The 55,844-nt window shown below is 70.9% G+C and carries 56 protein-coding genes; 28 read left to right on the top strand and 28 right to left on the bottom strand.

Annotation, left to right across the window (positions count from 1 at the left end):
* Together RIN75_RS20715 and RIN75_RS20720 are read left to right on the top strand one after the other, a co-directional pair.
* A partial coding sequence (locus RIN75_RS20715; protein WP_309113631.1) for an FAD-binding protein occupies positions 1-1,102 on the top strand: 1,102 nt, incomplete at its 5' end.
* Position 1,103: 1 nt separating this feature from the next.
* Positions 1,104-1,853: a succinate dehydrogenase/fumarate reductase iron-sulfur subunit gene (locus tag RIN75_RS20720; RefSeq protein ID WP_309113632.1), complete on the top strand. Its 750-nt coding sequence runs from the start codon at positions 1,104-1,106 to the stop codon at positions 1,851-1,853.
* A gap of 103 nt (positions 1,854-1,956) precedes the next feature.
* On the opposite strand, the gene RIN75_RS20725 is transcribed toward RIN75_RS20720, so the two are convergent.
* From RIN75_RS20725 to RIN75_RS20745, 6 genes are all read right to left on the bottom strand, one after another.
* Entirely contained in the window at positions 1,957-2,100 is a 144-nt protein-coding gene (locus RIN75_RS20725) for a hypothetical protein (protein WP_309113633.1), read from the bottom strand.
* 89 nt (positions 2,101-2,189) lie between these two features.
* Positions 2,190-3,173 (bottom strand): ADP-ribosylglycohydrolase family protein, encoded by a 984-nt coding sequence (locus RIN75_RS20730; protein ID WP_309113634.1) that lies wholly within the window; start codon positions 3,171-3,173, stop codon positions 2,190-2,192.
* A gap of 30 nt (positions 3,174-3,203) precedes the next feature.
* Entirely contained in the window at positions 3,204-3,428 is a 225-nt protein-coding gene (locus RIN75_RS44175; protein WP_375295993.1) for a PQQ-binding-like beta-propeller repeat protein, read from the bottom strand.
* Between the two features lie 62 nt (positions 3,429-3,490).
* On the bottom strand, positions 3,491-6,325 hold the full coding sequence (locus RIN75_RS20735; protein WP_309113635.1) for a vitamin B12-dependent ribonucleotide reductase: 2,835 nt from the start codon (positions 6,323-6,325) through the stop codon (positions 3,491-3,493).
* A 94-nt stretch (positions 6,326-6,419) separates the two neighbouring features.
* Positions 6,420-6,875: a transcriptional regulator NrdR gene (gene nrdR, locus RIN75_RS20740; protein WP_309113636.1), complete on the bottom strand. Its 456-nt coding sequence runs from the start codon at positions 6,873-6,875 to the stop codon at positions 6,420-6,422.
* Between the two features lie 324 nt (positions 6,876-7,199).
* Entirely contained in the window at positions 7,200-7,694 is a 495-nt protein-coding gene (locus RIN75_RS20745) for a LysM peptidoglycan-binding domain-containing protein (protein ID WP_309113637.1), read from the bottom strand.
* A 220-nt stretch (positions 7,695-7,914) separates the two neighbouring features.
* Here RIN75_RS20745 and lexA point away from each other — a divergent pair, with 220 nt between their 5' ends.
* The gene (gene lexA / locus RIN75_RS20750) at positions 7,915-8,613 is read left to right on the top strand and encodes a transcriptional repressor LexA (protein WP_375295994.1); all 699 of its coding nucleotides are present in this window, start codon (positions 7,915-7,917) and stop codon (positions 8,611-8,613) included.
* Between the two features lie 492 nt (positions 8,614-9,105).
* Here the strand turns inward: lexA and RIN75_RS20755 are convergent, their stop codons facing one another.
* Genes RIN75_RS20755 through RIN75_RS20765 form a run of 3 tightly spaced genes read right to left on the bottom strand, consistent with a single transcriptional unit; the run spans position 9,106 to position 12,112 of the window.
* The gene (locus tag RIN75_RS20755) at positions 9,106-10,101 is read right to left on the bottom strand and encodes a hypothetical protein (RefSeq protein WP_309113638.1); all 996 of its coding nucleotides are present in this window, start codon (positions 10,099-10,101) and stop codon (positions 9,106-9,108) included.
* A 40-nt stretch (positions 10,102-10,141) separates the two neighbouring features.
* Positions 10,142-11,584: a GTPase HflX gene (gene hflX / locus RIN75_RS20760; RefSeq protein WP_309113639.1), complete on the bottom strand. Its 1,443-nt coding sequence runs from the start codon at positions 11,582-11,584 to the stop codon at positions 10,142-10,144.
* Between the two features lie 42 nt (positions 11,585-11,626).
* Positions 11,627-12,112: a winged helix-turn-helix domain-containing protein gene (locus tag RIN75_RS20765; RefSeq protein ID WP_309113640.1), complete on the bottom strand. Its 486-nt coding sequence runs from the start codon at positions 12,110-12,112 to the stop codon at positions 11,627-11,629.
* A gap of 54 nt (positions 12,113-12,166) precedes the next feature.
* On the opposite strand from RIN75_RS20765, the gene RIN75_RS20770 reads away from it, so the two are divergent.
* Together RIN75_RS20770 and RIN75_RS20775 are read left to right on the top strand one after the other, a co-directional pair.
* On the top strand, positions 12,167-13,384 hold the full coding sequence (locus RIN75_RS20770) for an MFS transporter (RefSeq protein WP_375295995.1): 1,218 nt from the start codon (positions 12,167-12,169) through the stop codon (positions 13,382-13,384).
* A 16-nt stretch (positions 13,385-13,400) separates the two neighbouring features.
* Positions 13,401-14,579, top strand: coding sequence for an MFS transporter (locus RIN75_RS20775; RefSeq protein WP_309113777.1), 1,179 nt, complete (start codon positions 13,401-13,403; stop codon positions 14,577-14,579).
* 4 nt (positions 14,580-14,583) lie between these two features.
* Here the strand turns inward: RIN75_RS20775 and dapF are convergent, their stop codons facing one another.
* The 3 genes from dapF to RIN75_RS20790 are packed head-to-tail and all read right to left on the bottom strand — an operon-like array spanning position 14,584 to position 17,026.
* The gene (dapF, locus tag RIN75_RS20780; protein WP_375295996.1) at positions 14,584-15,387 is read right to left on the bottom strand and encodes a diaminopimelate epimerase; all 804 of its coding nucleotides are present in this window, start codon (positions 15,385-15,387) and stop codon (positions 14,584-14,586) included.
* A gap of 10 nt (positions 15,388-15,397) precedes the next feature.
* The gene (miaA, locus tag RIN75_RS20785) at positions 15,398-16,321 is read right to left on the bottom strand and encodes a tRNA (adenosine(37)-N6)-dimethylallyltransferase MiaA (RefSeq protein ID WP_309113642.1); all 924 of its coding nucleotides are present in this window, start codon (positions 16,319-16,321) and stop codon (positions 15,398-15,400) included.
* A 24-nt stretch (positions 16,322-16,345) separates the two neighbouring features.
* Positions 16,346-17,026: a class III extradiol dioxygenase subunit B-like domain-containing protein gene (locus RIN75_RS20790; RefSeq protein WP_309113643.1), complete on the bottom strand. Its 681-nt coding sequence runs from the start codon at positions 17,024-17,026 to the stop codon at positions 16,346-16,348.
* A 183-nt stretch (positions 17,027-17,209) separates the two neighbouring features.
* On the opposite strand from RIN75_RS20790, the gene RIN75_RS20795 reads away from it, so the two are divergent.
* Entirely contained in the window at positions 17,210-18,529 is a 1,320-nt protein-coding gene (locus RIN75_RS20795; RefSeq protein WP_309113644.1) for a DUF349 domain-containing protein, read from the top strand.
* Positions 18,530-18,603: 74 nt separating this feature from the next.
* Here the strand turns inward: RIN75_RS20795 and RIN75_RS20800 are convergent, their stop codons facing one another.
* Together RIN75_RS20800 and miaB are read right to left on the bottom strand one after the other, a co-directional pair.
* The gene (locus tag RIN75_RS20800; protein WP_309113645.1) at positions 18,604-19,077 is read right to left on the bottom strand and encodes a hypothetical protein; all 474 of its coding nucleotides are present in this window, start codon (positions 19,075-19,077) and stop codon (positions 18,604-18,606) included.
* Positions 19,074-20,543: a tRNA (N6-isopentenyl adenosine(37)-C2)-methylthiotransferase MiaB gene (gene miaB / locus RIN75_RS20805; protein WP_309113646.1), complete on the bottom strand. Its 1,470-nt coding sequence runs from the start codon at positions 20,541-20,543 to the stop codon at positions 19,074-19,076. The genes RIN75_RS20800 and miaB overlap by 4 nt, the downstream gene beginning before the upstream one ends.
* Before the next feature lie 58 nt (positions 20,544-20,601).
* On the opposite strand from miaB, the gene RIN75_RS20810 reads away from it, so the two are divergent.
* Positions 20,602-21,561: a TAXI family TRAP transporter solute-binding subunit gene (locus tag RIN75_RS20810; protein ID WP_309113647.1), complete on the top strand. Its 960-nt coding sequence runs from the start codon at positions 20,602-20,604 to the stop codon at positions 21,559-21,561.
* On the opposite strand, the gene RIN75_RS20815 is transcribed toward RIN75_RS20810, so the two are convergent.
* On the bottom strand, positions 21,558-22,934 hold the full coding sequence (locus RIN75_RS20815) for a HAMP domain-containing sensor histidine kinase (protein WP_309113648.1): 1,377 nt from the start codon (positions 22,932-22,934) through the stop codon (positions 21,558-21,560). The genes RIN75_RS20810 and RIN75_RS20815 overlap by 4 nt on opposite strands.
* 1 nt (position 22,935) lies before the next feature.
* Positions 22,936-23,610 (bottom strand): response regulator transcription factor, encoded by a 675-nt coding sequence (locus RIN75_RS20820; RefSeq protein WP_309113649.1) that lies wholly within the window; start codon positions 23,608-23,610, stop codon positions 22,936-22,938.
* Between the two features lie 163 nt (positions 23,611-23,773).
* On the opposite strand from RIN75_RS20820, the gene RIN75_RS20825 reads away from it, so the two are divergent.
* From RIN75_RS20825 to RIN75_RS20840, 4 genes are all read left to right on the top strand, one after another.
* Positions 23,774-24,502, top strand: coding sequence for an amino acid ABC transporter ATP-binding protein (locus RIN75_RS20825; RefSeq protein WP_309113778.1), 729 nt, complete (start codon positions 23,774-23,776; stop codon positions 24,500-24,502).
* Between the two features lie 68 nt (positions 24,503-24,570).
* Positions 24,571-25,458 carry a glutamate ABC transporter substrate-binding protein gene (locus RIN75_RS20830; protein ID WP_309113650.1) on the top strand — a complete coding sequence of 296 codons (888 nt, stop codon included), beginning with the start codon at positions 24,571-24,573 and terminating at the stop codon, positions 25,456-25,458.
* Between the two features lie 73 nt (positions 25,459-25,531).
* Positions 25,532-26,206 (top strand): amino acid ABC transporter permease, encoded by a 675-nt coding sequence (locus RIN75_RS20835; protein WP_309113651.1) that lies wholly within the window; start codon positions 25,532-25,534, stop codon positions 26,204-26,206.
* Positions 26,203-27,054 carry an amino acid ABC transporter permease gene (locus RIN75_RS20840; RefSeq protein ID WP_309113652.1) on the top strand — a complete coding sequence of 284 codons (852 nt, stop codon included), beginning with the start codon at positions 26,203-26,205 and terminating at the stop codon, positions 27,052-27,054. The genes RIN75_RS20835 and RIN75_RS20840 overlap by 4 nt, the downstream gene beginning before the upstream one ends.
* Before the next feature lie 86 nt (positions 27,055-27,140).
* Here RIN75_RS20840 and RIN75_RS20845 read toward each other — a convergent pair whose 3' ends face one another.
* Positions 27,141-28,226 (bottom strand): Vms1/Ankzf1 family peptidyl-tRNA hydrolase, encoded by a 1,086-nt coding sequence (locus RIN75_RS20845; RefSeq protein ID WP_309113653.1) that lies wholly within the window; start codon positions 28,224-28,226, stop codon positions 27,141-27,143.
* Between the two features lie 48 nt (positions 28,227-28,274).
* On the opposite strand from RIN75_RS20845, the gene RIN75_RS20850 reads away from it, so the two are divergent.
* From RIN75_RS20850 to RIN75_RS20885, 8 genes are all read left to right on the top strand, one after another.
* A complete protein-coding gene (locus RIN75_RS20850; RefSeq protein ID WP_309113654.1) occupies positions 28,275-28,985 on the top strand; it encodes an EcsC family protein in 711 nt (236 codons plus the stop codon).
* Positions 28,986-29,055: 70 nt separating this feature from the next.
* On the top strand, positions 29,056-30,270 hold the full coding sequence (locus tag RIN75_RS20855; protein ID WP_309113655.1) for an MFS transporter: 1,215 nt from the start codon (positions 29,056-29,058) through the stop codon (positions 30,268-30,270).
* A 302-nt stretch (positions 30,271-30,572) separates the two neighbouring features.
* A complete protein-coding gene (locus RIN75_RS20860) occupies positions 30,573-30,707 on the top strand; it encodes a hypothetical protein (RefSeq protein ID WP_309113656.1) in 135 nt (44 codons plus the stop codon).
* A gap of 33 nt (positions 30,708-30,740) precedes the next feature.
* Positions 30,741-30,923 (top strand): hypothetical protein, encoded by a 183-nt coding sequence (locus RIN75_RS20865; RefSeq protein ID WP_309113657.1) that lies wholly within the window; start codon positions 30,741-30,743, stop codon positions 30,921-30,923.
* A gap of 172 nt (positions 30,924-31,095) precedes the next feature.
* Positions 31,096-33,930, top strand: a complete 2,835-nt coding sequence (locus RIN75_RS20870; RefSeq protein ID WP_309113658.1) for an AAA family ATPase — start codon at positions 31,096-31,098, stop codon at positions 33,928-33,930.
* A gap of 65 nt (positions 33,931-33,995) precedes the next feature.
* On the top strand, positions 33,996-34,529 hold the full coding sequence (locus RIN75_RS20875) for an NADPH-dependent FMN reductase (protein WP_309113659.1): 534 nt from the start codon (positions 33,996-33,998) through the stop codon (positions 34,527-34,529).
* The gene (locus RIN75_RS20880; RefSeq protein WP_309113660.1) at positions 34,526-35,818 is read left to right on the top strand and encodes an MFS transporter; all 1,293 of its coding nucleotides are present in this window, start codon (positions 34,526-34,528) and stop codon (positions 35,816-35,818) included. Before RIN75_RS20875 ends, RIN75_RS20880 begins: the two co-directional genes overlap by 4 nt.
* 47 nt (positions 35,819-35,865) lie before the next feature.
* Positions 35,866-36,294 (top strand): CBS domain-containing protein, encoded by a 429-nt coding sequence (locus RIN75_RS20885; RefSeq protein ID WP_309113661.1) that lies wholly within the window; start codon positions 35,866-35,868, stop codon positions 36,292-36,294.
* A 72-nt stretch (positions 36,295-36,366) separates the two neighbouring features.
* Here the strand turns inward: RIN75_RS20885 and RIN75_RS20890 are convergent, their stop codons facing one another.
* The 5 genes from RIN75_RS20890 to RIN75_RS20910 form a co-directional block, all read right to left on the bottom strand.
* Positions 36,367-37,308 (bottom strand): tetratricopeptide repeat protein, encoded by a 942-nt coding sequence (locus RIN75_RS20890; RefSeq protein WP_309113662.1) that lies wholly within the window; start codon positions 37,306-37,308, stop codon positions 36,367-36,369.
* A gap of 77 nt (positions 37,309-37,385) precedes the next feature.
* Positions 37,386-38,165 carry an NB-ARC domain-containing protein gene (locus RIN75_RS20895; protein ID WP_309113663.1) on the bottom strand — a complete coding sequence of 260 codons (780 nt, stop codon included), beginning with the start codon at positions 38,163-38,165 and terminating at the stop codon, positions 37,386-37,388.
* A 108-nt stretch (positions 38,166-38,273) separates the two neighbouring features.
* On the bottom strand, positions 38,274-38,876 hold the full coding sequence (locus tag RIN75_RS20900; protein ID WP_309113664.1) for a DUF6879 family protein: 603 nt from the start codon (positions 38,874-38,876) through the stop codon (positions 38,274-38,276).
* The gene (locus tag RIN75_RS20905; protein ID WP_309113665.1) at positions 38,873-39,136 is read right to left on the bottom strand and encodes a hypothetical protein; all 264 of its coding nucleotides are present in this window, start codon (positions 39,134-39,136) and stop codon (positions 38,873-38,875) included. Before RIN75_RS20905 ends, RIN75_RS20900 begins: the two co-directional genes overlap by 4 nt.
* 113 nt (positions 39,137-39,249) lie before the next feature.
* Positions 39,250-39,777: an ABATE domain-containing protein gene (locus RIN75_RS20910; protein ID WP_309113666.1), complete on the bottom strand. Its 528-nt coding sequence runs from the start codon at positions 39,775-39,777 to the stop codon at positions 39,250-39,252.
* Positions 39,778-39,859: 82 nt separating this feature from the next.
* Here RIN75_RS20910 and RIN75_RS20915 point away from each other — a divergent pair, with 82 nt between their 5' ends.
* Positions 39,860-40,510, top strand: a complete 651-nt coding sequence (locus RIN75_RS20915) for a maleylpyruvate isomerase family mycothiol-dependent enzyme (protein WP_309113667.1) — start codon at positions 39,860-39,862, stop codon at positions 40,508-40,510.
* 3 nt (positions 40,511-40,513) lie between these two features.
* Here the strand turns inward: RIN75_RS20915 and RIN75_RS20920 are convergent, their stop codons facing one another.
* Positions 40,514-41,710: an MFS transporter gene (locus RIN75_RS20920; protein WP_309113668.1), complete on the bottom strand. Its 1,197-nt coding sequence runs from the start codon at positions 41,708-41,710 to the stop codon at positions 40,514-40,516.
* A 63-nt stretch (positions 41,711-41,773) separates the two neighbouring features.
* On the opposite strand from RIN75_RS20920, the gene RIN75_RS20925 reads away from it, so the two are divergent.
* From RIN75_RS20925 to RIN75_RS20935, 3 genes are read left to right on the top strand one after another with little or no spacing between them, the layout of a single operon-like run.
* On the top strand, positions 41,774-42,529 hold the full coding sequence (locus RIN75_RS20925) for a Tat pathway signal sequence domain protein (protein ID WP_309113669.1): 756 nt from the start codon (positions 41,774-41,776) through the stop codon (positions 42,527-42,529).
* The gene (locus tag RIN75_RS20930; protein ID WP_309113670.1) at positions 42,529-43,467 is read left to right on the top strand and encodes a DUF3500 domain-containing protein; all 939 of its coding nucleotides are present in this window, start codon (positions 42,529-42,531) and stop codon (positions 43,465-43,467) included. Before RIN75_RS20925 ends, RIN75_RS20930 begins: the two co-directional genes overlap by 1 nt.
* The gene (locus RIN75_RS20935) at positions 43,464-44,096 is read left to right on the top strand and encodes an endonuclease V (protein ID WP_309113671.1); all 633 of its coding nucleotides are present in this window, start codon (positions 43,464-43,466) and stop codon (positions 44,094-44,096) included. Before RIN75_RS20930 ends, RIN75_RS20935 begins: the two co-directional genes overlap by 4 nt.
* Here the strand turns inward: RIN75_RS20935 and RIN75_RS20940 are convergent.
* A complete protein-coding gene (locus RIN75_RS20940; RefSeq protein WP_309113672.1) occupies positions 44,084-45,574 on the bottom strand; it encodes a 6-phospho-beta-glucosidase in 1,491 nt (496 codons plus the stop codon). The genes RIN75_RS20935 and RIN75_RS20940 overlap by 13 nt on opposite strands.
* Positions 45,571-46,437, bottom strand: a complete 867-nt coding sequence (locus tag RIN75_RS20945) for a LysR family transcriptional regulator (RefSeq protein ID WP_309113673.1) — start codon at positions 46,435-46,437, stop codon at positions 45,571-45,573. The genes RIN75_RS20940 and RIN75_RS20945 overlap by 4 nt, the downstream gene beginning before the upstream one ends.
* Before the next feature lie 70 nt (positions 46,438-46,507).
* Between RIN75_RS20945 and RIN75_RS20950 the strand changes: the two genes are divergently transcribed.
* Complete coding sequence (locus RIN75_RS20950; protein WP_309113674.1) at positions 46,508-47,398, top strand: alpha/beta hydrolase; 891 nt, start codon at positions 46,508-46,510, stop codon at positions 47,396-47,398.
* Positions 47,399-47,400: 2 nt separating this feature from the next.
* Complete coding sequence (locus RIN75_RS20955) at positions 47,401-48,549, top strand: MFS transporter (RefSeq protein WP_309113675.1); 1,149 nt, start codon at positions 47,401-47,403, stop codon at positions 48,547-48,549.
* Here RIN75_RS20955 and add read toward each other — a convergent pair.
* Positions 48,524-49,531: an adenosine deaminase gene (gene add, locus RIN75_RS20960; protein ID WP_375295997.1), complete on the bottom strand. Its 1,008-nt coding sequence runs from the start codon at positions 49,529-49,531 to the stop codon at positions 48,524-48,526. The two genes, RIN75_RS20955 and add, sit on opposite strands and share 26 nt — an antisense overlap.
* 160 nt (positions 49,532-49,691) lie before the next feature.
* Here add and RIN75_RS20965 point away from each other — a divergent pair, with 160 nt between their 5' ends.
* The 3 genes from RIN75_RS20965 to RIN75_RS20975 all read left to right on the top strand — a co-directional run bounded on the left by RIN75_RS20965 (position 49,692) and on the right by RIN75_RS20975 (position 53,574).
* On the top strand, positions 49,692-51,533 hold the full coding sequence (locus RIN75_RS20965) for a Xaa-Pro dipeptidyl-peptidase (RefSeq protein WP_309113677.1): 1,842 nt from the start codon (positions 49,692-49,694) through the stop codon (positions 51,531-51,533).
* Positions 51,534-51,626: 93 nt separating this feature from the next.
* Complete coding sequence (locus RIN75_RS20970; RefSeq protein WP_309113678.1) at positions 51,627-52,379, top strand: peptidoglycan DD-metalloendopeptidase family protein; 753 nt, start codon at positions 51,627-51,629, stop codon at positions 52,377-52,379.
* 166 nt (positions 52,380-52,545) lie between these two features.
* Positions 52,546-53,574 carry a DUF4192 domain-containing protein gene (locus RIN75_RS20975; protein ID WP_309113679.1) on the top strand — a complete coding sequence of 343 codons (1,029 nt, stop codon included), beginning with the start codon at positions 52,546-52,548 and terminating at the stop codon, positions 53,572-53,574.
* Between the two features lie 446 nt (positions 53,575-54,020).
* On the opposite strand, the gene RIN75_RS20980 is transcribed toward RIN75_RS20975, so the two are convergent.
* A complete protein-coding gene (locus RIN75_RS20980; protein ID WP_309113779.1) occupies positions 54,021-55,166 on the bottom strand; it encodes a DUF6596 domain-containing protein in 1,146 nt (381 codons plus the stop codon).
* Between the two features lie 5 nt (positions 55,167-55,171).
* Positions 55,172-55,579 (bottom strand): YciI family protein, encoded by a 408-nt coding sequence (locus RIN75_RS20985; protein ID WP_309113680.1) that lies wholly within the window; start codon positions 55,577-55,579, stop codon positions 55,172-55,174.
* Between the last annotated feature and the right edge of the window lie 265 nt (positions 55,580-55,844).

Below are 55,844 nucleotides of genomic sequence, written 5' to 3' on the forward strand. Positions count from 1 at the left end.
GTCGGTGAAGGGCATCCTGGTCACCGAGTCGGTCCGCGGCGACGGCGGCGTGCTGCGCAACTCCGACGGCAAGCGGTTCATGTTCGACTACATCCCCGAGGTGTTCAAGGACAAGTACGCCGACAACCCCGAGGAAGCCGACCGCTGGTACACCGACCCGGACAACAACCGCCGCCCGCCGGAGCTGCTGCCCCGCGACGAGGTGGCGCGGGCGATCAACTCCGAGGTCAAGGCGGGGCGCGGCACCGAGCACGGCGGGGTGTTCCTCGACGTGTCGACCCGGTTGCCGGCCGAGGAGATCACCCGGCGGCTGCCGTCGATGCACCACCAGTTCAAGGAGCTGGCGGACGTCGACATCACCGCGCAGCCCATGGAGGTCGGGCCGACCTGCCACTACGTGATGGGCGGCGTGCAGGTCGACCCGGACACCGGGGCGTCGTCGGTGCCGGGGTTGTTCGCGGCGGGCGAGGTGTCCGGCGGCATGCACGGCTCGAACCGGTTGGGCGGCAACTCGCTGTCCGACCTGCTGGTGTTCGGCCGGCGGGCGGGGGAGGGCGCGGCGAACTACGTGTCCGGGCTGCCGTCGCGTCCGGTGTGCTCGGAGGAAGCGGTCGCCGAGGCGCAACGCGTTGCGGTGGAACCGTTCTCGCGTGAGGGCGGGGAGAACCCGTACACGCTGCACATGGAGTTGCAGCAGGTGATGAACGACCTGGTCGGCATCATCCGGCGGGCCGACGAGATGGAACAGGCGTTGAAGCGGCTGGACGACCTCAAGCGGCGGGCGGAAACGCTGTCCGTCGAGGGGCACCGGCAGTTCAACCCCGGTTGGCACCTGGCCCTGGACCTGCGGAACATGCTGCTGGTCAGCGAGTGCGTGGCGCGGGCCGCGTTGCTGCGCACCGAGAGCCGGGGCGGCCACACGCGCGACGACTACCCCGGGATGGACTCGTCGTGGCGGCGGAAGTTGTTGGTGTGCAAGGCGTCCGGCGGCGAGGTGTCGGTGGCGGAGGAGCCGCAGATCCCGATCCGGTCCGACCTGTTGGCCCTGTTCGAGCACAGCGAGTTGCAGAAGTACCTGACCGCCGAGGAACTGGAGGGCTGACATGGGGTACCAGGGGCACTTCAGGGTGTGGCGCGGTGATGCGGACGGGGGCGGCCTGGAGGACTTCACCGTCGAGGTGAACGAGGGCGAGGTCGTGCTCGACATCATCCACCGGTTGCAGGCGACTCAGGCCGCGGACCTGGCCGTGCGGTGGAACTGCAAGGCGGGCAAGTGCGGCTCGTGCTCGGCGGAGGTCAACGGCCGGCCGCGGCTGCTGTGCATGACGCGGATGTCGGTGTTCGCGGAGGACGAGGTGGTGACCGTGACGCCGATGCGGACGTTTCCCGTCATCCGCGACCTGGTGACGGACGTGTCGTACAACTACCAGAAGGCGCGCGAGATCCCGGCGTTCCAGCCGCCCAAGGGGGTGGCGCCGGGTGACTACCGGATGTCCCAGGTGGACGTCGAGCGGTCGCAGGAGTTCCGGAAGTGCATCGAGTGCTTCCTGTGCCAGAACACCTGCCACGTCATCCGCGACCACGAGGAGAACAAGGAGGCGTTCTCCGGGCCGCGGTTCCTGATGCGCGTGGCGGAGCTGGAGATGCACCCGCTGGACGAGGCGGACCGGGTGGACGCGGCGCAGTCGTCGCACGGCCTGGGGCTGTGCAACATCACCAAGTGCTGCACGGAGGTCTGCCCGGAGCACATCAAGATCACCGACAACGCCCTGATCCCGATGAAGGAACGCGTCGCCGACCGCCGCTACGACCCGATCGTGTGGCTGGGCAACAAGCTGTTCCGGAGGTCGTAAACGCATTGCGCTCGGTTGGGTGACTCGCCGACCCTGGTGCCGTGGAATTCGACAGCGCGCGGCACTGGGTCGGCGGTGGCCGAGCACGTGCGGTGCACGCTGGTCAACCCGCGTGTGCGGGACGGTGTGGCCGTCGAGCGCGGTAGTAGCCCAGCGCCACGACTTCCGCGATCAGCAGGACCATCAGTTCCAGCCGCGGCCCCAACGCCCGCCGCAGCCGCACGAACACGGCATCGCTCCAGTCCACTCCTCTCGTCCTGTTGTGGGACGGGTGGTGCGGGGGTGGCGTTGCCGGATCGGTGTGGAGATCGCGTGGAGGTTCCGTGGAGGCTTGGCTCAGTCCCAGAGGCGGCCGAAGTGGGCGAGTTCCGCGCTGTACTCGATGCGGTGCGACCAGTCTTCCGGCCACGCCTCGAAGCCGTGGTGCGCGCCCGCGAACGCGCCCGCCAGGCAGGCGATCGAGTCCGAGTCACCGGACGTCGTGGCCGCTCGGCGCAGCACCCGGACCGGGTCGTCGGGGAACAGCAGGAAGCAGTGCAAGGCGGTGCCCAGGGCCTCTTCCGCCACCCAGCCCTCGCCGGTCGCCCGGCACGGGTCCTCGTCCGGATCGGGGTGGGCGAGGGCCATGTCGAGGTTGTCGAGGACGCGCAGGCACTCGTCCCAGCCGCGGGCGATGAAGTCCTCCGGGGTGGTGGCGGCGGGGCCGGTCCACAAATCTTCGAGCCAGTCGCCGTGGTAGGTGGTGCGCTGCTCGTGGGCGCGGGTGCGCAGGGCGGCGGGCAGGTCGCGCGGAGGCAGGCCGGAGCGCAGCCAGTGCACGGCGAACGCGGTCAGCTCGGACGCGGCGAGCGCCGTCGGGTGGCCGTGGGTGAGCGCGGACTGGAACTGGGCGACGGCGGCACGGGTCCGGTCCTCCCAACCGTGCACCAGCCCGACCGGCGCGACCCGCATGTTCGCCCCGCACCCCTTGGACCGGCGGCGGCTCGCCTCGGTCCAGGACAGCCCGGTGGCCAGCCGTTCACACGCTTCCAGGCACGTCAGCCCGGGCGCGCGGTTGTTCTCGGGGTCACGCCACCAGTCCACGAAGTGCCGCCGCAACGCCGCCTCGACCGGCTCGGGCCACGGCACGACGTCCGTCAACGCCCGCGCCACCGCCAACGTCATCTGCGTGTCGTCGGTGACCTTCGCAGGCTCCCCTTCAAGATCCGCCGGCCCCCCGACCCCGAACCGCCGCTCGATCTCGGCCACGGACAGGAACTCCGTCGCCGCCCCCAACGCGTCCCCGTACGCCAACCCGAACAGACTGCCACTAGCCCTCACTGCCGCCCCCTCCTCGACCCCGGCAACAAACTAGCCGAGAAGGAGAGCAGGGTGCCCTTGGTCATCAAGTACCCGGAAGGTTCCAGTGCGGTGATCCGCCGGGCGAGCTGCACGCGTCCACGGACGTCCCCCACTCCGGTCGAGCCGATACAGCGTCCCCGCGAGCGCAGCCACCGCGAACCCGTCATCGACCGCTTGAACCCCGCCCATCAGCGGCCGGCCGATGTCGAACCGCCACCCGAGGCGACCGTCCACCGCGGTCGCAAGGAAGCGGGGAGCCTGCGAAGACGCAGACTCCCCGCTTCCGACCAGCTACATCAGCTGCAACCCGACGTCGAGCCGCAGCCCTCGCAGAGGTAGCAGGAGCCGGCCGGGCGCATCTTCGTGCCGCACGTCATGCACAGCGGTGCGTCGGCCGTCGTGCCGAGGTGGAGTTCGAGGAGTTCCGTCGAGCTGCCGACCTTCACGTCGGCGGACGACTTCTTCTTCTCCTCCACCGCCGGGGCCGGGGAGGCGTCGACGGACGTCCGCAGGCCCTCCAGGTCCACGTCGGAGCTGTTGCCGTAGTCCTGGGACACCTGCGCGGTGCGCTCATCGGCGGTGAAGATGCCCAGCTGGGCGCGCTTCTCGAACGGCAGGTAGTCCAGGGCCAAGCGGCGGAACAGGTAGTCCAGGACGCTGGTCGCGATGCGCACGTCCGGGTCGTCGGTCATGCCCGCCGGCTCGAAGCGCAGGTTCTGGAACTTCGAGACGTAGAACTCCAGCGGGATGCCGTACTGCAGACCCACCGAGATGGACATCGAGAACGCGTCCATCACGCCGGCCAGCGTCGAACCCTGCTTGCCCAGCTTGACGAAGATCTCGCCCAGGCCGTCGTCCGGGTACGAACCGGCGTGCAGGTAGCCCTCGGCGCCGCCCACGGTGAACGACACCGTCTGGGACGGGCGCTTCTTCGGCAGCCGCTTGCGGACCGGCCGGTACTCGACGACCGTCTCCGGCGCCTTGGTGTCCGAAGTGGACTTCGCGGACTTGCCCGCCGACAGCGGCTGGCCGACCTTGCAGTTGTCGCGGTAGATCGCGAGCGCCTTCAGGCCCAGCTTCCAGCCCTGGTAGTAGATCTCCTCGACGTCCTCGACGGTCGCCGACTCCGGCATGTTCACCGTCTTGGAGATCGCGCCCGAGATGAACGGCTGCACCGCGGCCATCATCCGCACGTGGCCCATCGGCGCGATGGAGCGCTCGCCCATCGCGCAGTCGAACACCTCGTAGTGCTCCTGGCGCAGACCCGGGGCGTCGACCACGTGGCCGTGCTCGCCGATGTACTCGACGATCGCCTCGATCTGCTCCTGCTGGTACCCCAACGCCTTCAGCGCGCGCGGCACCGTCTGGTTGACGATCTGCATGGAGCCGCCGCCGACCAGCTTCTTGAACTTCACCAGCGCCAGGTCCGGCTCGATGCCGGTCGTGTCGCAGTCCATCATCAGGCCGATGGTGCCGGTGGGCGCGAGCACCGAGGCCTGGGCGTTGCGCCAGCCGTTCTTGGCGCCGACCTGGATGCCCTCCTGCCACACGCGCGTCGCCAGCTTCTGCACCTGGGCGTCGTTGGCGTGGTAGGTGCGGATCAGGTCGTTGGCCGCCGCGTGCTTGCGGATGACCCGCTGGTGCGCCTCGGCGTTGCGGGCGTAACCCTCGTACGGGCCGACGATCCCGGCCAGCTCCGCGGACCGCTTGTACGCCACGGCCTGCATCAGCGACGTGATGGATGCGGCCAGCGCACGGCCGCCCTCGGAGTCGTACGCGTGACCGGTCGCCATGAGCAGCGCGCCCAGGTTCGCGTAGCCGATGCCCAGCTGGCGGAACTTGCGGGTGGTCTCCGCGATCGGCTCGGTCGGGAAGTCCGCGAAGCTGATGGAGATCTCCATCGCGGTGATCACGAACTCGACCGACTTCGCGAACAGCTCCGCGTCGAACAGGCCGTCGTCCTTGAGGAACTTCATCAGGTTCAACGACGCCAGGTTGCAGCTGGAGTTGTCCAGGTGCATGTACTCCGAGCACGGGTTGGACGCGGTGATCCGGCCAGACTCCGGCGTGGTGTGCCAGTCGTTGATCGTGCCGTCGTACTGGATGCCGGGGTCGGCGCACTCCCACGCCGCCTGCGCCAGCTTGCGGAACAGGCTCTTGGCGTCGACGGTCTCGATGACCTCGCCGGTCAGCCGGGCGCGCAGGCCGAACTGGCCGCCGTTCTCGTAGGCGTGCATGAACTCGTCCGACACGCGGATCGAGTTGTTCGCGTTCTGGTACTGCACGGACACGATGTCCTTGCCGCCCAGGTCCATGTCGAACCCGGCGTCGCGCAGCGCGCGGACCTTGTCCTCTTCGCGAGCCTTGGTCTCGATGAACTCCTCGATGTCCGGGTGGTCCACGTCGAGCACGACCATCTTCGCCGCGCGGCGCGTCGCGCCACCGGACTTGATGGTGCCCGCGGACGCGTCCGCGCCGCGCATGAACGACACCGGGCCGGACGCGGTGCCGCCGGAGGACAGCAGCTCCTTGGACGACCGGATGCGGGACAGGTTCAGGCCCGCGCCCGACCCGCCCTTGAAGATCAGGCCCTCCTCGCGGTACCAGTTGAGGATCGACTCCATCGTGTCGTCCACGGCGAGGATGAAGCACGCGCTGACCTGCTGCGGCGAGCTGGTGCCCACGTTGAACCACACCGGCGAGTTGAAGCTGAACACCTGGTGCAGCAGCATCCAGGTCAGCTCGTGCTCGAACACCTCGGCGTCCTTGCCGGAGCCGAAGTAGCCGTGCTTGACGCCCGCCTCGACGTAGGTCTTCACCACGCGGTCGATGAGCTGGCGCAGGCTGTGCTCGCGCTGCGGCGTGCCCACCGCGCCGCGGAAGTACTTGCTGGTCACGATGTTGGTCGCGTTGACCGACCAGAAGTCGGGGAACTCCACACCGCGCTGCTCGAAGTTGATCGAGCCGTCGCGCCAGTTCGTCATGACGACGTCGCGGCGCTCCCAGGTCACCTCGTCGTACGGGTGCACACCCTCGGTGGTGTAGACGCGCTCCACCTTCAGGCGCTGCCTGTCCCCCGCGCCGTTCTGGGTGGCGGTCTTCTTGCTGGAGCCGCCAACGGTCTCCGTCATTCCCCGTTCCTCTTTCTTCCGTCACTCGAAATGCCTGGGGGCGGCCAACGTCCGGGCTCCCGTCCGAAACGGCCGCGGGAAGTCTGTGTGAGTGCTATTCGGAGTGCTGCGCGCTGCGCAGGTCCGCGATCTCCTTCTCGAAGTCCTCGACCGAGGAGAAGGAGCGGTACACGCTGGCGAAGCGGAGGTACGCGACTTCGTCCAGCTCTCTGAGCGGCCCGAGGATCGCGAGCCCCACCTCGTGGCTCGGGATCTCGGCGCACCCGGTGGAGCGGATCGACTCCTCGACGCGCTGGGCCAGCAGCGACAGGGCGTCCTCGTCGACGGGCCGGCCCTGGCACGCGCGGCGGACGCCGGTGACCACCTTGTCCCGGCTGAACGGCTCGGTCACGCCGGAGCGCTTGACCACCGCGAGCACCGCTTCCTCGACGGTGGTGAAGCGGCGCCCGCAGCTGGAGCAGGAGCGTCGGCGGCGGATCACCTGGCCCTCGTCCACCTCGCGCGAGTCGACCACGCGGGAGTCCGAGTTGCGGCAGAACGGACAGCGCACGACTGGCTCACCCCTCCCCGGCGCAGCACCCGTCGCGTCAGCCCGCCTGAAGGGGAAACCCACAACCTGTGGACTAACTACAACGGTGTAACCACTAGATGTAGGGGTCAACCTATGCCCGTCGCCTAGATGGCGCAAGCTGAACGCGGCGTGTCGCGGGACGCGCTGTCGAGTGAACCGCGACGCACGACGCACCGCGACTCGGCGATCACGGGGAGGCGTCGAGGGCCGCACACCCGGCGGCCGGGCACTCGGCAGCCGGACGCGACGAGGGCCGGCACCCGCACAGGGTGCCGGCCCCGGACCGGACGTGAGGAGGAGGGGTCAGCCGTCGGTGCGCCCGTCCGGGACGACGAGCGCCTGGCCGGGCTTGACCGAGGAGTCGGCGAGCCGGTTCAGTTCCTTGATGCGGACCACGACGGCCTCGGGGTCGCTGTCCGGGGCGGTGCGCTCGGCGATGTCCCAGAGCGTCTCACCCACCTGGACGTGCACGACGCTGGTGCGTTCGGGGACCGTGGCGGCGCCGGAGGCGAACAGGTACAGCAGGCTGAGGGTGACCGCCGCGACGACGGCGACGGCGGCGTAGCGGGCGAACTGGACGGCCGGGTGGCGCTCCTCGCGGGCGGTGCACGCGGCGGCCTCGGGGGCGGTGTGCACGGCGAGCGGCCGGGGGCGCGGGGTCGTCGGACGGCGCTGATCGGTCGGGAAACTGCGCAGGACCCGCGGTCCGGGCCGGAGCGGCTCGCCGCGCAGCACGTCCTCCGCAACGGCGCCGTCCACGAGTTCGAACCCGCTCCGCGTACCGACCACCACTGCCATGACGTCCTCCCGTCGCAGGTCAAACGATCATGATCGAACTCTTGTTCGATCGAACGTCCGTGCGAATGTCTACCACTTCGACCGGCGGAACGGGAAGGACACGCCGACACTTACTTCGAACAGGTGTTTGATCTGGGCAACGAGTGCGACTACCTTCGACAACTGAAGATCGACGTAACAGCCGGCCTGGGCGATCGGGACCGGTGAGGAGGGAAGCACCGTGGTTCGCAAGAGCAATGACGACCTGCGCATCGCCGATGTGCCCTCCGTGCCCGAACCCGGGGACATCGCGGGCAACGCGGGGCTGACCCTGCGCCAGCGCAAGGTGCTCGACGTGATCCGGGACTGGCTGGACCGGTTCGGCTACCCGCCCAGCGTGCGGGAGATCGGCGAGGCGGTCGGGCTCACGTCCACCTCGTCGGTGGCCCACCAGCTGCGCGCCCTGGAACGCAAGGGCTTCCTCCGCCGCGACCCGAACCGCCCGCGCGCGGTCGGCGTCCTGCCGACGGAGATCGTGACCGGCCTCGACCCGGCCTCCAAGCCGACGCCCGCCTACGTGCCGATGCTCGGCCGGATCGCCGCCGGTGGCCCGATCCTGGCCGAGGAGGCGATCGAGGACGTGTTCCCGCTGCCCCGCGACCTGGTCGGCGAGGGCGAGGTGTTCCTGCTGAAGGTCGTCGGCGACTCGATGGTGGATGCAGCCATCACGGACGGTGACTGGGTGGTCGTGCGGCAGCAGCCGACGGCCGACAACGGTGACGTCGTCGCGGCGATGATCGACGGCGAGGCGACGGTGAAGACGTTCAAGCGCAAGGACGACCACGTGTGGCTGCTGCCGCACAACCCGGCGTACGAGCCGATCCTGGGGGACGAGGCGACCATCCTGGGCAAGGTGACGGCGGTGCTGCGCCGGCTTTGAGCGGCCGGTTCGAGTCTCACCCGATCGAGTGACATGCGAGTTTCGGAACCACTTCGGGACTCGCGCGTCCCGTGATTGGAAGGAACGCGCGGCGGGGCCACGACCAGCAACTTCGCCCCCGCTTCGCCCGCCCCGCCCCGCTCGACTCGCCCCGGCTTGACGGCTCGGGTGCCAGCCGAGCCAGGCCGCTGACGAAGGCACGTGCCGACGACGCAGGTGCCGACAAAGGCACGGCAAGCGCTGGCGGAGGCACGGCAAGCGCTGGCGGAGGTTGGTGCGAGTCGCCGGCGGGGCTTTGATGCGCGTGGTCGCGGGCGGAACTTGAGCTTGGTGCCGGCTCTCAAGTGCTCCGGCGCACAGCGGACCGGTCTACCGCGGCGGTGCACGGCGGATCGGGTCGGCCGCCGGCGGTGCATGGCGGACCGGGTCGGCTATGCCCGCGGTCGGCCGCGCTGGGTCGGGCGTGGTGGTGGGTGGGCGGCCGCTCGGGGGTTAGGGCCGGCGGCGGCGGGAGTGGCGTAGGGATAGCCAGATCAGGGTTAGTGCGGCGGCTCCGGCGGCGATCACCGGCCACAGAGGGGGACCGCTGTCTTCGGGAGTCGGGGTGGGGGAGGCGGCGTTGTCGGCCTGGGGTGGGGGTGGGGGAGTGGTGGTCGGCTCGGGTGGGGCGGCCAGGGTTGTTGCGGAGGGGATGGCTCGGAGGGTTGAGGTTGTTGCGGCCTGGGCGAATTCGGACGCCGATAGGAGGGTGCCGTCTGGGTCGAAAGCGATGGCCTCGCCTTGGGGTTCGTTGGGTAGGGGGACGCGGACTGGGTCGGCTTCCAGTGATTTGGCCAGGTCGCCGTTGAGCACGGGGAACAGGTAGGCGTCCGTGTAAGTGCGGAGTGCGGCCACTCGGCCGTCGTGGGACATGGCGGCGCCGGTCACGACGCGGGTTACGACCGGGCTTTCCAGAGGACCGCCGGGAGTGTCGGTGCCGCGCATCGAGACTCGGGCGACCTGTTCCATGGGGGTTGGCGCATCGGGATTAAGGGGAGCGGTTGGGCGGTAGACCAAGGCCGAGCCGATTGGTTCCTTGGTGATGATGTGGGGTATGCCCGCGCCGTCCAGGAGGAGTGCCTCGGCGTCGTGTTTGCCGTCGGGGTAGGTCAGGCGGTAGAGGCGGGAGGTGCCGTTGGGGGCGATTACGTGCAGGGCTACGGTCTCGCGGGATTTGGCGTTGTCGCCGGTGTCGGCCAGCCATAGAGAGCCGTCTGCGGCTAGGGCCAGGTCCTCTACGTCGTAAGGGTTGGCGGGGGCGGTCACGGTTCGGGTCACGGCGCAGGAGCGGTTCAGGACGCGGACCTCGACTCGGCCGTTGTCGCTGTCGTTGACGGCGAACAACTCGTCACCGGAGGAAGCCAGGCCGGACAGCTCGCTCAACTGGCGAGCGGTGATGGTGCAGACATCGGTGACGGCCGGTTCCGACGAAGCGGAACCGGCCGTCACGATCAAGGCCGAAAGAGCGACCAGGAGTGCGCGCAAGGGATCAGGCGCGGCTTCCGTTCACGGCGAACTGCTCCAGCACGCCTGCCAAGTCGGGACGCACCCGAGCGCTCAGCTCGGTCCCCTCCTCGGTGTGCCGCTCCTTGAGCACTTCACCCTCCCGGTGCACGCGCGCCACGATCTCCCCGCGCGCGTACGGCACCAGCGCGTCCACCACGACCTCCGGGCGCGGGATCAGCGAAGCGATGCGCTCGCGCAGCTCCACGATGCCCTCGCCGGTGTGCGCCGAGACGAACACCGCCGTCGGGAACAGGTGCCGCAGTCGCGCCAGCCCCAGATCGCCCACCGCGTCGATCTTGTTGACCACCAGCAGCTCGTGCGGCATCGAGTCGTGCCGCTCGCTGATCTCCGAGATCACCTCGCGCACCGCCGTGACCTGCTTCTCCGGCATCCCGTCGGACCCGTCGACCACGTGGACCAGCAGGTCCGCGTCGGCGACCTCCTCCAGCGTCGACCGGAACGCCTCCACCAGCTGGTGCGGCAGGTGCCGGACGAAGCCGACGGTGTCGGTCAGCGTGTACGGCAGCCCCTCGGGGGTCTGCGTGCGCCTCGTGGTCGGGTCGAGGGTCGCGAACAGGGCGTCCTGCACCAGCACGCCCGCCCCGGTCAGGGCGTTGAGCAGGCTGGACTTGCCCGCGTTCGTGTACCCCGCGATGGCCACGTTCGGCACCGCGTTGGCCACCCGCGCGCCGCGCTTGGTCTCCCGGATGACGCTCATCGCCGCGATCTCGCGCCGCAGCTTGGCGATCCGTGCCCGGATGCGCCGGCGGTCGGTCTCCAGCTTGGTCTCACCGGGACCGCGCAGACCCACGCCGCCGTTGCCGCCGCCGGCGCGACCACCGGCCTGCCGGGACAGCGACTCGCCCCAACCGCGCAGGCGCGGCAGCAGGTACTGCAGCTGCGCCATCTCGACCTGGGCCTTGCCCTCCTTGGTCGAGGCGTGCTGGGCGAAGATGTCGAGGATCAGCGCGGTGCGGTCGATGACCTTGACCTTGAGCTTCTCCTCCAGCTGCCGCAGCTGGCCGGGGGAGAGCTCACCGTCGCAGATCACCGTGTCCGCCCCGGTGGCGATCACGACGTCGCGGAGTTCGGCGACCTTGCCGGAGCCGATGTAGGTGGCCGGGTCGGGCCGGTCGCGCCGCTGGACGAGGCCTTCGAGGACCTCCGAACCCGCGGTCTCGGCGAGCAGCGCCAGTTCGGCGAGCGAGGCCTCGGAGTCGGCGGCCGTGCCCTCGGTCCACACGCCGACCAGCACGACGCGCTCCAGTCGGAGCTGCCGGTACTCGACCTCGGTGATGTCCTCGAGTTCGGTGGACAACCCGGCGACGCGGCGGAGGGCCGCGCGGTCGGCGAGAGCCAACTCGCCGGTGGACAGCTCGGCGTCGTGGTCGAGCCAGTCGTTGCTGTTGTGCGTGTTTTCCGTCATTTGCCCTTCATCGTCGCATGTCCCGCCGCCGGCGCCGAGTGGTTAATCGCCTGGGTACACCGCCAGGTAGATCGCCACACGCTCCCCTTCCGGGTCGTCCGGTTCAGCGGCCAGCTCATCCAACAACGTGCGGAGACGCCGTTTTAGTTCCCCGGCGTTGACCCTCGTCACCAGGCGTGTCTGGTCGACCTGGTCGTGGCCCAGCTCGCCGACCTCGGACAGGAACGCCTGGAGCATGGCCTCGCCCTTGGCGTGCGGGTCGACGCCGGACAGCCGCCAGGACAGGCCGGTGGACAGGTACGGGATCTCCCGGGCGCCCCGGTTGCCGGTGCGCGCGGGCTGGGGTTCGAGGAAGCCCGTGGCGACGAGTTTGCGCACGTGGTGGAGGGTCGTGGCGGGGTCGCGGCCAAGGCGTTCGGCGATCTCCTTGTTGGTCATCGCCCGGTCGTAGGTGAGCCGGATGATGCGCAGCCGCACGGCGGAGGAGAGGGCGGCGGCTTCGGCCTCGGTGGCGGGGCGTCGTTGCACGGGTCCAGGATAAGTGATTGACACTTTCCAATCACTCCCGCGAGACTGCTGCCCGTGTCCCTGTGGTCTCACCGCGACTTCCGCCTGCTCTGGGCAGGCGACACCATCAGCTACTTCGGCGCGTCCGTCGGGCGCGTCGTGCTGCCCCTGCTCGCCGCGGGCACCCTCGCGGCGACGCCCTTCCAGATGGGGCTGTTGACGGCGGCGAACACCGCCGCGTTCCTGCTCATCGGCCTGCCGGCGGGCGTGTGGGTGGACCGGATGCGGCGGCGCCCGATCATGCTGACCGCCGACTTCGTCCGCTTCGGCCTGCTGATGTCCGTGCCGCTGGCGTGGTGGCTGGGCGCGCTGACCCTGGTTCACTTGATCCTGGTGGCCCTGCTGGTGGGCACGGCCACGGTCATGTTCGACATCGCCTACCAGTCGTACCTGCCGGTGCTGGTCGGGCGGGATCAACTGGTCGAGGGCAATGCCAAGCTGACCGCGAGCCAGTCCGTGGCGGAGGTGTCCGGGCCGGCGGTGGCCGGTGGTGTCGCCCAGGCGGTCGGGGCGGCCAAGGGTGTGCTGGCGACCGGGGTGGGTTACTTGTGCTCGGCGCTGTTCCTGATGCGGATCCATACGCACGAACCGGAACCGGTGAAATCCGAGAAGCCCAATCTGGTGGCGGAGATCGGGGAAGGGTTGCGGTTCGTGTTCGGCAACCGGTCGTTGCGCGCGATCGTCGGCACGACCGGCACGGCGAACTTCTTCGGCGGCATGGGGATGGCCGTCATCGTGCTGTTCCTGGCCCGGACGCTGAACCTGTCCGACGGGGTGATCGGGCTGATCCTGACCTCGGCCGGGATGGGCGGCGTGCTGGGCGCGCTGACCGCGAACCGGTGGAACCGGCGGTTCGGGCAGTTGCGGGTGATCTGGCTGGTCATGCTGGTGACCCAGCCGTTCGGCCTGCTGATCCCGCTGGGCGCGGCGGACTGGCGGCTGGTGTTCGTGTTCGTCGGCGACTTCGCGGTGGCGTACGGGGCGATCGTCTACAACATCGCCCAGGTCAGCTACCGGCAGTCGATCTGCCCGGACCACCTGCTGGGGCGGATGAACGCGTCGATCCGGTTCGTGGTGTGGGGTTCCATGCCGTTGGGCGGGGTGGTCGGGGGTGTGCTCGGTGGGCAAGTCGGGATCGTGGGGACGCTGTGGCTGGCGATGGCCGGTCAGGCGCTGGCGGTGCTGTTCGTGATCTTCTCGCCGTTGCGGGCGCGGGAGGCGGTCGCGGCCTGATCACCTTGGGGGGTTGGTGCGGGACTTCCGGTTGTTCTGGGGGAGCGACACGGTCAACCAGTTCGGCAGCGCGGTGTCGGTGTTCGCGTTGCCGCTGGTGGCGGTCGAGATGGGGGTGTCCGAGTTCGCGGTCGCGCTGCTGACCGCGTCGGGCATGGCGGCGTTCCTGGTGGTGGGGCTGCCGGTCGGGGTGTTCGTGGACCGGGTGCGGCGGCGGCCGGTGCAGGTCTGGGGCAACTTCGGCCGCGCGGTCGTGCTGGCGTCGGTGCCGGTGGTGGGGTGGCTCGGCGGGATGTCGTTCGGGTACCTGCTCGGGGCCGCGCTGCTGGTGGGGGTGCTGTCGGTGTTCGTCGAGGTCGCGGCCCTGTCGTACGTGACGGTGCTGGTGCCCCGGGCGGAGTTGTCGGCCGCCAACAGCCGGTTGATGGCCACGCAGCAGGTCGCGCGGTTGTCCGGGAAGCCGCTGGCCGGGGTGTTCGCCGAGGTGTTCGGGGCGGTGGGCGGTCTGTTCGCGGTCACGGCGAGTTTCGCCCTGTCCGGTGGCCTGCTGAGCCGCATCCGGACGCCGGAGTCCGTGCCGGAGGTGGCCCGCAGAAGGGTGTGGGCGGACATGGGCGAAGGGTTGCGGTTCGTGTTCGGGCATGGGTTGTTGCGGCCCTTGGTGTTGTGCACGACCACGTTCAACCTGGCCAACGGGGTGTGGAGCGCGCTCAACGTGGTGTTCCTGGTCCGGGTGCTGGACCTGCCCGCCGGGGTGGCGGCGCTGCTGCTGGGGGTCTGCAGTGCGGGCGGGGTCGTGGCCGGGCTGTTCGTGGGGCGGTTGGCTCGACTGGGCGGCCGGCGGCTGGTGTGGTTGTCGTTGGTGTGCACGCAGCCCGCGTGGCTGGTGGTGCCGTGGGCGGAGCACGGGTGGGTGGTTGCCGTCGGGGTGTTCGTGCCCACGATGGGGGTGTTGGTCTACAACGTGGCCCAGGTCAGCTTGCGGCAATCGGTGTGCCCGGACCGGCTCATGGGGCGGATGAACGCCTCGATCCGGTTCCTGGCGTGGGGCGCGATGCCGTTGGGTGCGCTGCTGGGCGGGGCGCTCGCCGAGTGGGTCGGTGTGCGTGGTGGGTTGTGGGTGGCGTCGGTTGGGATGGTGCTCGCCGTGGGGTGGGTGCTCGTGTCGCCGCTGCGGGAGGCGGTCGCGGCCTAGGCGGTCAGAGTGCGTCCCACCACGCCTGGTCCAGTTCGCCGCGGGCCAGCAGGACCGCGGGGCCGGTCAGGGTCGAGGTGTCCTCCTCGACGACGACCGAGACCTGTCCACCCGGGACGTCCACAGTGGCCTTGCCGACGCGCTGACCCGTGGCGTGCAGCCACGACGCCACCGCCGCGACCGTGCCCGTGCCACACGAACGGGTCTCGCCAACCCCCCGTTCGTGGACGCGCATGCGCAGAGCGCCATCACTCAGCACGTTCACGTACTCGACGTTCACCCCGTTGGGGAACACCTCGGGATCGAAGGTGGGCGTGTTGCGCAGGAGGTCCAAGCCCGCGACCGGGGTGGTGGTCACGCACGCCAAGTGCGGGTTGCCGACGTCCACCGCCACGCCGTCGAACGACGTTCCGCCGAGCGTGGTCGAGGACGTGCCGAACACCCGCGCCGGACCCATGTCCACGGTGACCGTGCCGTCCTCGTGGGCGATGACGTGCCGCTGGCCGGCGCGCGTGCCGATGGTGGACTCGCCGGTCGGGATCAGGCCCTCGGACACCAGGTACCGCACGAACACGCGAACGCCGTTGCCGCACATCTCCGCGATGGAGCCGTCGGCGTTGCGGTAGTCCATGAACCAGGGGCCGAAGTCGGGCCGCACCACCCGCAGCACGCCGTCCGCGCCCAGGCCGCGCTGCCGGTCGCACAGCGCCCGCACCCGCTCCTCGGTCAGGTCCAGCAGACCGTCCGGGTCGGGCAGCACCACGAAGTCGTTCTCGGTGCCGTGCCCCTTGAGAAATTCGACGCCCACGCCCACCAGGCTACTTCGCGCCCGACCCCGGCCCCGCCGAGACCAGCCGCAGCACGTCCTCGAACAACCCCGGCGCCGCCGCGTCGAACCACGTCACCCGCCGGTCGCGCCGGAACCACGAACGCTGCCGCCGCACGAACCGCCGCGTCGCCCGCGCGGTCTCCTCGGCCGCCGCCGCCAGGTCGCACTCGCCGTCGAACGCCGCCAGCACCTGCTGGTAGCCCAGCGCCCGGGACGCCGTCCGCCCCTCGCGCAGGCCGCGCGCCTCCAACGCCCGCACCTCGTCCACCAGGCCGGCCGCGAACATCCGCGCCACCCGCAGGTCGACCCGCTGGTCCAGTTCGGACGCGTTCCGGTCCAGGCCGACCAGCACGGTGCCGTACCGGGCGGGACCGGGCCGGGGCAGGGTCGCCGAGAACGGCTGCCCGGTCAGCTCGATGACCTCCAGCGCCCGCACCACCCGCCGCCCGTTGGACGGCAGGATCGCCAACGCAGCCGCCGGGTCCAGCCGCGCGAGCCGCTCGTGCAGGACGCCCGGCCCGACGGCCGCCAGCTCGTCCTCCAGCCGCGCCCGGACCGCCTCGTCGGTGGCGGGGAACACCAGGTCGTCCAGCACGGCCTGCACGTACAGCCCGGAGCCGCCCGCCAGCACCGGCACCCGCCCCCGGGCCAGCACGTCCTCGATCGCGGCACGGGCTTCGCGCTGGTAGACGGCCACGTGCGCGGTCTGCGTGACGTCCAGGACGTCCAGCTGGTGGTGCGGCACGCCCCGCCGCTCGGCCACGGTCATCTTGGCGGTGCCGATGTCCATGCCCCGGTAGAGCTGCATCGAGTCGGCGTTCACCACCTCGCCGCCCAGCTCGACCGCGAGCCGCACGGCCAGGTCGGACTTGCCGGTCGCGGTGGGACCGACGACGGCGATGGGCGCGTTCACACCGCCAAGCCTCCCAGACGCCTCCTACGCCTCCCAGACGGCCACGTGGTAGCCGACGCCGAAGGGCGCCGAGAACTCCGAGCGCGTGCACCGCCACGCCCCCGGCACCCCCGCCAGCACCTGCCACGCCGCCCGCCCGGCCGCGCCCAGTTCGTCGGCCTGCACCGGGTCCAGGGCCTTCAGCGCCTCGGTGTCGGCGTGCACCAGCGCCTCGCGCACGGCCTCGTCGAACGGCTCCGCCCGGTCGTCGGGCCGCCCCACGGCCTGCTCGCCGTGCCGGTGAGACCCGTCACCCAGCACCAACAGCGCCCGGCCCCCCAGCGACGCCCCCAGCGCCACGCACTCGGCGGTCGGCAGGTCCGGCGGCACGAGGTGGACGCGCACGCTCCGTGCACCCACCTGTTCGCGCAGCCACCCCGCCACCAGGGCGGGCAGGGGCAGCGCCGGTTCCACAGAGGACGCCCCCTCGGCCAGCGCCACGGGCACGTCGACGCCGAAGCCGAGAAACGATCCGACAACGTTTTCCAGCACCCGCGGCCCGGTCGGATCGGCCGCGACGGCGGTCCAGTCGACGTCGTGGGCGCGCAGGTCCCGCGCCGCCGCGAGGCAGGCTGCCCGCACCGCTTGGGTTTCGGCGACGGCTCCACCCACGAGTTCGGGCACGAGCAGGGGCGGGTGCGGCACGACGGCGACACGCGAGATCATGGCAACGCACGCTACTCATCGGCCACCACCAGTACCGATGCGAGCCTTGACCTGTTTGAATGCGCGCGGGGTACTGGGGACTATTGAGAGTCGCGGTACCCGGGTGCTCAGGCCCCGCCGTAGGCGGGGCGCCCGTGGTCGGCACGGGCACCACGAAGTGGGCAGGCGAGGAGGAAGCCGGCGATGACGGAACACGAGACGACACCGGAAGCCACTGGTGACAGTGGCACGGGGGCGGTGGTCGAGGAGACCCGGACGGTAGTACCTCCGCCGGTCCCCGTGGCGTCGGACCACCCTGACCGCTGGGGGCGCGTGGACGAGGACGGCACCGTCTACGTCAAGACGGCGGACGGTGAGCGGGTCGTCGGTTCGTGGCAGGCGGGGGAGCCCGCCGAGGGCCTGGCGCACTTCGCGCGCCGGTTCGACGACATCCGCACCGAGGTCGAGCTGCTGGTGACCCGGCTGACGTCCGGGGCGGGCGACCCGAAGCATGCGCTGACCAGCGCGAAGCACGTCCAGGAGAGCTTGAAGGACGCCGCGGTCGTCGGTGACCTGGCGGCCCTGGCCGCCCGGGTCGAGTACGTCCTGGTGCTCGCCGAGCAGGGCCTGGAGGCCGCCAAGGCCGCCAAGGACGAGGCGCGCGCGGCGGCGGGCGCCCGGAAGCTGGCGCTGGTCGAGGAGGCCGAAACGCTGGCCAACGAGTCGACGCAGTGGAAGGCCGCCGGCGACCGCCTGCGGGCGATCCTGGACGAGTGGAAGACCATCCGCGGGGTCGACCGCAAGACCGACGAGCAGCTGTGGCGGCGGTTCTCCAAGGCGCGCGACGCGTTCAACCGGCGCCGGGGTTCGCACTTCGCCGACCTCGACCGGCAGCGCGGTGTGGCGAAGAACCGCAAGCAGGAGCTGGTCGAGGAGGCGGAGAAGCTCGTCGAGTCCGACGACTGGGGCCCGACCGCCGGCCGCTACAAGGAACTGATGGTCGAGTGGAAGGCCGCGGGTCGCGCCCCGAAGGAGGCCGACGACGCCCTGTGGCAGCGCTTCCGCGCGGCGCAGGACGCGTTCTTCGCCCGCCGGTCGGAGGCCTTCAGCGAGCGTGACGCGGAGTTCGCCGCCAACGCGAAGCTGAAGGAGGAACTGCTGGCCGAGGCCGAGCACATCGACCCCAGCCACGACCTGGAGGCGGCCCGCCAGCAGCTGTACCGCATCCAGGAGCGCTGGGACGCGATCGGCAAGGTCCCGCGCGAGCGGGTCCGCGAGCTGGAGGGCAAGCTGCGCGCCATCGAGGAGAAGGTGCGCGGCGCGGTCGACGCCCAGTGGCGGCGCTCCGACCCCGAGGCCGAGGCCCGGGTGGCGCAGTTCCGCGAGCGGGTCGAGCAGTTCGAGGCCCAGGCGGCGAAGGCCCGGTCGGCCGGCGACAAGCGGCGGGCCGAGCAGGCCGAGGCGCAGGCCAAGCAGTGGCGCGAGTGGCTGGCGGCGGCCGAGCAGGCCGTGGCCACCCGGTAAGTCGAAGCAGCACCGGTAAGCAAGAAGCACGAAAGAGCCCCTTCCCGCCCGCGGGAAGGGGCTCTTTTACGAGGTCATTGCAGTGCGGGGCGCGAAGCGGCGATCTTCAGCCACTTCACCAGCAGCACGACGATGGCGATCACCGCGACCACCAGGCCCGCGCCCGGTCCCGGACCCGGCTGGTGACCCGTGGTCGTCTGGGTCATCCAGATCGACAGGACCCCGCTCACCGACGCCGCGAAGGACGCCAGGGCGCTCAGCCACGCCAATGCCCACCGCCGCACGGCCAGCGTGACCGCCGGGAACAGCACCCCCGCCACCAGCACCGCGTACGAGAACACCTTGGGCATCGCCGGCGCCTCGCCGAACAACACCCGCAACCCGGTGTCCTCGTCCACCCACGGCAGGACCAGCGACACCAGGATCGCCAGCACCGCCACCGCGATCAGCATCGCGCCCGCCCCGGGGTCGAAGCGCTTGGCCGCCGAACGGCCCACGCGGTCGATCTCGTCCCGCAGGCCCGCCAGGTCTTCCGGGTCGTCGGTCATCCGACCGCGCACCCGTTCGTGGCGGCCGGCAGCGGGTCGGGCGCGCCGAACTTCGGGAGGCCGAGGGTGACACCCGCCGTCTTCGGGCGGATGCCGGCCTCGGAGCGGTCGCCCGCCTTGGTGCGGCGGTGGCCGACCAGCGGGCCGTCGGCGATGAGGTTGTGCGGGGCGGCGTAGGTGATGACGGTCTCCACCACGTCGCCGGGGCGGATGTGCGCGTCGCCGGGGGTGAAGTGCACCAGGCGGCCGTCGCGGGCGCGGCCGGACAGGCGGTGGGTCTCGGCGTCCTTGCGGCCCTCGCCGTTGGCGACCAGGACCTCCACCGCGCGGCCGACCTGGAGCTTGTTCTGCTCCCAGGACATCTCGTTCTGCAACGCCACCAGGCGGTCGTAGCGCTCCTGCACGACCTCCTTGGGCAGCTGGTCGGGCAGCGTCGCTGCGGGCGTGCCGGGGCGCTTGGAGTACTGGAAGGTGAAGGCGCTGGAGAACTTCGAGGCGCGGACGACGTCCAAAGTGGCCTGGAAGTCCTCCTCGGTCTCACCGGGGAAGCCGACGATGATGTCGGTGGTGATGGCCGCGTCCGGCATGGCTTCGCGGACCTTGTCCAGGATGGACAGGTACTTCGCCGACCGGTACGAGCGGCGCATCTCCTTCAGCACGCGGTCCGAGCCGGACTGCAACGGCATGTGCAGCTGGTGGCACACGTTCGGCGTCTCGGCCATGGCGGCGATGACGTCGTCGGTGAAGTCCTTCGGGTGCGGCGAGGTGAAGCGGACGCGCTCCAGGCCCTCGATGCCGCCGCACGCGCGCAGCAGCTTGCCGAAGGCGAACCGGTCGCCGAACTCGACGCCGTAGGAGTTGACGTTCTGCCCGAGCAGGGTCACCTCCAGCACGCCCTCGTCGACCAGCGCCTGCACCTCGGCCAGCACCTCGCCCGGCCGGCGGTCCTTCTCCTTGCCGCGCAGCGACGGGACGATGCAGAACGTGCACGTGTTGTTGCAGCCGACCGACACCGACACCCAGCCCGAGTAGGCCGAGTCGCGGCGGGCGGGCAGCGTGGACGGGAAGGTCTCCAGCGCGTCGAGGATCTCGACCTGGGCCTCGCGGTTGTGCCGGGCGCGTTCGAGCAGCACCGGCAGCGACCCGATGTTGTGCGTGCCGAAGACCACGTCGACCCACGGGGCGCGCTTGACGATCTCGCCCTGGTCCTTCTGCGCGAGGCAGCCGCCCACGGCGATCTGCATGCCCGGGTTGGCCGCCTTGGCGGGCGCGAGGTGGCCCAGGGTGCCGTAGAGCTTGTTGTCCGCGTTCTCGCGCACCGCGCAGGTGTTGAACACCACCACGTCGGGCGTCGCGTCACCCTCCGCGGGCGCGTAGCCGGCGTCCTCGAGCATCCCGGCCAGGCGCTCGGAGTCGTGCACGTTCATCTGGCAGCCGAACGTGCGGATCTGGTAACTGCGGGTCACTCCCACCCCATCCTTCCGTCGGGTCCAGGGTAGAGCGTGGACGTGGGACGATGCGCGGGTGTCGGGAGTGCTGCTGCGGGTGCAGGCGGCCGGGGCCGTGCTGGCCCTGGCCACGCTGTCGCTGACCGCGTGCGGCGACGAGTTCGACCACGTCAAGCTCACCATGGCGGCGGGCAGCGACTCGGGCGTCTACCACCGGCTCAGCGGCGCGCTGGCCGACTCGTGGACCCGCGACCCCGGCATCCCGCACCCCCAGGTCGTCGTCACCGCCGGTTCGGTGGACAACCTCGAACGGCTCGGCGCCAACACCGCCCAGGTGGGGTTCTCGGCGGCCGACGCGGCGGAACTGGCCTACAACCAGGCGAAGGGCCACCGGATCTCCGCGCTGGCCCGGATGCACGACGACTACCTCCAGGTCGTGGTGCGCGACGACATCCCGGCCACCAGGCTCACCGACCTCAAGGGCCTGCGCGTCTCGCTGGGCGCGAAGGACTCCGGCGTGCTGCTCATCGCCGAACGGCTGCTCCAGTCCGCCGGCATGTCGCCGACCACCGACCTGAAGCCCCAGTACCTCGACCTCAACGCCACCACAGACGCCATGCGCGACGGCTCGCTGGACGCGTTCTTCTGGTCCGGCGGCGTCCCCACCACGGGCGTGCGCACGCTCGCCACCACGGTCAAGATCCGGATGCTGGACCTGAGCGACGTCCTGCCGCGGCTGCGCGCCCAGTACCCCGTCTACGGCTCGGCCACCCTGCCCGCGTCGGCCTACGAGCTGCCCGGCGGCCCGGTCACCAAGCCGGTCACCACCCTGGTGGTGCGCAACTTCCTGCTGGTCAACGACACGATGTCGGACGACGTGGCGGAAGCGCTGCTCAGGGGCCTGTTCCAGGCGCAGGGCGCGATGGTCGCGGCGAGCCCGGTGGCCCGGTCGATAGAGGTCAGATCGGCGATCGAGACCACCCCGATCCCGCTGCACCCGGGCGCGATGCGCTACTACCGGGACGTGAAGGTCTAGACGGCGGGGAAGGTGACGGTCACCCGCAGCCCGCCCACCTCCGGCAGGGACAGCTCCACCGACCCGTCCACCCGCTCCACGATCTGCCGCACGATCGCCAGCCCCAGGCCCGAGCCCTGGATGTTCTGGTGCGCCGGGGACCGCCAGAACCGGTCGGTCGCCCGCTCCAGCTCCTCCGGCGACAGCCCCGGCCCCTCGTCCTGCACCGACAGCCGCACGACCCCGTCCCGCCGCCGCACGTCCACCCGGATCAGGGTGTCGTCGGGGGTGAACTTCAGCGCGTTGTCCAGCAGGGCGTCCAGCACCGCCTCCACGCCGCGCGGCGGGGCCAGGGCGCGCCCGCCGCGCTCGCCGTCGAGCACCAGGTGCACCGAGCGGGCCGCGGCGGCGGCGTTCCACGCCGAGAGCCGACCGGCGACGGCCTGGTCGACGTCCACCGGCAGCGGGTCCACCGAGGGCGCGGCGGCGCGGGCCATGGCCAGCAGCTCGTCCAGGATTCGGTTGAGCCGGTCGGCCTCGTCCAGCGCGGCCGCCTGGTGCACCTCGGCCTCGCCGTCGACGTGCCCCTCCAGGTTGGACAGCCGCAGTTTCAACGCGGTCAAGGGGTTGCGCAGCTGGTGCGAGGCGTCGGCGACGAACGCCCGCTGCGCGGCGAGCACGTCGGACACGTTCGCCGCCATCTGGTCGAACGACCGGGACAGCTGCCGCAGCTCGGGTGGGCCGGACGCGGACCCCACCGGTTCCACCGCCCGCCCGGACACCACCGAGGCCAGCAGCTTGCCGGTGGCGTCGTCCAGCGCGCGCACCGGCCGCAGCGTCCAGCGCACCAGCGGCAGGGCCGCGAACACGCCCAGCGCGAGCACCAGCAGGCTGGCCACCAGCAGCACCGACCACCACAGGGCGACCTCGCGGCGGGTCTTGTCGGTGGGGGAGAAGGTGACGATCGCGCCCCGCACCTCGCCGTCGGCCAGCACCGGCTCGGCCAGCACCAGCTCGGTGTGGTCCCACGGCATGAACAGCGCGGGCGCGGTCGGCTGCCGGCCCGCCAGCGCGCTGTCCACCAGCTCCCGCACCCCGTCCGGGGACACGTCCACCGGCCCGGACGCGGCCACCACCGCGCCCGACCGGTCCAGCAGCGCCACCTTGATCCCGTACAGCTCTTGGTAACGAACGAGTTCCCGTTCCATCACGGTCGGCTGGTCGTCGATCAGGGGACGCTGCGCGACCGAGGCGAAGCGGGCCGTGTCGGTCAGCCGGTCCAGGAACATCTCCTGCTGCTCGGTCGCCGCGACCCCGCGCCCGAGCGGCACGCCCATGCCGACCAGCACCAGCACCACCAGGGTGAGGACGATCCCGAGCAGCCGCGACCGCATGTCAGCCGGTCTCCGACAGCCGGTAGCCGACGCCGCGCACGGTCTCCAGCAGCGACGGCCGGCCGAGCTTGGTGCGCAGGGTCGCCACGTGGACGTCCAGCGTCCGGTTCGCCCCCGCCCACGTCCGGCCCCACACCTCGGCCAGGATGCGCTCCCGGGTGCACACCGCGCCGCCCGCGGCCATGACCAGCGCGAGCACCTGGAACTCCTTGCGGGACAGCGCCACCGGTTCACCCGCCACGGTGACCTCGTGCCGGGCGAGGTCGACCCGCACGTCGGCCACCTCGAACACCTCGGTGCCGGTCCCGCCGACCCCGACCGGGTCGCCGCGCCGCCGTCGCACCGCGTGCACGCGGGCCACGAGTTCACCCACGTCGTAGGGTTTGACCAGGTAATCGTCCGCGCCGGCGTGCAACCCCAGGATTCGGTCGTCGATTTCCCCGCGGGCCGACACGACGATGATGGCGACGTCACTCGCCGCCCGGATATTGCGGCAGAGAGTGACGCCGTCGATATCCGGCAGACCGAGGTCCAGCAACACGACGTCGATACCGGCCAACCGGTCTAGCGTCCCCCGACCGGTAGCCTGTCGGTCTACTGTGAAACCCCGCCGTGTCAGCGCCGGGACCAGCGCTTCTGCCACGCGGTCGTCGTCTTCGACCAACAGCACGCGCACCGGCGTCCTCCCGAGTTATTGTCGCCTGCCTGTGACAGAGTTGAGACCCTAAGTCTTGCTCAACCGCCTGGACTGGTGTGGTGATTCACACCTAGGTTTCCCGCCATCGCTCTCCGAGCCCCGACTGGAGGATCTGATGACCGCCCCCACACCTGCTCCGCCGATGATCCGGATGGCGGGCGTGGACAAGTTCTTCGGGCCTCTCCACGTGCTCAAGCAGGTCAACCTCGAGGTGCCCAAGGGCCAGGTCGTCGTCGTGCTGGGGCCGTCCGGCTCGGGCAAGTCGACCCTGTGCCGCACGATCAACCGCCTCGAACCGATCAACTCCGGCACCATCGAGGTCGACGGCCAGCCGCTGCCCGCGGAGGGCAAGGAGCTGGCGCGCCTGCGCGCGGATGTCGGCATGGTCTTCCAGTCGTTCAACCTGTTCGCGCACAAGAGCATCGTCGACAACGTGATGCTCGCGCCGGTCAAGGTGCGCAAGACCCCGTCGGCGCAGGCCCGCAAGACGGCCATGGAGCTGCTGGAGCGGGTCGGCATCGCGAACCAGGCGGAGAAGTTCCCCGCCCAGCTGTCGGGTGGGCAGCAGCAGCGGGCGGCGATCGCCCGTGCCCTGGCGATGAAGCCCAAGGTGATGCTGTTCGACGAGCCGACCTCCGCGCTGGACCCGGAGATGGTCCAGGAGGTGCTCGACGTCATGACGACCCTGGCCCGCGAGGGCATGACCATGCTCGTGGTCACCCACGAGATGGGCTTCGCCCGCAAGGCCGCGGACCGGGTGATCTTCATGGCCGACGGCGAGGTCGTCGAGGACTCGACGCCCGAGGACTTCTTCTCGGCGCCGAAGTCCAACCGCGCGAAGGACTTCCTTGGCAAGATCCTGACCCACTGAAGTCCCGCTGACCGCGGCGCTGAAAAGCCTGGCGCCGCCAGACCCCGACGAAGAGCAGGAGAAAGACGATGAGGGTTCGCACCCTTGCGGTGGCGCTGCTGGCCGGCGGCCTCGCCCTGACCGCGTGCGGCAAGGAGGGGACCCCGGGCGGGTCGACCCCGGCCCCGACGCAGCAGGTCGCCACCGACGTGAAGGTGGACGGCTCGGAGACGTTCAAGAAGATCCAGGCCCGCGGCAAGGTCGTCATCGGCGTCAAGGAGGACCAGCCGGGTCTGGGCTACAAGGACCCGACCAGCGGCAAGTACAGCGGCTTCGACGTCGAGATCGCGAAGCTCGTCGCGGCCAAGCTGGGCTACGGCGACGACAAGATCGAGTACAAGGCGATCGCCTCCGCCGGTCGCGAGCAGGCGCTGATCAACGGTGACGTCGACTACTACGTCGGCACGTACACCATCAACGACAAGCGCAAGCAGCAGGTCTCGTTCGCCGGCCCGTACTTCACCGCCGGCCAGGACCTGCTGGTGAAGAAGACCGACAACTCGATCACCGGCCCGGAGACCCTCAAGGGCAAGAAGGTCTGCTCGGTCACCGGCTCGACGCCGATCCAGAAGGTCAAGAACGAGGGCCTGACCGAGGCGTCGAACATCGTCGAGCTGCAGAACTACTCGCAGTGCGTGCAGCAGCTGGAGCAGGGCGCGGTCGACGCCGTCACGACCGACGACGCGATCCTCAAGGGCTACGCGGCGCAGCAGCCCGACGTGTTCAAGGTCGTCGGCAAGCCGTTCTCCAAGGAGCCCTACGGCATCGGCCTGGCCAAGGACGACAAGGCCCTGCGGGACAAGGTGAACGACATCCTCGAAGAGGCCATCACCGGCGGCCAGTGGGAGAGCATCTACAACGCGACCCTCGGCAAGTCGGGCTCGCCGGCCACCAAGCCGGTGCTCGAGCGGTACTGATCCCTTCGGTGGTCGCCCCGCCCGTCCGCGGCGGGGCGGCCACGCCCCCGACCCCCACTAGCCGAGGAAGACGATGGACGTCCTGCTCGACAACCTCGACCTGTACGGGCCGGGGTTCCTCAACACCATTGAGCTGTTCCTGATCGCCGCGGCGGGATCACTGGTGTTGGGCACGATCCTGGCGATGCTGCGCGTCTCGCCGGTCCCCATCTTCCGCGCGGCGGGCACCCTGTACGTCACGATCCTGCGCAACACCCCGCTGACGCTGGTGTTCTTCTTCTTCGCCTTCGCGTTCCCGCTGCTCAAGATCGTGGACGCGGCGGACTTCGGCGGCTCGGCCGCCGCCTACTACTTCACCTTCGCGCTCGTCTCGCTCACGCTGTACACCTCCGCGTTCGTGTGCGAGGTCGTGCGCTCGGGCATCAACACCGTGCCGGTGGGCCAGGCCGAGGCGTCCCGCGCGCTGGGCCTGACGTTCGGCCAGATGCTCGGCTCGATCGTGCTGCCGCAGGCGACCCGCGCGGTCGTGCCGCCGATGATGAGCACGATGATCGCGTTGCTGAAGAACACCACGATCGCGGCCGGCTTCTCGGTGTTCCAGTCCGGCTCGATCAGCCTGAACCTGTCCGAGCGCGGCGAGAACCAGCTGATCGGCCTGCTCTGGGTGGCGCTGTTCTTCATCATCCTCGTGATCCCCATGACCCTGTTGCAACGCAGCCTCGAGAAGCGGTGGAGCATCGCCCGATGAGCGCCTCGGTCCTCTTCGACATCCCCGGTCCGAAGGCCCGGATGCGCTACCGCCTCTACGCGGCGATCGGCATCGCGGTCCTGGTCGCGGGCATCGGTTTCGTGGTCTACCGGTTCGCCGCCAGCGGCCAGTTCGACGCCGCCAAGTGGGAGTGGTTGCAGTACAAGAACGTCCAGACGACCCTGCTGGACGCGCTGTGGAACACCGTCCGCGCGTTCCTCGTGGGAGCCGTGCTGGCCATGGTGTTCGGCGCGATCTTCGCCGCCGGCCAGCTGTCCGACCACAAGGTCGTGCGGGTGCCGGCGATGGCGGTCGTCGAGCTGTTCCGCGCGGTCCCGCTGGTCGTGCTGATCTTCATCTTCCACTACGGCATCGGCCTGGGCGCGCCGTTCTACTCCGTGGTGGCGGGCCTGACCCTCTACAACGGCTCGGTGCTCGCGGAGGTCTTCCGCGCGGGTGTGCTGTCGCTGCCGCGTGGCCAGAGCGAGGCCGCGTACGCGGTGGGCATGCGCAAGACCCAGGTGATGACGCTGGTGCTGCTGCCGCAGGCGGTGCGGGCGATGATGCCGGCCATCATCAGCCAGCTGGTGGTGCTGCTGAAGGACTCGGCGCTGGGCTTCCTCATCACCTACGAGGAGCTGCTCTACCAGGCGCGCTACTTGGGCGGCATCTTCGAGTTCGGCCGTCCGCTGGTGCCGATCACGATCGTGGTGGCGGCGATCTACATCGCGATGTGCCTGCTGCTGACGTGGTTCGCGAACTACCTGGAGAAGCGCAACCGCCGCAGCAAGAAGGTGCTGGAGCTGGAGGCCAAGCCGGCCGAGGACGTGGTGGCGGCGGCCGTTTAGGAACAGCCGCCTGGGAGCAACCCGCCTGGGAACACCCGACGCCGCCCGCGCTCCCGTCGAGCGCGGGCGGCGTCGTGCTGTGCGGGTCAGGTGTGGCGCAGGAGTGCGCCGACGCCTTCCCAGAGCTTGGCCTCGTCGGTGATGACCACCTCCGCGCCGGTGGCGCTCGCGGCCACGGTCAGGACCTCGTCGGCCGGCTGTTGTTCGACGTGGTCGACGCCGAGCGCGCGCAGGTCGGACTCGCGGGTGGCCACCTGGGCCGGGTCGTCGCCGGCGAACACCATCCGGTCGCCCAGCGGGGTTCGGTTGGCGACCAGGAGCGCGGCCACGTTGGCCTCGCGCAGCGCCGCCACCACCTGCTCCATGCCCTGCACCGCCAGACCTCCGTCGCGGCCGGCTTCGGCGGTGAAGCGCTCGACGACGTCGTGTTCCCGCGTGTAGCGGTGTTGGGCGACCAGGGACTGCACGGCCGCGTCGAACGCCTCGTCGTCGGTGCCGCCGGACAGGCTGGCGCCCTCGACCTCGACCAGGACGTCCCGGCACCGCTGGCTCAGCTCCTCGCGGATCATGGCGCGGGCCTGGACTTCGCCGCCCAGGATGAGCAGCGGGGCGTTCAGGCCGTCGACCAGGGTCTCCGCCGCCTCGGCCACGCGGGCGGCGTTGCGCTGGGCGGTTTCCTCGACGGTGTTCTGGAGGCGTTTGTGGGACCAGCCGCCGCCGCCGACCTTGTGCAGCGGGTGCTGTTCGCCGCGGACCTCGGTCGACGTCTCGACCCGGCCGTCGTGGGCGTGCAGGTCGGCGCCGGCGCGGTCGGCCACCACCACGACGTGCGGCACCTGCGGTTCGTGCAGGCTGGCCAGCGGCAGCAGGTTCGGGCGGCGGGACCAGCGGGCCGAGTCGGCGGCCGGCGGTCGGGGCAGGGGTTCGTTGAGCAGGAGTTCGCCGTGGGCCGCGATGAGGGCCCGGCCGGCCTTGCCCACGGCGGGTTCCAGGGCCGCCGTGTCCATCGCGCGCATGGTGTCCTCGTCCGCACCCTGTCGCGCCAGGTCGTCGCGCAGCCCGCGCCACCGAAGTTCCAGCGCCTTGGCCGCGTCCTCCGTGTCGTGCGAGGCGTCCAGGTAGACCGACGCGAACGGTCCGCGCTCCCGGACCACCTCTCCCAAGGTGGACATGTCCATGGGTGTCGGCTACCCGCTGTGCCACCGCGTAACCTCGGTGCCATGGCCGACGAACCCGGTGCGCTGGCGAAGGCCCAGCAAGGAGCGGTGGACCACCTGCTGAGGGTCGGCATCGAGGGCTTCGGCCCGTTCAAGAGCGCGCACACCATGGCGTCCGACCTGCTGGACCGCGGGCTGACCAGGGACGAGGCGGTGCGCAACCTGATCCGCACGCACGTCACCGCCGCGGGCATCCAGGGGTTCGCCACCAACATCGGCGGGCTGATCACCCTCCCGGTCACGCTGCCCGCCAACGTCGCCGCCGCCTACCTGGTGCAGACGCACCTGATCGCCTCCATCGCCGCCGTCTACGGGCACGACCTGGAGAGCGAGGAGGTGCGCACGGCGATCCTGGTGTGCCTGCTGGGCAACGCCGGCACCGAGGTGCTGAAGAAGGCGGGCATCAAGGTGGGCGCGAAGCTCACCATGAACCTGATCGAGCGAATCCCGGCGCAGCTGATCCGGGAGATCAACAAGCGGGTCGGCTTCACGCTGCTGGCCAAGTACGGCACGTCCAAGGGCGTGATCACGCTGGCCAAGGGCGTCCCCCTGGTGGGTGGCGTGATCGGCGGCGGGTTCGACGCGGTGACCACGCGGGCGGTGGGCGGCTTCGCGCGGCGGTTCTTCGCCGAGCGCGCCGAGGTGCCGTTCGTGGTGGACGGGCAGGTCGTGGAAGGCGAGATCGTCGAGGAGCGGCGCGCCGAGCTGGAGTGACGATTGGCCCGAGATCTCGGGTCGATCGTGGCCCTTCACCTGGGCCAATCACCCGAATAGCGTAACCGCCATGGGGGCGACGAAGCGGCTCGCGCTGGCGCAGGCGGTCAACTCGGTGGGGGGCGGCGCGTTCTACGCGTCGTCGGCGCTGTTCTTCACGCGGGTCGTCGGGTTGTCGGTGGCGGAGGTCGGGTTCGCGTTGACGCTGGCCTGGGCGGTCGGCGCGGTGGCCGGCGTCCCGCTGGGGCAGCTCGCGGACCGGTTCGGGGCGCGGCGGATCGCGGTCGCGCTGGCCGTGGTGACGGCGGGGGCGTTGGCGTTGTTCCCGGTGGTGCGGTCGTGGCCGGCGTTCCTGGCGGCGGCGTGCCTCTACACGTCCGGGCAGAGCGGGTTGCAGGCCGCGCGGCAGGCGCTGTTGGCGGGGCTGGTCGAGCCGGAGCGGCGGGTGCGGGTGCGGGCGGCGCTGCAGTCGGTGCTCAACGCGGGGCTCGCGGTCGGGGCCGGGCTGGGCGCGGTCGCGCTGCACCTGGACACGCCGGCGGCGTACCTCACCGTGTTCGCGGTGGACGCCGCCGGGTTCCTGGTCGCCGCGCTGGTGCTGCTGGGTCTGCCGGAGGTCGTGGTTCGGGTGTCCGGGCCGAAGCGGGCCGGGGTGCTGCGGGACCGGCCGTACGCGGTGGTGGCGCTGTTGAACGCGATCATCCTGCTGTACATGCCGATGCTCAGCCTGGTCATTCCACTGTGGATCGTGCAGCGGACGGAGGCGCCCGCGTGGGTGGTCGGCGCGCTGTTCGTGCTCAACACCGGTGCGGTCGTGGTGGGGCAGGTGCGGTTGGCGCGCGGTGTCACGGACCTGCGGACGGCGGTGCGTTCGGTGCGGCGCGGCGGTGTGCTGCTGCTGGTGTCGTGCGGGGTGTTCGCGCTGTCCGAGGGGCGCGGTGCGTGGGTGGCGGTGGCGGTGCTGGTGGTCGCGGCGGCCGTGCAGGTGGTGGGGGAGATGTTCCACGGCGCGGGGTCGTGGGAGATCGGGTTCGGGCTCGCGCCGGCGGACAAACAGGGGCAGTACCAAGGGTTCTACGGGACCGGCACGGCCGTGGCGCGGACCGTCGGGCCGCTGCTGCTGACCACGTTGGTGTTGGGTGGTGGCGCGTGGGGGTGGCTCGCGCTGGGTGGGCTGTTCCTGGCCGCCGCGCCGGCGATGGGGCCGGCGGTGCGCGTTGCCTCGGCGCCCGGTGATCTTGATCGCTCGGAAAAGTCCTTGGCATCCGTGGACGGGACGCGCTAACGTCATCGACATGTTCTTCCAGATCTACCTCTGAGGATTCTCCTCCTCCGCGCCGCACGCGAGGCTCTGTGCCCGTGCCGAGCGCTCTTCTCTGGTGGCCCTAGCGGCTCTGTGACGACCCTTTCGGTCGTCTGCTCTTCACCCCCTCGAATGCGAGGCCGCGGCGGCTTGTCGGGCTGCCGTTCCCGCCGATCACGTTCTTCGATCGGTGGGAACGGCGGGCCGACGAGCCGACTTTCAGGCGGCCTCGCCGCGACGCCGAAGGCGGCGCAATTCAGCAGAGAGGCGGTCGTATGCCCACCATGCGCAACGAACAACCCCACGACGGTTTGCCGACCAACCGCAAGGCCCGTCGTGCCAAGGGCGCGGCCCAGCCGCGCTTCGGCGGGGGACGCGTCGTCGCCAACCCGCGCCAGTACGCCATGCGGCGTCGCTGACCAGCGACAACGCCACACCTGAGGAGGGGTCCGATGATCGAGCAGAACGACGTACCGGCCGAGGGCGAACAGCCCGAGCAGGAGCCGGAGTACGTCCCGAACCGCCGCGAACGGCGCGGCCACGCCCAGAAGAACACGGGCGTGAACAAGATCCCCGGCCGGCCGCACCAGGCGAACTTCGTCGGGCGCAGGCTCTTCCGCCGCAACGGCGGCTGAGCGCCCCGCGGCCTCCGGCCCCCGGTGTCCATTGTCGCATCGGGGACCGACAGTTCCCGGCGGCCGGCCATTCGGCACCGCCGGCACCGCGCTCATCACGCGGTGCCGGCGGTGTGCCCGCATTTGTCCGTTTCCTTTGGGGTGCGCGGAATTCGTCTAGGCTCGTGGCGTCATGAGCGCACAGCGGGTGAGTCCGGTTCTCGTCGGCCGGGCCGAGGAGTTCACGCGGCTGGGTGACGCGTTCGCCGACGTGCCCGCGACCGTGCTCGTCGGCGGTGAGGCCGGGGTCGGGAAGTCGCGGCTGGTGGCGGAGTTCGTCGCCGGGCTGGACGCGCGCGTGCTGGTCGGCGGGTGCGTCGAACTGGACGGGCTGCCGTTCGCGCCGTTCGTCGCCGCTCTGCGCGGGGTGGCGTTGACCGACCGGGAACGTGCCGATCTTGCGTCCCTGGTGCCGGGGCTGGAACCACGTCCGGGTGACGAGGCGCGTCCTCGGTTGTTCGAGGGCGTGTTGGCGCTGTTGGCCCGGTTGTCCGAGCAGCAGCCCGTTGTCCTGGTGGTCGAGGACGCCCACTGGGCCGACCGGTCCAGCCGCGACCTGCTGGACTTCCTGGTGCGCAACCAGCGCGCGGTGCCGCGGTCGTTGATCGTGGTGACCCACCGGACCGACGAGACCAGTCGTCCGCTGCGCGCTGTGCTGGCCGAACTCGGCCGGGTGCCGTGGGTGCGTTCGGTCGAGTTGGGGCGGTTGTCGGCGCGGGACGTCCGGCAGCAGTTGCGGGAGATCCTGGGCAGTGAGCCCGATCCCGAGTTCGCGCGCGCGGTTTTCCGGCGCAGCGCGGGCAATCCGCTGTTCGTGGAGGCCCTGCTGGACGGGTCCGACGGGCGGTCGCTGGCCGAGTTGCTGCTGGGTCGGGTGGATCGCCTCGGCCCGGACGCTGTGGCGATCGTGCGCGCGGCGGCAGTCGGTGGCGCACGCGTCTCTCATGCGGTGCTCAGCCGCGTTGTCGACACCACGGCCATCAGGTCCACTGTGGACGGTGGTGTGCTGGTCGTGGACGGCGACGGGTACGCGTTCCGACACGCCCTGATCCGCGACGCCGTGTGCGCGGACCTCCTGCCCGGCGAACGGGTCGACCTCCACGCCCGCTACGCCCAAGCCCTGCCCGAGGACGCCGCCGCCGAACTGACCCACCACCGCCACGCCGCCGGTGACCTGACCGGTGCCGTCGAAGCCGCATGGCGCGCAGCCGACACCGCTCGACGTGCCCTCGCCTACGCCGAACAGCTGGCCATGCTGGAACGTGTGCTCGACCTGTGGGACCACGCCGGGCACTTGGACGTCGACCGGAGCACCGTGCTGGAGAACGCGGGCGAGGCCGCGTGGCGGGCCGGCGAGGACTCCCGGGGCGTCGAGCTGACCACGGAACTCCTGGCATCCCTGGACATCGACGCCGAACGCATCCGTTACGCGGCGGTGCTAGAGCAACGGGCCCGAATGCTGGCCCGCCTGGGCCGCCCCGAGGCATTGGACGACCACCGCCGCGCCGTCGACACCGTTCCCGAAGGTCACGCGATCCGCGGCTACCTGCTCAACTCCCTGGCCGACCGCCTGATGGAGGTCCCCGCGCCGGACGAGGCCCGCGCCGCCGCCGAACAGGCCCTGGGCGCTTCCCACCACGCCGGTGACGACCCGTCCGAAGCCGCGGCCTTGATCACCCTCGCCGTCCTGGACGCCCGCGAAGGCGACCTCGACGCCCAGCTACCACGCCTGGCCACAGCCGCCGCAATCGCAGAATCCGTTGCCGCCCACCAGATTCGGCTCCGCGCATTGCGCTGGGAGTCGTCCCTGTCCGAGGCGTTCGGCAGACTGGACCGGGCGGAGGAGTTGGCCCGACACGGCCTCCAGACCGCCCGCGAACTGGGCCTGGCCCGATCGGCCGGCGTAGAACACGCGGTCGCGCTGGCCATGGCCCAAGTCGGCGGCGGCAAGTGGGACGAGGCCGTCGAATGCATCGACCACGCCCTCGACCACGCCCCACCCCCGAACCACCACGCCCACCTGTTGTGCCTCAAGGGTTACGTGACCCTCCACCGCGGCGACCCCGACCACGCGGCATGGGCTGTCGCCAGGGCACGCGACCTGGTCGGTTCAGGCTTCAGCCAAGACCCCCTCCTCTTGGCCCGCCTGGACGCCGAAGTCCGCCGAGCCCAAGGCCACGACCCCGCCGAGGTCCTGCTGCCAGCCCTGGACCTGCCCCACCTGGCCCACGCGTCCCGCTTCGCCTGGCCCCTGCTGGTGATCGCCCGCCGAGCCGGAATTGTCGCACCCCCATGGGACAATGGAACCGGGGGCCGGAGGCCGGCCCGCGACGCCGGAGCCGAGGGTGGAGCCGAGGGTGGAGCCGAGGGTGGAGCCGACGCCGGGAGCGAGCCACCGACCCGCGATGCCGCGAGCGTGCAGCCGCGTCGCGATGCTGCGGGCGTGCCGCCGGGCCGCGACGTCGGGGGCGGGCCGCCGCGCGTAGCGCCGGAGCTGCCGGTGGTGGGTCCGGTGCAGCGCGCCTGGTCGCTCACCTTCCACGGCTCACCCGAGGCGATCCCCGCCTGGGAAGACCTCAACCAGCCCTTCCACCTCGCCTCCACCCTCGTCGAGCACGCCGCCGAAAACCCGAAAGCCCGCGCCGACGACCTGCGCCGAGCCGTGCAGCTCGCCGACGCGCTCCAAGCCGCACCCCTCCGCGCCCGCGCCGCCGACCTCGCCCGCCGCGCCCACGTCACCCTCACCGGCGAAGGCACCGCCAAGCGCACCAGCTTCGGCCTGACCGCCCGCGAGGTGGAGGTCCTGCGCCTGGTCACCGACGGCCTGGCCAACCGGGAGATCGCCGAACGCCTGTTCATCTCGGCGAAGACGGCGAGCGTGCACGTGTCGAACATCCTCGGCAAGCTGGGCGTGGCCAACCGCGTCGAGGCCGCCGCCACCGCACACCGGCTGGGCCTCTTCGAATAAGGGCCTCTTCGCATAGGGCTGCCGCCCGATGTGCCGACACGGGCCTTAGACCGACCGTCGTGGGCATGACGATCACGATCCTGGGCATCGCGGGCAGCCTGCGCGGCCAGTCGTTCAACCGCAGGCTGCTGGCCGCCGCCCGGCACGAGCTGCCACCCGGCGCCGAACTGGTGGTGTGGGACGACCTGGCCACCGTGCCCCCGTTCGACGAGGACGCCGAGGAAGCGCCCGGCGAGGCGGTCGCGGGCCTGCGCAAGGCCGTCGCCGAGGCGCACGCGGTGCTCATCTCGACCCCCGAGTACAACAACTCCCTGCCCGGTCAGCTGAAGAACGCGCTGGACTGGGCGTCCCGGCCCTACGGCGCAGGTGTGCTGACCGGCAAGCCCGTCGCCGTCGTCGGCGCGAGCCCCGGTCCGCTCGGCGCGGTGTCCGCGCAGGCCGACGCCCGCCGCGTCCTGGCCACCGCCGGTGCCCGGGTGCTGCCCGGCCAGGTCGCCGTCGGGGACGCGTTCCGCCGGTTCGACGAGCACGGCCGGCTGCTCGACCACGACCTGCGCTCCGCGCTCGCCGACCTGCTCAAGGCGCTGGTGCCCGCGTGACCCGCTGGGGCGCCGTGCTGGCGGTGGCGCTGTCGGTGGTGCTCGCGGCGCTGGACCTGACCGCCGTGGTGGTGGCGCTGCCGGTGATGGGGGAGGACCTGGGCGCGGGGCCGACCGTGACCCAGTGGGTCCTGCACGCCTACAACCTGCCGATGGTCGCGCTGAGCATCCCGGCCGGCCGGTGGCTGGACCGGGTGGGGCACCGGCCCGCGTACCTGCTTTCCGTCATCGGCTTCGGCGTGGCGAGCCTGGCGATCGCGCTGGCCCCGACCGCCGGGCTGGTGCTCGCGGGTCGGGCGGTGCAGGGCCTGTTCAGCGCGTTGATCGGGGCGGTGACGATGCCGGTGATCGGCGCGGCGGTCCTCCCGCGGCACCGGGGGCGGGCGATGAGCCTGGTGCTGACGCTGATCCCGTTGAGCGGGGTGGCGGGGCCGGCGCTGGGCGGGGTGCTGACCGACGCGTTCGGGTGGCGGTCGGTGTTCCTGATCAACGTGCCGGTGGTGCTGGTGGCCGCGCTGGTCGGGTTGCGGACGATCCCGCGCTCGGACTTGGGGCTGCCGTGGCCGGGCAAGCGCTTGCTGCTGGAGGCGGCGGTCGTCGGTGTCGGGGCGACGGCGTTGTTCGTGCACGTGTACCTGCTGCCGGTGGCTGTGGTCGCGCTCGTGGTGTGGCTGCGGCTGCCGGAGGCGCGTCCGGTGCGGGACATGCTGCGCAGGCCCCGGCTGAGCCTGGCGCTGACGTCGATGCCGTTGATCATCGTCGGCATCGCGGCGCTGAACTTCGTCGTGCCCTACCTGATCGCCGACCGGCCGGCGGTCGTCATCGGCTTGGCGGTGCTGTCGATGTCGGCGGGCATGGCGGTGTTCTCGCCGCTCGCGGGCGTGCTCGCGGACCGGTTCGGCGCGGTCCCGGTGGCGGCGGTCGGCTCGGTCGTCGCCATGATCGGCACCGTTCTCCTGCTGCCCGTGGACGCCGCGACCCCGACCGCGGACCTGGTCTGGCGGCTGGCCGTGCTCGGCGTCGGCCACGGCCTGTTCGCCGGCCCGAACGCCGCCGCGATCCTCGCCGAGACCCCGCCGGACCTGGTCGGCACGTCCGGCGGCCTGACCTCGCTGCTGCGCACCCTGGGGTTCTCGGCCGGACCGGCCCTCGGCGCGGCGATCGGCGTGTTCACCCCCACGGTCGTGGCGTTGCTGGTGGTCACGGCACTGGGTATCACCGCGTCGGCCGCACAACTGCGGTGGTCCCATCGGGCGGATGATCTGCCGTTCGAGCGCCGGGCGAACTAGCCTGAGGTGGGTAGCACCGGATCTGGCTCGGATCAGGGAGGCGCCACATGAGGATCGCTGACGTCCTGCGGACCAAGGGCTCGGCCGTCGCGACGGTCGGGACGAGAGCGTCGGTGGCTGAGCTGGTAGCCGCCCTCGCCGAGCACAACGTGGGCGCGATGGTCGTCGTCGGACCGGACGGCATCGCGGGCATCGTGTCCGAACGGGACGTCGTCCGCAGGCTGCACGACCGCGGCCCGGCCCTGCTGGAGTCGCCGGTCGAGGAGATCATGACGACCGAGGTCTTCACCTGCTCCCCGAAGGACTCGGTGGAAAGCCTGTCGGTCCTGATGACCGAACGCCGGATCCGCCACGTGCCGGTGGTGGCCGACGGGCAGTTGGTCGGCATCGTCAGCATCGGCGACGTGGTGAAGAGCCGCATCAGCCAACTGGAAGAAGACCAGGACCAGCTGACCGCTTACATCGTTCAAGGCTGATCCGGGCTCGATGCCGCGCTGCGCTTCTCCACGCGCAGCGCGGCATTCGCGCTGAATAAGGATCGGTCGGAGTCACGCCTTGTCTGCCGCCAGGTCGGCTGCCTGGGCGCGTGCGGTTTCGGCGGCTGGGTCGTTGAACGCCTCCAGCAGGGTCAGGGCCTCCAACGCCGGTTCTCGGGCGTCCTCCACGGCTCCGGACCCGCGCAGTGCTCGTGCGAGGTTCGTCAAGGCGGTGGCGAGCAGCCAGGGGTTCTCCGCGTCCCGCAGCGCGGATACGGCCATGCGGTGGAAGCGCGTGGCGTCCTCGTGACGGCCCAGTTGCGTGTATGCCTCGCCGGTCACGTCGAGGGCGACAGCCTCCCGGACGCGGTCGCCGAAGCGGCGTTGCATCGTCGCCGACCGCTGGAGTGCCGTGAGTGCGTGGTCCGGGTGGCCCAGGCCGCATTGGACGCGGGCCGACTCGACCAGCCAGAGCGCCTCGGCCACCGGGTACTCGTCAGCGCGGGCGAGCGTCAGGGCGTGGTCGATCGCCTCCAGCGCTTCGGTGAAGCGGCCCTGGCCGCGCAGTGCGCCGCTCAACCCGTGCAGGCAGTCGCCCTCGCAGATCCGGTCGCCGATCACCCGGTAGACCTCGAGGGCCCACCGGAGCCGTCGCTCCGCTTCCGCCCACCGGCCGGCGTCGAGGTGGACCTGGGCGATGTTGGTGGTCGAAACGGCCGACCAGTAGTCGCTGTCCAATCGACCGGCGATGTCGCGAGCCTCCTCGAAGCAGTGGAGTGCGTCGTCCAGGTCTCGGCGTCGCAGGAAGGCCAGGCCCAGCGCGTTGACTGAGGAGAGGGTGCCGGGCAGGTCGTCCAGGTCCCGCCTGATCGACAGGGCGGTGCGGTGGTACCCGATGCCCTCGCGCACGGCACCGGACTGGACCTTGGCCTTGCCGAGGCTCTCCAGGATCTCGGCCTCGCCGGCGCGGTCCCCGAGCATGCGAACTGAGCGCAGCGCGACCTCGCCGGTCAAGGCGGAACAGCTTGCCCGCGTCCTTGGTCAGGGCCCGGTACGACCACGCGAACACGGCTCGGACGGCGTCCGCGTCGTCATCGTCGGCGGTGAGCGCGTCCCACAGCATCGACTCGTCGCGCAGTTCCGCGATCAGCGCGTGCAGCGGCATGTGGGGGCGGCTGGCCGCGCGTTCCGCGGCGATGCACAGCGCCAGCGGCAGCCGTGCGCACAGTCCCGCCAGTTCCCGCAGCTCGGCCGGGTCGTCCCGGCGGGCGGTACCCGGCGGTCACGCCCTGGAGCAGTTCGATCGACTGTTCCTCGGACAGCACGCCCAGGCTGACCCGGTGCGCGCCGTCCCGGGCCACCAGCCCGGACAACCTGCTGCGGCTGGTGATCAGGACCAGGCAGCCCGCCGTCCCGGGCAGCAGCGGGCGGACCTGCGCCACGCTGGACGCGTTGTCCAGCACGACCAGGATGCGCCGGTCGGCGAGCAGCGACCGGTAGGCGGCGGCACGGGCTTCGGGATCAGCCGGGATCGACTCGGCCGGCACCTGGAGGGCGCCGAGGAACCGTTCGAGGGCCTGGTGCGGGGTCACCGGTGGGCCGGGGTCGTAGCCGTGGAGGTTGACGTAGAGCTGCCCGTCGGGGAACCGGTCCACCACCCGGTGCGCCCAATGCACCGCCAGCGACGTCTTCCCGACGCCGGCGGTCCCGACCAGGATGCACAGCGCCAACGACCGTTCGGGACCGGAGCCGTCGCCGAGGAGGCGGTCGAGCCGGTCCAGGTCGTCGACCCGGTTGACGAAGCCCCGGACGTCGGCGGGCAGTTGCCGGGGCGGGTCCCGGCGGCCGCGGTGACCGCCGTAGAAGTGCACGCCGCCGCTGACGTCTCGGGCCTGGACGATCTCATCGGCGCTGCCCGAGACCTCGTTGGACTGGTCCGGCCGGTCGGCGTTCCCCGCGATGTCGAGACCCCCTGCCGATCAGCGTGCGCCGGGCGGGCGCAGCCCCGCGATCTCGCGGTCGAAGAAGTCGGCGATGTCCTCGGACCGGTCGAACAACGCGACGAACACACCCCGCCAGCGCGCGACCTGCTCCCGCTCGGTCGACCGGATCGCGCCCGTGGCCACGCCATCGTCGTCGTAGAGCACCTGGTAGACCACCGCTTCGTCGATGCCGACGACCTCCGGCAGCGCTCCGCCTGCTTCGTGCGGTGCGACCAGGTCGTGACCGGCCACGCGGATCAGCTCGCCGAGTTCCCGCCGCTGGCGCAGGGAGTTCAGCTCCCAGATCAGGTAGGGGCTGACGGGTTGCTCCACCACCCGGACGCGCCGGACGTCCAACCCGCGTTCGGCGAGCTGCTCGTGGTACTCGCGCAGCGCGGGCTTGCGCTCGTCGATCAGCCGAAGTGCTTCCGCCCAATCGCCGCGGGCGAACGCGTCGTAGCTGGCGCTGCCCTGCTCGACGAACGTCTGCCGCCGTTCCAGCTTCCAGCAGTCGGCTGCCGGCCCTTCGAAGCGCTCGGTGAAGTCCGCGATGTAGTCGTCCAGGGAGAGGCGGTCACCGGTCACCGCGTTGTCGCTCAAGGGATGTCGACCTTCGCTGCGCGCATCATGTTGCCGGGGATGACGACGAGTCGTTCGTCGGGGCCGACGTGGACGCCGTCGGGAAGCCGGGTGGCGTACTGGGTGGTGAGGTCGCGCCCGATCACGACGACGTCACCGTTGTCGAGTTCCCAGATGTCCGGGCACGTCGGCGTGTTGTCGGTGTTCCCCAATTCGGCCGCTGTCTTGCCCAACCGTCGGCTGAAACCCGCCGTCGGATCGGCCTCCCACGGTCGAGGCATTGTCGACCTCCGCTGTTCAGTTGGTGACTGTCCGGCAGTCCTATGGGTGCGGACAGTTATCGGAGCCGCAACAATGCGGTCCACCCTCGCCGGTTCACCTGATCGGAGAACTGTTAATCGTGGGTGCGGTGGTAGTGGCGGCTTACTCGGGCTCGGTTGCCGCAGGAGGGTTTGCACCACTGTTGTTTCGGGTGGGTGCGGACGAAGTAGCGGATGCACCTGGGGGACGGGCAGGCGCGTAGGTCGTCGCGTGTTTCGCCGGCCAGGAGTTCGATCGCGGACGTGGCCAGGTCGGCCAGGAGGCGTTCGCCGGGGGTCGCGGTGTCGACGTAGTGGAGCGTGGGCGGGGTACCCCAGTGGAGTTGGGCGGATCTGGGGGCGGCGGCTGCCCTGGTGTTGACCAGGTGGAGGGCCTCGTCCAGCGGGCGCAGGTACGGCGTGTCGATGCGGGGGCCGGCGTTCGAGGCGTGGGCGAAGAGGGAGCGGATGGCCCAGCGGAGGTCGGTGACGGCGTGCAGGAGGTCCTCGGTCGCGGGTGTGCCGGACCACGCGGTCAGGGCCTCCACCGTCGACAGGGCGTCTTCGAGGCCGCCGTGGCCGTCGTGGCGCACCGTGGCGGCGAACTCCAGCGCGCGATTCATCCTCCTCATCCTAATGGACTTCGGGTGGGTGAACCGCTAGGTTGCCTAACGGCTTAACGTATCAATCCCATTAGGGGGAGTCGTGACGATCACTGGGGCCGCGTTGGACGCGCACCGCCGGCTGGGCGAACTGGTCGCCGGGCTGACCGACGACCGGGTCCGCGAGCCGTCCGTCCTGCCCGGCTGGACCCGTGGGCACGTGTTGGCGCACATCGCGGGCGTCACCGAGGCCATGGCCCGCCAGGCGGAGAACGAGGGCACCAAGCTGGAGCCCTACCCGGGTGGCCGGCCGGCGCGGGACGCGGCGATCGAGGAGCGGGCCGGGCGGTCGGCGGCCGAGCACCGAACCGCGATCGCGGCGGCCGTCGAGCGGCTGGAGAAGGCGTGGGACGGCGTGCGGGACTGGTCGACGCCGGTCGCCTACCGCGACGGCACGCTGGAGGACACCGCCTACGCGGTCTGGCGCGAGATCGAGATCCACACGTTCGACCTCGGCCTCGGGCCGGTCACCTTCTCGCCCGAGTTCTGCGAGCACGCGGTGGACTTCCTGGCCAAGCGGGTCCCGGACGGCGTGCAGCTCATCCTCGCCTCACCGGGTCGCAAGTGGACGATCGGCACGGGTGAACCGCACGAACTGCGCGGCGAGGCGACCGATCTCGTGGTGTGGCTCGCGGGCCGCGAACCGCTGGGCGAGGTCACCGGGACGCGGCCGGAGCTGAACCCCTGGCCGTAGGGACTACATGCTCCACACGGACCGGGTGCGGGTGATCAGGACCGCTTGGACCACCAGACCCGCCACGGCGATCCACAACGCGGTCCGGTGGTCGAAGAGGCCTGCCAGCAGGCCTCCCAAAGGCGCCCCGACCACGATCATCGCCCGGTTCAGCGACCGGATCGTGGCGTTCATCCGGCCCTGGAGGTGGTCGGGCGTGATGGCCTGCCGGTAAGCCATCTCCGGCGGGCTGTCCACGCCCACGCCCAGGCCCCACACCAACTGGGCGGCCGACAGCACGACCAGGCCGGTCACGGTCGAGTCGGCGAACGGGACCAGCGCGTAGGCCACCGGCGTCATCCACCGGCCGAGCGAGATCACCCGTCCCGGACCGCCCAGCGCCGCCACCGCCCGGTTGGACAGGGACGCGCCGACGACCGTGCCGATCCCGCCCACCGCGAACGCGATGCCCAGCTCGAACGCCGAGAACCCCAGCACCTCGTACCCGAACACCAGGAACACCGTCGCCGCCAGCCCGTTGAACAGGAACCACATGTGCGACGTGACCGCCAACGGCCGCAGCACCGGGTGCCGGTACACCCACGCCAGCCCTTCGCGCAGCTCACGCCGCAGGTTCCGGCGTTCGGGCGGCACGACCTGCTCCTCCACCCGGAGGGTCGTCAGCACCAGCCCCGACACCAGGTAGGACACCGCGTCCACGAGGATCGCCAGCGGCGCGCCGACGGCCGTGATCAGCACACCCGCCAGGGTCGGGCCGGCCGACTGCGCGGTCGCCCGGGTCTGCTCCATGCGGGCGTTGGCGGTGGTCAGCCAGGTCGCCGGCACCAGCTTCGGCAGGAACGACTGGTGCGCCGCGTCGTACCCCAGCGACAGCGCGCCGAACACCGTGACCAGCGCGAACAGCACCGGCAGGGTCAGCGCGCCGGCCGCGTGCAGCACCGGCACCAGGCCCAGCACGACGAACCGCGCCAGGTCCGCCCCGACCAGGATCGGCCACCGCCGGTACCGGTCCACCACCACGCCCGCCAGCAGGCCGAACAGCAGGTACGGCACCCACGGCGCGGACCGCAGCAGCCCCACCTCGAACTCGGACGCGGCCAACTCGTCCATCGCCAGGACGGCCAGCGCCAGCGTCGTGATGTGCGTGCCGACCAACGACACCGTGTCCGCGGCCCAGAACTTCGAGAATGTTCTTGTCAAAGCGCCCCCTTGGGCAACAAGCTTGCCAAACCGCCGCGTGTCTTCGTGGTGGAAGGAGACGACGTGGCACCAACCCGTCGTTCAGTGCTGGCAGGCATCGCGGCGTCGCCGCTGCTCATCGGAGGTGGCGTGGCGAACGCGGCCACATGGCGGCAGAAGTGGGCCGCCCAGGGCATGAGCGCCTTCGAGAGCATCGAGGACGACCGCGCCGACTCGCACCCCGGCGTCACGCACATCTACATGCAGGGCACCGACTACCGGTTCGACATGCACACACGTGACCGCGACACGTCCACCGACCGGCAGCGCAACGAGGTCGCGGGCATGCGAACCAACGGCGCCAACGTCAACATCTACAAGGGCGAGACGTGGCGCTTCCGGTACTCGATGTTCATCCCCAGCTCGCTCCAGGCGACGACCACCTTCACGCACATCATGCAGACCAAGATGCCCGGCGTCGGGTCCGCTCCCGTGACGGTGATGTCGCTGCGCCGCACCAACGGCGTGCAGAAGATCGAGTTCAAGGTGGTCGAGGGCAACGTGCTGGTCGGCAACACCGACCTGGTCCCCCTGCACAACCGGTGGATCGACACCGTGGTCGAGATCGGGGTCGGCGACGGCACGTCCGGCCGCGTGCGGTGGATCGTGCGCAGCGGCGGCACGACCGTGCTGGACAAGACCCGCACCGGCGTGGACACCTGGCTGGGCGACCGCCTGCGCCCGAAGTGGGGCATCTACCGGTCGCTCGGCGACACCTCCGGGTCGATCAAGAACTGCCACCTGCTGCTCCGCGATCTGCGGGCGGATAAATTCGAGTGATGCTGCACGAGATCGCCGAGGCCACCCGCCGCTTCCTCGACCTGCTCGACGAGCGGCAGCGCGCGGCGGCGGTGCGGGACGTCGCCGACGACGACCTGCGCCGCACGTGGGCCTACACGCCCGGACCGCGCCCTGGGCTGGTCCTCGGCGATCTCGACCGCGACCAGCGCAAGGCCGTGCACGGGCTGCTGGCGTGCGTGCTCAGCCCGCACGCCTACGCGCAGGCGGCGGCCGTGATGGCGCTGGAGGACGTGCTGGACGACCGCGAGGGCGGGCGGCGGGACCGGCACCAGGGTGACTACTGGACCGTCCTGCTCGGCGAACCGGGGTCCGATGAGCCGTGGGGCTGGCGGGTCGAGGGGCACCACCTGTCGGTGAGCGTGGTCGTGGCGGACGGCCGCGTGTCGGCGACCCCGTTCTTCCTGGGCGCGAACCCGGCCCGGGTCACCTACCGGGGGCGGACCGTCTCCCAGCCCCTGCGGCTGGAGGAGGAGCTGGCCCGCGAACTCCTCGACCGCATGGGACGCACCGCGCGAGGCCTCGCCGTGGTGTCCGACCGGCCGCCGCCGGACCTGTACACCGGCAACGCGTCCCGGGTCGGCGACATCGAGCCGCAGGGCGTGACGCCGGCGCAGCTGGACCGGGCGTCGCGCGGCCTGCTGGTGGGCCTGGTGCGCTACTACCTGGACCGCCTGCACAGCGACCTCGCCGACGAGGAGTTCGACCAGCTCGACCTGGACCGGTTGCACTTCGCGTGGCAGGGCTCGGCGTCGCGGGGCGCCGGGCACTACTACCGCATCCAGGGTCCCGAGTTGTTGATCGAGTACGACAACACGGCCAACGAAGCCAACCACGTGCACTCGGTGTGGCGCAGGCGTTCCGGGGACTTCGGCGACGACCTGCTGGCGGCGCACCGGGCGGCGGTGAGGCACGAGTGACGCCGGAGGAGGCGGTCGCGGAGCAGGAACGGCTGCGTCCGCTGGTGCGTGCTTCGTGCGACCCGGGTTTCTCGGTCCGGTACGTCGCCGGCTTGGACGTCGCCTATGCGGATGACGACCGGGTGGTCGGTGCGGTGGTCGTCTTGGACGCGGTGTCGTTGGAGACCGTGGACACGGCGGTGGTCGCTGGTGTTGCCGACTTCCCTTATGTGCCGGGGCTTTTCGCCTTCCGTGAGCTGCCGACTCTGTTGGCTGCCTTGGACCGGTTGACCGTGCGGCCGGACCTGTTGGTGTGCGACGGGCAGGGGTTGGCGCATCCGAGGCGGTTCGGGCTGGCGTGTCACATCGGGGTGCTGACCGACTTGCCTTCTGTCGGGGTGGCGAAGACGCCGATGGGTGTTTTCGAGATGCCTTCCGATGAGCGCGGTGCGCGGACGGACTTGGTGGATGACGGCGAGGTGGTGGGTCGGGCGTTGCGGACGCGGGCCGGGGTGAAGCCGGTGTTCGTGTCCGTGGGGCACCGGATCGACCTGGACCGGGCGTGCGCCGAGGTGCTGCGACTGTGCTCGGTGCGGTTGCCGGAGACCACCCGGCGGGCGGATGCCCTGGGGCGGGCTCACTTGAGGTAGGCCAGCTCCGGGTGGCGGTTCAGGTAGGTGTCCAGCAGGCTTTTCGCGATCTTGGTGGAGTCGACGAGCGGGTGCAGGCCGAACGCCTTGAGCGCGGCGGGGTAGGTGCCTTCGAGGACCAGTCGGTCGATCGCCTTGATCGTTTGGACCAGGCCGGCGGCGTGGTCGGGCAACGGGCTCACCGCGTCCGGCTTGGCACCGTTTGCTCCTACTGTGCACGGCACTTCTACTACAGCTTTGTGGTCCAGTATGGACAGTGTGTTTCCGTTGCGTACGTTGAGGATTAGCGTAGTGCGTTCGTCGTTGGCGATGGCGTGCATGAGCTTGAGCGCGACGTGTTCGTACCCGCCGCCTTCGAGGGAGTCGCGCTCCTGCTTCATGTAGGTGGCTTCGCGTTCGAGCCGGGTCGTCTCCCAGTCGACTTCGCCGTCGTAAAACCGTTGTTGTTGGCGTAGCAGGAACGCGCCCCGGTCGCCCCCCATGGCGTCGCGGGTGTCGTAGTAGTAGTGCAGGTACTCGTTCGGGATGACACCCAGTGCCCGCAGCCACTCCGCCCCGAACAGCCGACCTTCCTCGAACGACCGGAGCTTGTCGTCGTCGGTGAGCAGTCGGGGTAGCAGGTTCTCGTGGTCGACGTACACGCCTTGCAGCCAGCCGAGGTGGTTGAGCCCGGCGTAGTCGAACCGGGCGTTCTCGACACCGAGCGCGCGCTCGACGCGTCGGCACAGGCCGTAGGGGGAGTCGCAGATGCCGATCACGCGGTCGCCGAGGTGGTCGGCCATGGCTTCGGTGACCAGTCCGGCGGGGTTGGTGAAGTTGATGACCCAGGCCTGCGGCGCGATTTCGGCGATCCGGCGGGCGATCTCCCGCGCCACCGGCACAGTCCGCAACCCGTACGCGATCCCGCCCGCGCCCACGGTTTCCTGCCCCAACACCCCGTGCGCGTGCGCGACCCGCTCATCCACCGCCCGGCCGCTCAACCCGCCCACCCGGATCGCGGAGAACACGAAATCCGCGCCCCGCAACGCCTCGTCGAGGTCCGTCGTCGCCCACACCCGAGGCCCGCTGCCGGCCTCCGGCCCCCGGTGACCATTGTCCCACCCACCACCGACAATTCCGCCGCTGTCGCTGTCGCTGTCGCTGCTGCCGCTGCTGTCGCTGGTGCCGCTGCTGTCGCCACCGCCACCGCTGCTGTCGCTGGTGCTGCTGCCGCTGCTGGCGCCGCCGCTCCCGCTGCTGGCGCCTGTGCTGCCGCCGCCTGCGCTGCTGGCGTGGCCGCTGGTTCGGCCGTGGTTGTCGGTGGTCCGTGGGACAATGGAAGCGGGGGCCGGAGGCCGGCCCAGCACCTCCTGCACCCGCGCCAGCCGAGCGGCATCGACGTCGTAAAGCACCAGTTCGTCCACCAGACCGTCGCCCACCAGCGCCCGGTGCACCAACGGCACCCGGAACCCGCCACCGCCCAGGATCACCAGCCTCACAGCTCACATCCTGCCTCGCCCAACAACCCGATGAACGCCCGAGTCAGCGGATCCGGCTCCTTGTGGCTGTACGCGACCAACGTCCGCCGCACCGGCGGGTCCACCCGCAGCACCACCCCGTCGAACGTCTCCGGCAGCACGTTCCGCGGCACCAGCGCCGGCCCCAACCCCGCCGCCGCCAGCACGGGCACCGCCGCCGTCTGCTCGGTCCGCACCGCCGCCCACGGCTGGAACCCGCGCTCCCGGCACGCCGCGTCGACCAGGTCCGCGAGCCCGTTGCCCGGCGCGTAGTGCACCCACCCCTCGTCGGCGAACACCCGCAGGTCCACCGGTGACCGCAGCTCCGTGTCCGCCGGCACCACCATCACGAACTCCTCCACCCCCAGGGTGTGCGTGAACCCCGGCCAGCCCGGCGGTTCCGGCCCGACCGCGACATCCGCCTGACCCTCGGCCATGGCCTCCCGCAGTTCGTCGGCGTGCCGGTGCTCGAACAGCCGGATCCGCACGTCCGGGTGCCGCGCCCGCCACGCCCGCAGGACCGGCGGCAGCACGCCCAGCGTCAGCGAGTACAGCGTCGCCACGTGCAGTTCACCGCACTCCAGGCCACCCGCCCGCCGCGCCGCCGTCAACGCCCGCTCGGCATCGGCCAACGCCTGCCGCGCGAACGGCAGCCAGGCCCGACCGGCGGGCGTCAGCCGCACGGTGCGCGGCAAGCGGTCCAGCAACTGCGTGCCCACCGCCTTCTCCAACGCCCTGATCTGGTGCGACAGCGCCGGTTGGGTGACGTGCAGCAGCTCGGCGGCCCGCGTGAAGGACCCTTCGTCCACGACCGTCACCAGGTACTCGAACTGCCGCAACGTCATGAAAGCAGTTTATATTGCCCAGTAGATCTATGTCTTGGACTTATGGGTGACACCCGCGCACGATCGGGTCATGGCACTGAACGACCAAGCCCGCGCCGTCCTCGACAAGTGGGCGGGCGCGGCACCCCTGGAGACGCTCACCGCGTTCGAAGCCCGCCAGGCCGGCCTCGGCTACCTGGAACTCCGGGGACCGAAGGAACCGGCCCGGGTGGAGCACTTGTTCATCCCCGGCCCGACCGCCGACCTGCCCGCCCGCGCCTACTACCCGGAGACCGGCGAGGGCCCGTTCCCCGGCATCGTCTTCCTGCACGGCAGCGGCTTCGTGATCCTCAACCTGGAGGTCTACGACGTCGCCCTGCGCGCCCTGGCCAACGCCACCGGGCACGCCGTCCTCGCCGTCAACTACCAGAAGGCCCCGGAACACCCCTTCCCCGTGCCGCTGGACGACTGCCGCGCCGCCACCGGGTGGTTCCTCGACCACGCCGCCGAACTCGGTGTCGACGGCATCGGCATCATGGGCGACAGCGCGGGCGGCACCCTGGCGGCCACGATCGCGCACGAGTTCAAGGACCGCCTCAAGTTCCAGGTCCTGGTCTACCCGCCACTGGACACCGACTTCGCCACTGAGTCCTATGTGGACAACGCGCGCGGCTACGGCCTGGAGCGCGAAGGGATGCGCTGGTTCTGGCGGCAGTACCTGGGCGACCGCGAGCCCACCGCGCAGGCCGCCCCGCTGCGGGCGCACGACGTCAGCGGACCGCCCGCGTTCATCGCCACCGCCGAACACGACCCGGTCCGCACGGACGGCGAGCGGTACGCGCGCAAGCTCGAAGAGGCCGGGGTCCCGGTGCGGCTGCGCGAGTTCGCGGGCACCATCCACGCCTTCCTGCTGATGGACGGCGCCTTGGACGAGTACCGCGTGCTGCTGGCCGAACTCGCCGACTGGCTGAAGGCCCGGTAGCCATGCCCCTCGCACTCGTCGCGCTGGCGATCGGCGCGTTCGGCATCGGCACCACCGAGTTCGTCATCGTCGGACTGTTGCCGCAGGTGGCGGCCGATCTCCAGGTGTCCGTCCCGGTGGCCGGCCTGCTGGTGTCGGGATACGCGCTGAGCGTCGTCGTAGGTGCTCCACTGATCACGGCGTTGGGCTCGCGGGTGCCGCGCAAGCGTTTGCTCATCGGATTGACGGTGTTGTTCGTCCTGGGCAACCTGCTGTGCGCGGTGGCCGACAGCTACCCGTTGCTGATGGTCGGACGGGTCGTGGCGGCGCTGTGCCACGGGGCGTTCTTCGGCGTGGGCGCGGTGGTGGCGGCCGGTTTGGTCGCGCCGGACCGGCAGGCGCGGGCGATCGCGCTGATGTTCACCGGCCTGACCGTGGCCAACGTGCTGGGCGTGCCGATGGGCACCGCGTTGGGGCAGGAGTTCGGCTGGCGGTCGACGTTCTGGGCGGTGACGGCGCTCGGTGTCGTGGGGCTGCTGGGCATCCTCGTGCTGGTCCCGCCGCAGCCCGCGTCGGACGGGTTGCGCGGAGAGCTGGAGGTGTTCCGGCGGCCCGGGGTGTGGCTGGCGCTGGGCACGACGGCGCTCGGGTTCGGCGCGGTGTTCGCCTCCTTCACCTACATCGCGCCGATGATGACCGAGGTCGCCGGGTTCTCGCCGGGCGCGGTGACGTGGCTGCTGGTGCTGTTCGGGGCCGGGCTGTGCGCGGGCAACGTGCTCGGCGGCCGGGCGGCGGACCGCAGCCTGATGCCAAGCCTGTACGCGATCCTGGCGGTGCTCGCGGTGGTGCTGGCGGTGTTCGTGTTCACCGCGCGGTCGCAGGTGCTCGGCGCGGTCACCATCGGCCTGCTGGGCGTGGCCGGGTTCGCCACCGTGGCCCCGTTGCAGAGCTGGGTGCTCCAGCAGGCCGAGGGCGCGCCCGCGCTGGCCTCGGCGGCGAACATCGCCGCGTTCAACCTCGGCAACGCGGCGGGCGCGTGGCTCGGCGGCGTCGCCATCGACGCCGGGTTCGGCTACACCGCGCCGAACTGGGTGGCCGCGCTGATGGCGGTGGCGGCGCTGGGTGTGGCGGTGGCGGGCGGCCGGATCAGGACCCTTGTTCCACTGCGGTGATCGCGGCGAGGAGTTCGGCCTTGCGCTCCGGGGAGGCGAAACTGGCGTGGACGCCCGCGCGGGCGAGGTCCGCCAGTTCGCTCCGGCCGAGGCCGAATCGCTCGTGGCACAACAGGTATTCGGCGTTGAGGTCGGTGTGGAACATGCCGGGGTCGTCGGTGGCGATGGTCACCGGCACCCCGGCTTCGAGCAGCCTGGGCAGCGGGTGGTCCTCGATCCGGCCCACGGCGGCCGTGCGCAGGTTGGACGTCGGGCACACCTCCAGCACGATCCCGTTGTCCCGCAGGTGCGCCAGCAGTTCCGGGTCCCGCACGGCGGCGGTGCCGTGGCCGATCCGCTCCGCGCCCAGGTCGCGCAGGGCCTCCCAGATCTGGTCCGGCCCGGTGGTCTCACCCGCGTGCGGCACGCTGCGCAGCCCGGCGTCCCGCGCCATCGCGAACGCCTCGCGGAACGCCCGGCGCGGCGCGTCCGACTCGCCGCCGCCCAATCCGAACGCGACCGTCCCCGGCGGGCGGTGGTCGACGGCGTAGCGGGCGCTGGTCACCCCGAAGTCCCGATCCCACGTGCCGGGAACGTCGAACACCCAGGCCAGCTCGACGCCGTGCTTCTCCCACGCCTCAGCCCGGCTCGACGCCAGCGCCTCGTCCAGTTCGTCGGGCGCGATGCCGGCCCGCAGGTGGCTGGTCGCGCTCACGGTCACCTCGGCGTAGCGGACGTTGCGCCGCGCCTGCTCCTCGGCCAGGCCGACCACCAGCGCGGCCACGTCGTCGCCGGTCGTGACCAGGTCGTTGACCTTGGCGTACACGTCGATGAAGTGGGTGAAGTCGGTGAACTCGTAGAACGCGCGGAGTTCGGCCTCGTCGGTGGGCACGCCGCGGTGCGGGTGCCTCCGGGCGAGGGTGAGGACGGTGTCGAGGGAGGCTGACCCGACGAGGTGGACGTGCAGCTCCACCTTGGGCAGCGCGGCGATGAATTCACGCATGGCGCGGGCGAGTCTGCACACCTGGTCCGCGCTGGTCAAGCCGCCGATCGTCGGGTGTGCTCGCACTGTCCACAGAGGACTTGATCGCTACTTGACACGTCTTGTGTCGCAGGGGAAAGGTCTGCGCAAAGCCTGTCGTGGACATGATGGGGGAACTGCCGTGAAGGGTGTTCGGAGAGCCGCGGTGCTCGCGGCTCTGGTGACGCTGCCCCTGGGAACGCTGCCCGTGGTCGCTTCGGCCGCGGAAGGCCCGGTCTTCAAGGACGGCGAGGCGCAACCCGTCTTCGACCCGAAGGACGTGGTCAAGGAGAGCGTGTGGGTCCGCGCGCCGGTAGACAGCGACCGGGACGGGCGGGACGACGAGGTGTACACCGAGGTGGTGCGCCAGAAGGCCACCGACCGGGGGCTGAAGGTCCCGGTGGTGTTCTTCAACAGCCCGTACTTCTCCGGCGGCAACGACGTGGCCAACCACAACGTCGACGTCGAGCTGTACGTGCCCAACCGGCACGGCGGCTACGACAAGCGGGACGGGTCGCTGCTCAAGGCCCAGGCGGACGAGCGCATCACCGCCGCGGTCGGGCCCAACGCCGGTCCGATCCGGTCCGGCCGGTACGAGGACTACTTCATCTCGCGCGGCTTCGCGATGGTGTACGCGGAGTCGTTGGGCACCGGCAAGTCGTCGGGCTGCCCGACCTCGGGCGGGGTCAACGAGACCATCGGGTCCAAGGCGGTCGTGGACTGGCTCAACGGCCGCGCCACGGCCCGCAACGCCGCCGGCGCGGACGTGAAGGCCACCTGGACCACCGGCAACACCGCGATGATGGGCGTGTCCTACAACGGGACCCTGCCCAACGCCGTGGCGTCGACCGGTGTGGAGGGCCTGAAGGCGATCGTGCCGATCGCGGCCATCTCCAGCTGGTACGACTACTACCGCGCGGACGGGGCCGTGGTGGCGCCCGGGACGTTCCAGGGCGAGGACCTGGACGTGCTCGCGGAGTACGTCTACACGCGCGCGGACCGCGAGATCTGCAAGCCGGTGATCGCCGAGATCGCCCGCAAGCAGGACCGCGTGACCGGCGACTACAGCGCGTTCTGGGACGAGCGGAACTACGTCAAGGACGCGTCGAAGGTCAAGGCCGCGGTGCTCGCCGTGCACGGCCTCAGCGACTGGAACGTCAAGGTCAAGCACGTCTACCAGTGGTACGAGGCGCTGAAGAAGCACGGCGTGGAGCACAAGATCTGGCTGCACCAGGCCGCGCACACCGACCCCGACACGCTGCGGTCGGCCGAGTGGCGGCGGACGGTCAACCGGTGGTTCTCGCACTACCTGTACGGGATCGACAACGGCATCGAGAAGGAGCCGAAGTCGACCATCCAGCGCGAGGACAAGTCGTGGGTGGACGAGGCGGAGTGGCCCGCGCCGGGCACCGCTCCGGCCCGGTTGTTCCCGTGGGCCGGCGGTTCGGCCAAGGGGGCGCTGCGGTCGGCGTCCGTCCCGGGTCACGCGGTGGTGGAGTCGCTGCGGGACGACTCGTCCAAGCTCGCCGACGACCTGGTGGACCTGCCCAGCTCCGGTAACCGTCTGTCGTACGCGACCCGTGTGGCGTCCTCGGACCTCCGCCTTTCGGGTGTCGCCCGGGTGGACCTGGCGATCTCGTTCGACCGGCCCGCGGCCAACGTGACGGCGCTGCTGGTGGACCGGGCGCCGGACGGCACGAGCCACATCATCACGCGGGGGTGGACCGACCCGCAGAACCGGGTGGACCCGTCCCGGACCAAGCCCATCGCGCCTGGTCACACGTACCGGGTCGAGGTGGAGCTTGAGCCGCAGGACTACGTGGTGAAGGCCGGTCACAAGGTCGAGTTCGTGCTGATCTCCAGCGACTACGACTACACCCTGCGGCCCAAGCCGGGCGCCGGGCTGTCGATCGACCTGACCGCCACCTCGGTGGAACTCCCCGTAGTGGGTGGTCGGGAGGCGTTGCGCCGATCGGTTGGTTAGGAAGTAATTCACGAACTGTCTAGCTGGTTAGCCTTCCACTTGACGGCTGGGCGTGGTCCGATCACCACACCCAGTCGTCAAGGAGGTTGGCAGATGCGCCGCGTCTTAGTCACCGCCCTCGTCGCGCCGCTCTTCGGCCTCGCCCTCACCGCGGGCGAGGCCGTGGCGGCTCCGGCCTTCCAGTTGCCGTTCCCGTGCGGGCAGGTCTGGGAGGGGCAGACCCGGACCAACCACAGCCCGCCCAACTCGATCGACTTCAACCGTTCCGGTGATGACGGTGACCCGGTCGTGGCGTCCGCCGGCGGCACCGTGACCAGGGTGGCGAACGAGGGCAGCGTCAGCTACGGCCGGTGGATCGAGATCGACCACGGCAGCGGGTGGCGGACCCGGTACGCGCACCTTTCCGCGCAGCGGGTGTCCGTGGGGCAGACCGTGCGGATCGGGCAGCAGATCGGCAACGTCGGGTCGACCGGCGGTTCGACCGGGCCGCACCTGCACTACGAGCAGCGGCTCAACGGTGCGGACGTGAAGATCGTGTTCAACGGCACCCAGGCCTACTACTGGGGGACCCGCAGCTACACCAGCCGCAACTCGTGCAGCGGGGTGACCGGGACGGTGAACACCAGCGGTTCGTCGCTGACCATCCGGTCCGGTCCGGGGACGAGCTACGCGGCCGTGGGTTCGGTGGCGGACGGCGCCACGGTGACCATCCGGTGCCAGGCGGTGGGCGAGTCGATCACCGGGACGTACGGCACCACCAACCTGTGGGACCACATCGGTTCCGGGTACATCTCCGACGCTTATGTGTACACCGGCTCTGACGGCCGCGTGGCTCCAGACTGCTGACTTCGCTCTTATATGCCGCCCCGGCCACTTTATGCGCCGGGGCGGCTTCGCTTTTCTCCCTCTTTCGAGTCGCTTCCGAGTCCCCTTTCGAGTGACCAGCCAAAGTTATCCACAGCTCTGAACTTCCTGCCGGCCCGCTTTGCTTTTTGGGGCCACAGTCGATCCCATGACGACTTCCGTGAACCTGGCCGGCGATGTCCGCACCCCGGGCGACCTGATCGCCGCCTTGCCGCACCTGATCGGCTTCCACCCCGTCGACTCGGTGGTGCTGGTGGTCCTGGTGGGTCAAGCCGTGGAACAAACCCTGCGCGCCGACCTACCCCCACAGCACGACGACCGCCGAGCCGCCCGCCACTTGGCCGCTCCACTGCTGACGTACCCGAACCGCCGCCGGGCAGTGGTCTTCGTGGTAGGCGGTGGCAGAGGCGATCCTCCCGAACGCCTGCCACGCGAACACCTGGTAGCCCACGTGGAATCTGCTCTGGCCAACGTGGGCGTACCGGTGACCTGCGCGATCTGGACCCCGGCCACGGCCCGGGACGCCCCGTGGTTCAACTACCACGACCTGGGCGACGAGGGCACCGTCCCCGATCCCGCGTCCACCCCACTGGCCGCGCTCTCGGTGTCACGCGGCCTGATCACCTACCCCGATCGCGAGAGCCTCGCCGACACCCTGGCTCCCGACCCGGAGGACGCCCTGGCCCGCCGCTCCAGAGCCCTGGACCGCCTTGTCGCTCGGGCCGAGCCCCACACCTACGACGATCCAGCCACCCTCCTGCGCCACCGGGCCCTGGTCCAGGCGGAGGTCGTGCGCGCGGCGGACCGAAAACGCCCGCTGACCGATTCCGAGGTGGCGGCACTGGCCTTCGCGCTGTCGGACCTGCTGATCCGTGACGTGAGCCTGGCGTACGCGGTCGGCGAGCACGCGAGATCAGCCGAAACCCTGTGGGCCGAACTGACCCGCGCCACACCGCTACCGGAAAGAGCGGAACCCGCGACCCTGCTGGCTTTTTCGGCTTACATCCGGGGCGATGGCGCTTATGCGGCAATAGCCTTGGACAGGGCTCAGGAAGCCCAACCCGGCCACCGCCTGGCCCGCCTGCTCCGAATGGCCTTGGACAACGGAATGCCACCCGCAACAGTCCGCCAGTTGGCCGAACGAGCCGCCGACCTCCCTTTCCCCGAGCCACCCTGACCTAGCCACCCTGACCCCGAGAAAGGAGCACCGGACCCCGCCAGCCCGCCACGCAGTGCCGGCGGCGGGCTGGCGGGCTGGCCCCGGCAAGTCCGGCCGCCCTCGGCGATCCCGGCTGCCCCGGCAAGCCGCCGCGGGTCGGACACCCTGGCAGCCCGCAGCGCCCGCAACCTCCCAAGCGACACCCGGTAGCCCCGCCGCGACCCGACAACCCCACCCGGCGGCTGCTCTGCCGATCTCAGTGGGTGGCGCGGGCGTTGAAGCGGCCGGCTCGGTCGATCTTGGCGGCGTGGCGGTTTGAGGCGGCCGGCTCGGCCGACTTCGGCGAGCGGCGCGGGTGTTGAGGCGGCCGGCTCGGCCGACTTCAGCGAGCGGTGCGGGTTGAGGCGGCGGGCTCGGTCGATCTCGGCGGGCGTCGCGGGTTGACGCGGGCTGCTCGGCCGACTTCAGCGGGCGGCGCGGAGGTTCAGGCGGGCGGCTTGGCGGGTCAGGTGGTTGCGTTCGGCCAGGTTGGGGGCTTTTTGGGCGGCCTCCGCATACAGGTGGGCGGCGGTGGGCAGGTCGCCGGCTCGTTCGTGCAGGTGAGCTGCCACAGCGGTGTGGCGGGGGAGGGAGGGATCGACCAGAGCCAGAGCGGCTAGGCCGGCCTGCGGGCCGTCCGCCTCGCCGATGGCCACGGCGCGGTTGAGGCGGACGACGGGGCTGTCGGTCAGGCGCACCAACTCGTCGTACCACTCGACGATCTGCACCCAATCCGTCTCCTCGGCGGTCTGCGCGTCGGCGTGCAGAGCGGCGATGGCGGCCTGGGCCTGGAATTCGCCCAACCGATCGCGGGAGAGGGCGGTTTGGAGGATGTGGACGCCCTCGGCGATCAAGGCCGTGTCCCAACGGGTTCGGTCTTGGTCGGCCAAGGGGATGAGGGTGCCGTCAGGGGCCATGCGGGTCTTGCGGCGGGCGTGGTGGAGGAGCATGAGAGCTAGCAAGCCGGCAACCTCGGGGTGGTCGATGGCGGCTGCCAGTTGCCTGGTCAGGCGGATGGCTTCCGCGGCCAGGTCGACATCGCCCGAGTAGCCCTCGTTGAACACCAGGTACAGCACGCGCAGCACGGTGGCCACGTCGCCGGGCTGGTCGAACCGCACGCCGGACACGGTCCGCTTGGCGCGGCTGATGCGCTGCGCCATGGTCGCCTCGGGCACCAGGTACGCCTGGGCGATCTGGCGGGTGGTCAGCCCGCCGACCGCGCGCAGGGTCAACGCGACGGCAGACGAAGGGGTCAGGGAGGGGTGGGCGCACAGGAAGTAGAGCTGGAGGGTGTCGTCGACGGCGGGCGCGGGGCCTGGTGGGGGTTCCTCGTCGACCAGGTCCTCGCGGCGGCGTCGGGCGGCGTCGGCTCGGGTGGCGTCGAGGAACTTGCGCCAGGCCGCGGTGACCAGCCACGCCTTCGGGTCGCGTGGCGGGTCGGCGGGCCAGACGCGAAGGGCCTCGACCAGCGCGTCCTGCACCGCGTCCTCGGCCGCCGCGAAGTCGGCTCCGCGGCGGACGAGGATCGCGAGCACGCTGGGCGTCAGACCGCGCAGCAGGGCCTCGTCCATCGAGGTCACTCGGTGATGGTGGGAGGGGAGGCGTAGAACGGGCGCAGCTCGAGCCACTCGTGGATCGGCTTGCCACCGGCGCCGGGAGCGGCCGACAGCTCCCCGGCCAGTTCGACCGCGCGCTCGTAGCTGTCGACGTCGACGATCATCCAGCCGGCGATGAGGTCCTTGGTCTCGGCGAACGGACCGTCGGTCACCGGCGGGCGACCCTCGCCGTCGTAGCGGACCCACGTGCCCTCCGGGGCCAGGGCCTGCCCGTCGACGAACTCGCCGGTCTGCTCCAGCCGCGCGGCGAAGTCCCGCATGTACTGCACGTGCGCCGAGATCTCCTCCGGCGTCCACTGCTCCATCGGCACGTCGTTGACCGCTGCCGGAGCGCCGCGGTAGTGCTTGAGCAGCAGGTACTTGGCCATCGTCGTTCTCCTCGGTGTCCCCGCGACCCATTGTGGTTCGCGTTCACCCCGGGGACGGAGCGGCGCACCGGATCTCGACATCACCGCCGAAGATTTTTCCGGGTCGCCGGCGAAGATCTTCCGGCGGGATCGTGACGGGCTGGCGGACGGCTGTGCCTACGGGTCGGCGGACGGTTGTGCCTACGGGCTGGTGGACGGCTGTGCCCACGGGTCGGTGGACGGCTGTGCCCACGGGTCGGCGGATGGTTGTGCCCGCGCCACCGCC

Origin of the sequence: Saccharothrix sp., from assembly GCF_031180885.1 — a bacterium.
GTDB lineage: Bacteria > Actinomycetota > Actinomycetes > Mycobacteriales > Pseudonocardiaceae > Actinosynnema.

Excerpts from the sequence above, each read along its gene's own strand:
- RIN75_RS20910 (WP_309113666.1), bottom strand. The coding sequence starts at position 39,777 with ATGAATCGCGCGCTGGAGTTCGCCGCCACGGTGCGCCACGACGGCCAC.
- hflX (WP_309113639.1), bottom strand. The coding sequence starts at position 11,584 with ATGACGGAAAACACGCACAACAGCAACGACTGGCTCGACCACGACGCC.
- RIN75_RS20825 (WP_309113778.1), top strand. The coding sequence starts at position 23,774 with ATGATCCGGATGGCGGGCGTGGACAAGTTCTTCGGGCCTCTCCACGTG.
- RIN75_RS20790 (WP_309113643.1), bottom strand. The coding sequence starts at position 17,026 with ATGATCTCGCGTGTCGCCGTCGTGCCGCACCCGCCCCTGCTCGTGCCC.
- RIN75_RS20840 (WP_309113652.1), top strand. The coding sequence starts at position 26,203 with ATGAGCGCCTCGGTCCTCTTCGACATCCCCGGTCCGAAGGCCCGGATG.
- RIN75_RS20865 (WP_309113657.1), top strand. The coding sequence starts at position 30,741 with ATGATCGAGCAGAACGACGTACCGGCCGAGGGCGAACAGCCCGAGCAG.
- RIN75_RS20970 (WP_309113678.1), top strand. The coding sequence starts at position 51,627 with ATGCGCCGCGTCTTAGTCACCGCCCTCGTCGCGCCGCTCTTCGGCCTC.
- RIN75_RS20875 (WP_309113659.1), top strand. The coding sequence starts at position 33,996 with ATGACGATCACGATCCTGGGCATCGCGGGCAGCCTGCGCGGCCAGTCG.
- RIN75_RS20845 (WP_309113653.1), bottom strand. The coding sequence starts at position 28,226 with ATGTCCACCTTGGGAGAGGTGGTCCGGGAGCGCGGACCGTTCGCGTCG.
- RIN75_RS20905 (WP_309113665.1), bottom strand. The coding sequence starts at position 39,136 with ATGCCTCGACCGTGGGAGGCCGATCCGACGGCGGGTTTCAGCCGACGG.
- RIN75_RS20735 (WP_309113635.1), bottom strand. The coding sequence starts at position 6,325 with ATGACGGAGACCGTTGGCGGCTCCAGCAAGAAGACCGCCACCCAGAAC.
- RIN75_RS20945 (WP_309113673.1), bottom strand. The coding sequence starts at position 46,437 with ATGACGTTGCGGCAGTTCGAGTACCTGGTGACGGTCGTGGACGAAGGG.
- add (WP_375295997.1), bottom strand. The coding sequence starts at position 49,531 with ATGCGTGAATTCATCGCCGCGCTGCCCAAGGTGGAGCTGCACGTCCAC.
- RIN75_RS20950 (WP_309113674.1), top strand. The coding sequence starts at position 46,508 with ATGGCACTGAACGACCAAGCCCGCGCCGTCCTCGACAAGTGGGCGGGC.
- RIN75_RS20885 (WP_309113661.1), top strand. The coding sequence starts at position 35,866 with ATGAGGATCGCTGACGTCCTGCGGACCAAGGGCTCGGCCGTCGCGACG.
- RIN75_RS20980 (WP_309113779.1), bottom strand. The coding sequence starts at position 55,166 with ATGGACGAGGCCCTGCTGCGCGGTCTGACGCCCAGCGTGCTCGCGATC.
- RIN75_RS20855 (WP_309113655.1), top strand. The coding sequence starts at position 29,056 with ATGGGGGCGACGAAGCGGCTCGCGCTGGCGCAGGCGGTCAACTCGGTG.
- RIN75_RS20745 (WP_309113637.1), bottom strand. The coding sequence starts at position 7,694 with ATGGCAGTGGTGGTCGGTACGCGGAGCGGGTTCGAACTCGTGGACGGC.
- RIN75_RS20720 (WP_309113632.1), top strand. The coding sequence starts at position 1,104 with ATGGGGTACCAGGGGCACTTCAGGGTGTGGCGCGGTGATGCGGACGGG.
- RIN75_RS20850 (WP_309113654.1), top strand. The coding sequence starts at position 28,275 with ATGGCCGACGAACCCGGTGCGCTGGCGAAGGCCCAGCAAGGAGCGGTG.
- RIN75_RS20860 (WP_309113656.1), top strand. The coding sequence starts at position 30,573 with ATGCGCAACGAACAACCCCACGACGGTTTGCCGACCAACCGCAAGGCC.
- RIN75_RS20985 (WP_309113680.1), bottom strand. The coding sequence starts at position 55,579 with ATGGCCAAGTACCTGCTGCTCAAGCACTACCGCGGCGCTCCGGCAGCG.
- RIN75_RS20955 (WP_309113675.1), top strand. The coding sequence starts at position 47,401 with ATGCCCCTCGCACTCGTCGCGCTGGCGATCGGCGCGTTCGGCATCGGC.
- RIN75_RS20815 (WP_309113648.1), bottom strand. The coding sequence starts at position 22,934 with ATGCGGTCGCGGCTGCTCGGGATCGTCCTCACCCTGGTGGTGCTGGTG.
- RIN75_RS20830 (WP_309113650.1), top strand. The coding sequence starts at position 24,571 with ATGAGGGTTCGCACCCTTGCGGTGGCGCTGCTGGCCGGCGGCCTCGCC.
- RIN75_RS20800 (WP_309113645.1), bottom strand. The coding sequence starts at position 19,077 with ATGACCGACGACCCGGAAGACCTGGCGGGCCTGCGGGACGAGATCGAC.
- RIN75_RS20975 (WP_309113679.1), top strand. The coding sequence starts at position 52,546 with ATGACGACTTCCGTGAACCTGGCCGGCGATGTCCGCACCCCGGGCGAC.
- RIN75_RS20835 (WP_309113651.1), top strand. The coding sequence starts at position 25,532 with ATGGACGTCCTGCTCGACAACCTCGACCTGTACGGGCCGGGGTTCCTC.
- RIN75_RS20795 (WP_309113644.1), top strand. The coding sequence starts at position 17,210 with ATGACGGAACACGAGACGACACCGGAAGCCACTGGTGACAGTGGCACG.
- RIN75_RS20870 (WP_309113658.1), top strand. The coding sequence starts at position 31,096 with ATGAGCGCACAGCGGGTGAGTCCGGTTCTCGTCGGCCGGGCCGAGGAG.
- RIN75_RS20930 (WP_309113670.1), top strand. The coding sequence starts at position 42,529 with ATGCTGCACGAGATCGCCGAGGCCACCCGCCGCTTCCTCGACCTGCTC.